Here is a 40,983-nt window from a genome sequence, read left to right as displayed (position 1 = left end):
CCCGAATTCAGATAATAAGTGCACCACTCATGGTTAAACGGTGAGAAGAGATCAACTGCCTGTTGGTGGTACTCTGTAATCGCCAAAAAACAAGAGTAGATACCATGAGTTACAAGCAGTTGATCGAAGGGCAAAGATACCAGATTGAGGCCTACTTACGCGAGGGTTTTAGCTATCGAGAGATAGGGAAAAGGCTAAAAGTGAGCCACAGCACTATAAGTCGTGAAGTTAGGCGCAATAGTACTCGAAGTCATTACTTGCCTGAGGTTGCACATTCAAAGGCATGTAAACGAAAACATCTAGCTGCCAAGTATTCCATGCCAGCACTTACAATTGCGTTCGTTGAGTTTGGATTGGAGCAAAAATGGAGCCCTGAGCAGGTTGCGGGTGTAAGCAAAATTATCGGGCATCCTGTGAGTCATGAATGGATTTATGGCTATATTCAAAAAGATAAATTGAGTGGTGGCAAGCTATACAAACATCTGCGACAAGGGCACAGACGTTATCGTAAAGGCAGCCGAAGCAAACGTGTCATCATCCCAAATCGTGTTGGCATTGAACATAGACCTGCGATTGTTGACACTAAGACACGATTTGGTGATTGGGAAGCGGATACAGTACTTGGCAAGCATGGTACGGGAGCAATCGTTAGTTTAGTCGAGCGTACAAGTAAGTTTTACCTGATACGCAAAGTGCCAGCAAAAAGTGCAGCGCAAGTGAGCAGAGCAATGATAGGTATGCTGTGGCGCTATCGACGCCATGTTCATACGATAACCGCAGACAACGGGAGTGAGTTTTGTGAACATGAGCATGTTTCAGACAAGCTAAAAACCGACATCTACTTTGCTAACCCCTACTCATCATGGGAAAGAGGGTTAAATGAGAACTTTAATGGCTTGTTGCGTCAATATATTCGCAAAGGCACTGATTTACGAACGGTGACAGATAAGCAAATTGCGCACATAGAAAAGGCGCTCAATGCGAGGCCGAGAAAATGTCTAGGGTTTAGGCAACCAGCGGTAATATTCGATGAATTACGCAAAGCAGCCTAATTTAGCGAGTGGTGCACTTCGGACTTGAATTCGCGAAGAGTTAATGCATGATTATAAGTTTCACACATTAAGCCCTAGAGATTTTGAATATCTCTCAAATGATTTAGTAGGCGCCAAGCTAAAGGTGGATGTGAGAAGCTTTGCGACAGGAAGAGATAAAGGAATTGATGGTTGGCTTATTGATAAAAATCAATTAACTGTAGTTCAGTCTAAGCACTGGGAAAACACTAAAAACTCAGTATTGATCTCTAGACTAAGAAATGATGAACTACCAAAAATAAAAAAGCTAAAACCTAAGCGTTATATCTTATCTGTTTCAAATGATTTAACGGTTGATCAAGTAAAACAACTAATAAATGATTTTAAACCATATTTGAAAGAGGATGATTTACTTGATAGGGGCAAGATAAACAAATTAATTTCTGAAAACCCTTCCATAGAAGCAAACCACTATAAACTTTGGTTTAGTAGTACTAACATACTTAATGAAATGATTAATTCCGACCTACACAACCAGACACAGTTTGAATTGGAGGAAATAAAAAAGTCAATTAAAACATACGTTAGAACCAGCAATTACTATAGTTCCAAAAACAAACTAGATCAGAACAACTGTATAATAATTACAGGTGCACCTGGTGTAGGAAAAACCACATTATCGAGGGTTTTAGTTCATGAACTAATTGTTGAAGAAGAAAAAAGAAATAAAAGCAACTATGAATTTATATACATTGATTGTATTAATGACTTTAACAGAGCATACAAAAGCAAACTAAAGCAAATATTTTTATTCGATGATTTCTTAGGAAGAAATTACCTATCTGAGGTAAGAAACAGTGACGATAGAAAATTAAAAGAAATCATCGATAGGATAAGAAAATCAGCAAACAAAAAGCTGATACTAACGTCTAGAGTATCTATTTTAAATCAGGCTAAAAATATTTCAGATGACTATGACAGCTCAACGTTCATTTCAAATGAAGAATTAATTGACGTTTCAGATCTATCAAGAATAGAAAAAGCTAAAATACTTAGCTCATATTTCTTCAATACAATGAGTACTATAAAAGAAACTGGTGAGTGTACAATTGAAATTGAAGATTTCACAAATCAAGATTTTTATTTGAAAATTATTGATCACAGAAATTATAACCCTAGACTTATCGAACACATATTAAACAAAGATAATTTCAACGCTTCCGAACACACATCTTTTAAAAATTTTTCTTTAGCCGCCTTAAACAACCCATCTAAAGTTTGGGAAAAACCAATAAAAAACAATTTAAATGATATACAAAGAGAGATTCTATATTCGGTTATATTTACTAAAGAAAGAACAAACCAAGAAAAAATTTACGATCTAACTTTAAAAAATAACAATATAAAATCACAGGAATTCTTCGACTCATTAAAAGTTATGAATGAATCCTTTATAAGCATTTCAATAGACTCAAATAATTGCAATAGATACATAAAACTACTTAACCCATCAATAGCAGACTTCCTGATTCCTAAACTAATTAACGAGTCACCATCAGAACTCGCTAGTTTAATTGTAAGTATGGGTAGCTTACTTGACATATACACGCTCCCAAACAATATGGAATTAAAGAGAGAGAAAAATAAGTATATAAACAAACATTTATTTTTTAAAAAACTAGTAGAGAACTTAAAAGATAAAATAAAGTTTGATAAAGAAACCATAACACTAAGCATTTATGCGCTGAAGAATGCTAACAGTGAAAAAAATAATTGTTCTGAAAGCCTACTGCTTGACAAGATAATAGAGAATACAAGCACAATAACCCAATACAAGCAAATAAGCGAAATACTTGAAATAACTAAAAAATTTAAACACTCAAAAGAATTTGATTTTGAAAAGTTGAGTAAAGAACATCTAGACTTATTAGATGACCATGGTGAACTTGCTGATTTTTCATTCTTCTACAACTCAAATACAACAGATTGGCATTTAGATAAAGAAATTGAATACAAGGCTATAGAATACTGGAGTAGTAACCTCGAAGAAAAGTTAAAATCAGAAATAAGTTCAGTTGACTTTATTAATGATGACATCATTGATCATTACAATCAGTTTGATGAAGTTGATGAAGAAAGCGTAACTGAAGAAATATATGATGAAGTAGAAAAAATTGTTTTAGATATTTGTAATGAATACGACATCAATATACATGAAGATGGCATCTTATCATGTTTTGATATTGACAGTTATTCTGAAAGCTTAATAGATGAAATCCTTAACACTCTTGAAAATACTGTAAAACATGAGATTGATGAAAATCAAGGCACACTTGGTTTGGAGTTTGAAGATGAAGATGAAGATATAGATGATGAAGATAGCGAAGATGATGAGATTAGGAACCTATTTTATTAAAGGTGAAATTTAAAAATCTCTACAAATATGCTACACCAAAATGAAAAACGACAGACAATAACCAATAAACTATTGATTTTACTGGTAGCCCCTACAGGAATCGAACCTGTAACTGCCCCTTAGGAGGGGGCCGTTATATCCATTTAACTAAGAGGCCACACTTGCACTGGGTTTTCTAGTGATGGTCACTAGCGGTATGCAACTCGTAAAATTATAACGGGCTAAGGCTTTGGTAATCAAGAGATTATACCAACCGACTACGGTTTTAGCCGGTTGGTATTAATTTTTGTTAGTTTAGCTGGGCTGTTGCCGACTGTATCGACTCATTTTGCAGCACAAAGTACGGAATTACTTTGTTTGAGGTGGCGACAACTTGCTTGGTGGTTAAGTTGATCACGCGGGCATTCACTTCAACGCCATTGGGGCGATAAATTAAGGTGCCCGCTAGCACATGACTTGCAATTCGGCGCTTGGTTAATTCGTTGATATCGCGTGAAAAAACAAAATCACCTGTTTTATCAATAACCACACTATCGCGCGTCTTAAAATCAATAACACCGTAACCAAATTTTTGCAGTTGATGATACAAGGTTTCTGCCACTTGATTACCAAGTTGGTTACTTTGTTGTAGGCTTTCATTTAAATCGACAAACGAGGTCACGGCTATGCCAAGCTCGGACTCTTGTTGCATGGTGTCGGCTATATCAAGCGCCATTTGTTCAACGTAATTACCTAACGTTTTATAATGCTGATAAGGCTTAAATTGGCGACTATTGGTTTGTAACTCTGATTCATTTTGCTGCTGAGCAAGTAGCATCATGGTGTTTATATCATAGTTAGTTGGTGCGTTGCTCGCAGTCTGGTTGCTTGGCTCAGGCGCTTGGCTAAGTAACTCACACCCAGATAAACTGAGTGTCATAGCGGCGGTTAATGCAACAAGTTTAAACTTGCTCATAGCTTACCTCACTCACTCGCTTGTTTAAGCATAATACCGTCGGTACGGTTGCTACTATCAAGAGCATCAACCACTGACTGCGGAATAAAGCCTTGTGCCGAGCCAACCACGGCTTTGCTGGCAAGCCCAATAATACGTGCATTTACCAACACACCACCTTGGTGGTTTACTAACGTGCCTGCAAGTACGTAATTAAAGTTTTGATCTTGACTCAACTCTAAATAATCACGGCTAAACACAAAATCACCGCTTGGGGTTACACGAATGTAGTCTGTGGTTTTAAAATCAACAACAGGCACACCAAACGTATGCAGTTCGTGCATGAAGCTTTCGGCAATTTGATTACCTAGTAAGCTCGATGTGTTGTATTGATCATCTAAAAAGATGAAACTCGATACGGCAAGGGGTGTTTTATCACTAACGTATTGAAGATTTTGTGCCATGTCTTGCATTAATCCACGTACATAATGATTTATATTTTTGCGCGTAGGGGCTGCAGTAAAGGTGGTGTTATTTTTAACGGCCTGACTACTTTGATAAACCGACACATTTGTTTGTGGTGCGGCAACCGCGCGCTCACTGCGGGTAAGCTGTGGCTCTTTGGTGTCTATCGTTTGTGAGGGTGACATCATTTGTGCGCAGCCGAACCCTAATGGTAAACATAAGCTGAGTAGTAAACGTCTCATGAGTGGACTCCTAATTAGTATTCACTGCGGTAGATCATGCCACCGCGCTGCTGAACTTTTTCACTTCCCCACATTACATTAATGGGGATCTCGGTACTGGCTGCAGACACGATCCGCTGATCGGCTGCATCCACTAAACGGGCATTAACAATATAGGCATGTTGTTGCCGCGTTAAGGTGCCGGTGATCACAAAGTCAATATTCTGACGTTGGCGCAAATTTTTTGTATTTCTGCTTAACATACTATCGGCAGATGATTGTAAATTTAAATTATTTTCTAATCGGTACTCAATGGTATGGTAACCAAGCTGAGCAAATTGCGTCATTAAGCTTTCTTGAATTTGTTGACTAAGCCCTGCCCCCTGACCTTCTGCAAGGCCCGAATCAAGTGCATCAGCCAAGTAAAAGCTGGTTACAGCAATGCGTGCATTACTTTTAAAAGCCCCTTGAATTCGGCTTAATTGCGAACTTAAATCAGCCACATACTGGTGTACCGTATAAGGCGCCATAACGGCTTTTGGTGCTGCTGTACTTACCACTGGTTTTGGCTCTTCAGAGAGCTTACAACCCGCTAAGCTTAAAAATATTAATGACACTAGTAGACGCATAATTGCCATCCCATATCGAACATGGTTAATTAAAAGCAATAACTGTGCCTACTTAGTATAAATCGTTTTAGCGACGTGATAAGTCGAGTGGTTCGCCTAAGAAAGGCGCGGTTAAACAGTGCTGTTGAAGCTGTTTAGCAAGGTAACAAAACACGGTTGCTTCGTTGTAGTTGGCAAACGGGCCAACACGCAGTGCATACCGTGTTTGTGATTTTGTGGGGCGTTCTAAAAATACAAACTCTAGCTTATCAAATGCACCGGGATACTGTTTTTTCATCATTAATACTTGGCGCTTAATTTGGCTTGGGTCTAAATACACTCCAAGCTGAGCCCCAGCAGGCGCCTGAGCATTTCGCGCTACGGCATCATTGTAGGTTATTGACGCGTTATAGGAATGAGTTTGATCACTCTTAGATGCTTTAGATAGCGTTTGCACGTCTGGCTTACTATTGAGTTCGGCCGTCATAATGCGTAAATCATTTTCCATTTCGGTTAAACGGGCAATACTTTGCTGCTGTGATTGATATTGAGCCGCAAATTGCTGTATTTGTTGCTCTGTATATAGCGGCTCTGGTTGCTGTTGCAGCAACATACATGCAGGCAACAGACTTACACTGGCAGTAATTAATAAGTGTTTGAACAACGTTGAAATTGACATATTTATCATCAGCTAAAAAAAACAGAACTTAAGCACAGCAAATAAAATGCCAGCTTTTAGCCTTTATATCAGCACGCTATAGGTAAATGCGATTATCGGTATAATTACTTACCCAACAATCAAGCCCTTGGCGCTTAATGGCTTCACAATCAGCGGTTGCGTTTTTAAGGTATTTATAGCCACCAAATTTTAAACGGTAATAGGTGTTTTGATTAACATCAGCCACTTCAACATTTAATAGCGGTTTGCCCTGAAAAACCTCGGGGGCTAAGGCCTTCATTTTTTTAAATGTAATAGCTAAGTTTTTTTCTGAATTTACTGCAACAAGCTGTAATGCAAAACTGTATTCAGGTTTAACCTGTTCGCTGCTCTTACGCTCGTCTGATTTAGCCAAAGAATCTGGCTCTTCTTTAGTAGGCAGCCCAGCTGCAGGTAACGCGCTATCTGTGCTCTCTGCGCCATCTGTGCTTAGCTCAGGCAGCGATTGCACGTTTGCTAATAGGCTTTGCTCATTGGCCTGAACATTCATTGACTGAAATAGATGACTAAACGACAAAAAATTAAATAATGTGGTAGGTAATGAATGGTTACTACAACCCGATACAACAAACAGCACCATTAGGCACGCGCTGTAACGCAACGGTTTTAAGCAATATTTCATAAGCAGGATTCTTAAACGTACCATTATATTTGCTTCTTAATCTGAGAAGACCGTTTGTTAGTACTTACCTGCCTGTAAAAAGCCTGAAATATCGTTTAGATATTAAACAAGAAAACACTAACAAATTGCTTTTTTATTATTATATTTTCAGTACAGTGCTTCTACTAACTGCAATAAAAACTTAGTAGCACCCTCAGCTTAAGTTTTCATATACGACAACCTAAAGCAGTAAAAATCCGTTTCATTATAGGTATTTTTATGAGTATAGCTTAATTAGCTATTCTACAGTGGGTAACTAAGCACTTTTCTGTAATAACTATCTTAGCAATCTGCTAATACAAAGGTATATCAGAAAAGTCCTTAATTAGGTAATAATCGACAATTGTGGATGACATGTAAATAACAAAAAAGTGCCATATAGGCACTTTTTTTACATCATTTTTAACTAATCAAATAGAATTGATTATTTAACCAGCGTTTTTATGAAGTCGGTGAGCTCATCTTTAAATTCATCGCGTCGTAATGAAAACTCAACAATCGCTTTTAAATAGCCTATTTTGCTTCCACAGTCATGGCTTTTCCCTTTCATTGAGTAGGCATCAACGGTTTCTTTTTCCATTAACATTGCAATCGCGTCTGTTAACTGAATTTCATCGCCTGCCCCTGCTGGGGTTTTTGCAAGAAGTGGCCAAATGTTTTTACTTAATACATAACGACCAACCACGGCGAGGTTTGAAGGCGCTTGATCAATTGGCGGCTTTTCAACCATATTTAAAATAGCGGCACTTTCACCTTGTTTAATTTTCGCATCACCTAGGTCAACCACACCAAACTTATCAACTTCGTTAAGTGGCACAGGCTCAACCATAATTTGGCTTTGACCAGTACTTTCAAAGCGTCCAATCATCTCTGCAAGGTTGTCTTTTTTTAGATCGCTCGCCACATCGTCAATAATCACATCGGGTAAAATAACCACAAACGGTTCATTACCAATGATTGGCGCTGCACAGTTGATTGCGTGGCCTAACCCCTTCGCTTCACCTTGGCGTACTTGAATAATAGTGACATCTTTAGGACAAATAGACTGTACTTCTGCGAGTAGTTGACGTTTAACACGCTTTTCTAATGTTGCTTCTAACTCAAAGCTCGTATCAAAGTGGTTTTCAATAGAATTCTTACTTGAATGCGTCACTAATACGATTTCTTTAATTCCCGCTGAAATCGCCTCATTAACCACATATTGAATCAAAGGGCGGTCAACGATAGGTAACATTTCCTTTGGAATCGCTTTTGTTGCAGGCAACATACGCGTGCCAAGACCAGCAACTGGGATCACTGCTTTCATTGATTTCTCCTTAAACTTTTTTCTTTTTACACTGAAAACGGATACTTAATTGCATCGTGACACTGATAACCTTCTACTTCAAAATCGTCTTTTGTGACCCAAGTTTCAATGTCTTCAAGTGATTTAATATTTGGATTTATTTTAAGTGTAGGTGATGCAAATGGCTCACGCTTAAGCTGTACATCACGCATTAACTCTAACTGATTTTCGTAAATATGTGCATTTGCTATTTTATGATACGCCTTTCCGGGCTTGTGTCCGGTGATTTGTGCAACCAACGCTAATAACACAAAACATTGAATTTGATTAAAATTCAAACCCAGTGGCACATCACAACTACGTTGATACGAGGTTAAGTATAGAGTATCACCCAGTAATGAAAAAGTGTGCGTATGCATACACGGACGTAAACAACCTAGTTCAAACTCGCCCGGATTATAAAACGTGACAATTTCACCTCGGTCATCAATGCCGTTAGATAAGTTAGTAATTACCTTTTTAAGTTGATCAAGGTGTGTACCATCTGGGCGCTGCCAGCTACGGCCTTGTACGCCGTACACACGGCCCATATCATCTTCACCACGTCGATGCGGGTTTTCGAGCCAAGCTTTATTTTCGTTCGCGTTGGCATTCCATGTCATGCAACCGATATCACGAAACTGTGCCGCACTGTCGTAACCACGAAGGTAGCCTAACAACTCTGCAATGGCTGCTTTATAAAAGCTTTTACGTGTTGTTATAAGCGGAAACTTATTGTTTGCTACATCGTACTCAAGGTCAGCATTAATAACGGTTAAACATTTGGTGCCTGTACGCTTATTTTCGACCCACACGCCTTCATCAACAATGCGTTGACATAAATCTAAATACTGTTTCATTGACTTGCTCTAATTATGCTTTGCTTGCAACGCGTCGTTGCGGCTTCATGTAGGCCCATATTAACAAACCAAGGCCCCCAAATACCATTGGCAGCGAGAGTATTTGTCCCATTGAAATCACACCTGCAAATAGGCCTAAATGCGCGTCTGGCTCACGGAAATACTCAACAACAAATCTAAATACGCCGTAGCCTAATAAAAATAAACCGGCGACACTCCCTGCTGGGCGTGGCTTTTTAATAAACCATTGCAAAATTAAAAATAGCACCAAGCCTTCTAAAAATGCTTCGTATAGTTGTGACGGATGGCGTGGTTCTGGCCCACCGGTAGGGAAAATAAACGCCCAAGGTACATCGGTTACGCGTCCCCATAACTCACCATTAATAAAGTTACCTATGCGGCCGGCTAGTAGGCCCAAAGGCACTAATGGCACCACAAAATCGCCGACCTCTAACAATGATTTTTTACGTGTCCAGGCAAAGACCATAATTGCGGTAATAACCCCCAGTGTGCCGCCATGGAATGACATGCCACCTTGGTCGATTCTGAATAAATAAAACGGGTTTTCAATAAAATAACTAAACTGATAAAACAACACATAGCCAATACGCCCACCGAGTATTACCCCGAGCATACCGTAAAATAATAAGTCGCTTACTTGCTCTTTCGTCCACCCAGAATTAGGTTTTGCAGCTTGACGGTTTGCCAGCCACATAGCTAAAGCAAAACCAATTAAATACATTAAACCGTACCAACGTACGCTGAGCGGTCCTACCGAAAAAATAACCGGATCTATCTCTGGAAATTGAAGAGCCATAAAAATAAAAACCTTTAACTAAACACCATTTTAAGCGCAATTATGACAAGTAATAGCGCGAATACTTTTTTTATTGTTGCCACAGGTAAATAATGCGTCGCTTTTGCACCATAAGGAGCAATTAATGACGACGTGATAACGATGCCGACTAATGCGGGTAAATAAACAAATCCGGCAAAACCATCACTAAAGGAGGTTACTTGCCAACCTGCAGACACATAACCAACCGAGCCAAACAGCGCAATGACAATACCACATGCTGCGGCACAACCAATGGCCTTTTTAATATCGACAGAGAAATAATGCAGCAAAGGCACAATAAGTGCACCGCCACCAATACCAATCAGTCCTGATAACGCCCCCATTATTGCACATAAAAAGCCAATTACGGGACCTGAGGGCAATGGTTTTTCACTTGCAGCCTTGGTACGTGTAGATAACACCATGCGTAACGCGATAAACACCACACTCGTGGCAAAAACTAAACGTAATAACTGCTCAGGAATAAAACTCGCCGCAAAGCCACTCACGAGTGCACCAATACCTACACCGGTCATGACCCAAGGAGCAATTTCCCACGGCACATTAGCATTACGATGATGAGCCAACGCTGAAGAGGTAGACGTAAAAATAATGGAAGCAAGTGAGGTGGCTATGGCAATAACTAATACATGGCTTGAGTCAGCAACATTAAATGATACCAACATGGCGCTCAGTACAGGCACAATAATTAAGCCACCACCAATGCCAAGCAGACCGGCTAAAAACCCTACTACACTGCCTAAAATAGCGCAGTACACCATTAAAAGTATTACGTCATGCATAGCACATTCATATATTCAGTTTGTTATATGTATATACTAAACGAATATATAAACGCTTCACAGTACAATTTACTCTCATGCTTGCCCTTGGCTAGGGGTGTAAAATAACTCACCCAATTGGTGCTCTATCATAAAGTTACGTGTGAGCCTCAATACTTGCTTAGCGGTAGGCTGCAATAAACATTCGCTAAGCAGCTCCTCCATATCGCTTACTTTTAAGCGACGCAGTACAAATTTAATTTTACTGATTGATGAAAGGTTCATACTTAAGCGACGATACCCCATGGCGATTAGTAATAATGCCCCTTCTGGGTCACCACCAAGCTCACCACATAAACTAAAGGGTAATTCATGGTTTTGGCACTCTTGAGCAACTTTAAGTAGCACTCGCAGCACACTAGGATGATAGGGGTTAAAGAGCTCTGCAACACGCGCATTAGAGCGATCAACGGCCAGCATATATTGAGTTAAATCATTGCTACCCACAGAGCAAAAGTCGACTTTTTGTGACCACTCTTCGAGCATGAATATACTTGAAGGGACCTCTAACATAATGCCAACTTCTGGGCGGTCAATGGCTTGCTCTGGGTATTGTTCTTCTAGTTCGAACAGCGCTTGTTCAACTAACTTAATTGACTCGTCGACTTCTTCAGAGCCACTGATCATGGGTAACATTATTCTAAGGTTACCTAAACCGATATTGGCCTTTAACATCGCTCTGAGTTGATCTAAAAATAGTTCAGGATGATCCAAGGTGACGCGAATACCCCGCCACCCTAAGAAAGGGTTCTCTTCTGTGATATTAAAGTAGTCTAATACTTTATCACCGCCGATATCTAAGGTGCGCATTACCACAGGATTCGGGTGATAGCTGGTAAGCACTTCTCGGTACCACTTTTCTTGCTCCGACTGCGAAGGAAATTGCCCCTTTTGCATAAACCAGGCTTCGGTACGATACAAACCCACTCCATCACAAAACAGTTTGTTGTCTTGCTCTGTGTTTAATTCAAGGCCTGCATTTAACAATAAGCTAATGTGCTCGCCATCTAAGGTGACCGCATCTAGGTTCTGCTCTGCGACGAAACGATCATTCAGTAATGTTTCTTGGTATTTTAATTGGCTGTATTCATCGTGGAGCATTTGCGAAGGTGAGATATATAAACGCCCTGCGTAGGCATCTAAAATCATCGGCTTACCTTCAAATTGCAGTAAGGGAACGTCTTCAATACCCCAAATAGCGGGTATCCCCATTGCTCGCGTTAATATTGACGCATGGCTGTTTGCTGCCCCATTTACACTAACCACCCCCGCTAAATGCCCTTTGGGCACTTCGGCAAGCATGGCAGGTGTTAGCGTACTGGCAATTAAAATGGTGTCTTTAGGGTAAGGTTTTGCCGCATGCTCGGTATTAACTAAGTGGTGTAAAACACGCAAACCAATGTCTTTAACATCTACTGCGCGCTCTTTTATGTATGGGTCTTGCATGGCGTTAAACTGCGCCACCAGCTTTTCGATAACTATTTTTAATGCGCTTTTTGCACTCCAGCCTTGTTGAAGTTGCTCTTCAACATTTTTGCCTAGGCTTTTTGCATCAAGTAGCTGCTGATACACATCGAATACCGCAAGCGCTTCTTGCGGAATCGAATCGCTTAATGTCATCGATAACGTATTAAACTCGTTGCGTGTTGCCGCAACAGCCTGCGTAAATAATTTACGTTGCGTACTTATGTCATCGTCTTTTTGCAACTCAATCGATTTAAAATCGAGTTTAGGCAACACCACAAAAGCTTCACCAATGGCAATACCCGGCGCGCTCGACACCCCTTTGAGTACCGAAGTCTGATGCGAGAACTCATCAAGCCTTAAAATCTCTTTGATCTCGGCATGTGCAAGCTGCGATGCAAGTTGTGCCGAAAGAGTAATTAAAAAAGATTCTTCATCGGGACTAAAAACACGCGCTAACTTTTGCTGAACTACAATAACGCCCAGCACTTTTTTTTGATGCACCACAGGCACAGATAAAAACGCGTTATAGCCTTCTTCATTAACTTCTGGAGAGAGTTTAAAGCGAGGGTGTGATTTAGCGAACGCTATATTAATTGGCTCTTCGCGTTGCGCAACTAAGCCAACTAAGCCTTCGGTAAAACCAATTCTAAACTTACCCACAGCATCTGGGTTAAGTCCTTGCGTGGCCATTAATACAAAGTTGTCTTGGCTGTAATCAGCAAAGTAAATTGAGCAGCACTGTGTTTGCATGGCATCTTTTACCATTTGCACAAAACACGCTAAGGCACTGTTTAAGTCCGCTTGTTGCGACACAGCCTCAGCAATTGATCTGAGCGTGGCTAACATGATGCTGCTCCTTTCATTTAGTTGATAAAGTTGCCCTTATCGCTTTTGTCGCCAATTATCTTTATGTTGTTCTCGTTTATTAAACGGCATTGCAAACGGGGCAAACTCTTTCATTACACGACGGTAAACATCGCGCTTGAATGACACAACTTGCCTCACCGGATACCAATAGCTCACCCATCGCCAGTCATCAAACTCTGGATGATGAGTTTTAAGTAAGTTTACATCTTCGTCTTTACAACGTAATTTCAGTAAAAACCATTTTTGTTTTTGCCCAATGCACACAGGACTTGAGTCTCTGCGAATTAAACGCTTGGGTAATTTGTAGCGTAACCAATGTTTTGAACTTGCGACGATCTCGACGTCTTCAGGAAGCAAGCCCACTTCTTCGTGTAATTCTCGGTACATGGTTTGCTCTGCTGTTTCACCATCGTCGACACCACCTTGGGGAAATTGCCAAGAGTGCTGACCATAACGTCGAGCCCAAAATACTTGTCCCTGATTATTGCAAATTACAATTCCGACATTGGCACGAAAACCTTCGGCATCAATCACCTTAGTGCCTCATTTGTAAGTCGATTTTTATTGATTGTTCCACATAACCTGCGATACAGCAAACACTTTACACCTTCGCCGAAACCAGATTTGAAATTAGCATTTTAACAAGCGCTTTTAATCAATATGTTAGAAAGCAATTATTACGAAAATACGCGCTTTTAATAAAAAAGTAGTTTACAACCGTATTTTTCTCACCTTACCCACAGCTTGTGCATAACTTTTGTAAATCATGCTTATTTTGCAAACAAATCCACAATAACCAGTTCAAAAAAGCACTTTCTCCACAGAAACTGTGGATAAACATGTTCATATATCTGTATTTATACAAACAACTGTCTAATTAATACAACAGTCAAAAATCAAACATCGACAAAAGTCATTAAATTTCAATAAATTAAGATGTTATTCCCACAAAACAAATTGACTATTTTTAACTCACTTTCAACATGCGCAAAAAACACCCAAATACAAAGATATCCACGGCAATGCGCATTTGTTATCATGTTAAGGTTAATAACACAATCAAATAAACGCCGTATGCGACCACTAAAACCAAGCTCAATCAACGAATTAATGCAACGCGTGAATGCAATAGCGGGGCTTACACTCGGCCAGCTTGCAGAGCAGTACCAATTTAAAACACCCGATGACTTGCTGCGTGAAAAAGGCTGGACCGGTCAGCTTATTGAATATGTATTAGGGGCAACCGCGGGCTCGAAACCCACTCCTGATTTTGAAGAGCTTGGTATTGAGTTAAAAACCTTGCCTATTTCGTTTAAGGGTAAACCCTTAGAGACAACTTTTGTCTCTGTTACGCCGTTATTGAACGTAACAGGTCTTACATGGCAGCAAAGTACGGTGCGTAAAAAGCTCAATCATGTGTTGTGGTTACCGATTTTGGGAGAACGCGAAATTCTGCCATTTAATCGTACCATTGGCAGTGGTTTTTTATGGCAACCCAGTGCTGAGCAAGATGCACAGCTGCAACGTGACTGGGAAGAGCAAATGGAACTTATCGCGCTGGGTCGTATCGATGAAATTTCGGGACACTTGGGTGATGTCATGCAAATAAGACCAAAAGCGGCTAACAGTAAAGCGCTTACTGATGCTATTGGGCCAAATGGGCATGTGATCCAAACCCTGCCTCGCGGCTTTTATTTAAAAACAAGCTTTACCGGCGAAATTTTAAAACGCCAATTTCAGCTGTAAGGGTCGCAACTTTTTGTATTTATAAGCGGTTTGTCGTGCTAACTCGTAAAAAAGCCGCGATGATGGTCGTCGCGGCTTTGTACTAACTTGAATTCTTAACGTATTGTTATTTCCAACTTTTCATCTTATGGCCTTTAAGAGCATAAAATAAAATGAATAGATAACTTGGGATCATAACAATATACGCACCTTGCGCGCCCAGCCCTGCTACGTTACCTAAACCAATTAACAGCGGACCTAAAGCACCACCTGCAATACCCATGATCAACAACCCCGATGCAGTGCCAGTTAAGCGGCCTAAACCCGCCAATGCTAATGGCCAAATTGCAGGCCACACCATCGCATTAGCAAAACCAAGTAGCGCGATACACAATAAAGGATCGGGGAGTTCAGGGCCTCCAAATGGCACAAGTAATAGATTAGAAATAATAAACGAGTCATTGCTACCAAATACCACCAGTAGCACGGTGATTATGCCAGCGATACCCGACATTAATAGTGCTGTTTGCTGGCTCATAAAACGTGGGATAGTTGCAATACCTATCGCGTAGCCAATCAACATACACGCCATTGTGTACGAAGTCATAACGGAGTAATCAGCAACGCCAATTTGCAAAGCGTAAGAGCCAATCGTATCGGCAGCAATCACTTCAACTGCGACATACAAAGCAATGCCCACAACACCTAGAACAAGGTGCGGATGAGCAAGTGTTTCTTTTAACTCACCTTTACCATTTGATGACTCGCCTTCGTCAAACACTAAATCAGGAAGAGGCGCAAATTTTGCGAACGCAGCAAATAACATAATAAGACCCGCAATTAATACATACGGCATAATTAAGCTATTGGCCATAATGTCTTTTTGCTCTTGCGACAGTTTACCCGCACCATCGACTACACCGCTTACAACGACCGCAGCAAAGATCACCGGTACGATAACTCCAGCAAACTTATTCAATAAGCCCATAATACATACACGCACCGCGGCTGATTTTTCAGAGCCCATTTTTACTACATAGGGGTTAACAGCCGTTTGAAGAATTGTTTGACCTACACCTATCATAAGCTGTGCAAATAAAAATATTTCGATCATTTGCAGTTTCGCGGCAGGAATATACATTAACGCCGACAGTGCCATGACAGCACAGCCGATCGCCATTCCATTTTTATAACCAACGCGTCTTATGAGCATCGCTGAGGGAATACCTGCAACAGTAACCGCAATATAAAACGAAGAAATAATAAACGAAGCTTGTAACGGCGACAGCTCAAGCATTTGCTGCAAAAATGGTGTAATTGCACCATTAAGCCACGTTATACACCCCAGAATAAAAAACATTGATCCTGCCAATACCATTGGCAGCCAAATGTTTTGTTTTGTGTTGTTGTCACACTCAACCGTTGCTTCCATAATTTTTCTCAACTAGTTATTTTAATTAATTATTTTTATTTGGCTGGCTTTAAAACATCATTGTGCTGTTTAATTTCCATACCAATCACAAAAATTTAATCATACACTAACAAAAATGACAGCGCTATCATTTTGCATTCAGCTAAACGTAAAAAAGCCGTAACTAGCTGGCTAGTTACGGCTTTATTTAAATATTTACAACGGCTTAGTTATTACTTACCAATCGCTTCTTTTGCGAACAAGTGTTTAATTGGCCCCAAGTTATCAACAAGGCTAAGCCCCACACCGCGCACGAGCTTTTTAAGCGGATTAGCACCGGCAAATAACTCTTTTAGTCCTTGCATCATGGCAATGTGTTTTTGCGCATCAAGCTTACGGGTACGTTCATAATCACGCAGCGTGCGTGTACTTGCAAACTCACCCTGCTCATTGGTTAATAACTCAATTAGGTAAGCGGCATCTTTTAAGCCTAAGTTCATGCCAAGCCCGGCAAGTGGGTGAATAGTATGCGCTGCATCGCCCATTAACACGACTTTGCCCGACACCCACTGCTGTGCATAACGCATTTTAAGTGGAAACGCCATGCGCTCACTTTGAACTTCGCATAAACCGCATTGGCCATCCAGTGCAGCCAGTAGTGCTTTATTAAACTCGGTATCGTCAAGTGCTAGTAACTGCTCGCAGTGCACAGGGCTGGTTGACCACACAATCGAATGCGTATGTTTATCAGGCAGCGGCAAAAACGCTAAAGGGCCGGTTGGTAAAAACACTTGGCGTGCTGTGTGATTATGCTCATCATCGGTTTTTACAGTCGCAACAATGGCATGATGATCATAATCTTTAAACGTAATTGGCATATTGAACTGCTTTCGAATCGCCGAGTTTGCTCCGTCGGCTGCTACCAGCAATTTAGCAATCACAGGCTCACCGCTTTCAAGTGTAATAAAGACATCGGATTCTGTTTGATGTATTTGTTGATAACGGGTTTCGAATAATAAGCTGGCATTACTTTGCTTTTCAAGTTCGCTAATTAAAGCGTAGCGAATAATGTCGTTTTCAACGATATGACCAAGCTGTGGTAAGTCGAGATCATTGTGATCAAAATGAATTTTGCCAAAGCTGTCTTTATCGCGTACATCCATCGAGGTATAAGGCGTGGCGCGTTGCTTAATAATTTCAGGCCACACATTCAGTGACTCAAACAAACTTTGGCTCGCCAAACTCAGCGCACTAACGCGAAGGCCGTACTCATCCCCCGGAAGCGCCTGCTTTTCACTGGCATCAATCACCACCACACTAATATTGGCTTTAGCTAAACCAAGTGCAAGCGTAAGGCCTACACAGCCACCGCCAACAATACAAACCTGTGCTTGTTTCATATCCGTTTACCTTGCTTAACTTGACCCATTAACTGTTTGGCTAACGGGGTTTTTAACGAGGAGAATAAATCCATTGAGAAAAGACCAATGCTACGACCAAGCGCAAGCATTCGCGATGAATTTGAAAATAACCGCACCAAGCTGTCAGTTAAAGTCATAACCGTGGCAATATCTTGACTACGCACTTGGCTATAGTAGCGGGTAAAAGCGTAATCACCTAAATCGCTGCGGTGCGCCATATCACAAAGTAGTTGCACATCACGTAAGCCTAAATTAAAGCCCTGCCCCGCAATGGGATGAATAGCATGACCAGCATTACCTATAAGTACAGTGCGATGGCTGCTTAGCGCATCTACTTTTCCATACACCAGCGGGTAGCTGGCACGCATACCAACTTTACTGAACGTGCCGGCACGATAGCCAAACGACTTTTGCAAGGCAGCTAAAAATGCATCATCTGAAAGCGCCATGTGCGCATCTATATGCTCAGGCTCCATGCACCATACTAACGAGTAACGGTTATTGCTCATGGGCAAAAGCGCCATCGGGCCATGCTCGGTAAAGCGTTCAAATGCGTGATGATGATGACCACCCGCCACTTCAATATTGGCAATGATCGCGCCTTGCTGATAAGGGCGCGTATTAAACTCAATATTAGCCAGCTTTCGACTACTCGAATTAGCACCGTCGGCTATAACCACCAGTTTTGCACTCAGCTGTTCGCCCGAACTTAAAGTAACGTTCGCAGCATCGGCTTGGTACTCAAGTTTAGCAACCGTGTCAGGACAAAACAGGCTCACATCTGTGCGAGTTAACTGCTGGTGCAAGCTGCGACCAAATGGATTCACCTCAACGACATACCCAAGTGCATCTTGCGCATATTCATGGCAATCAATGTGGGTTTTACCAAAGTGACCACGGTCAGAAACCGTTACTTTTTCAATTGCAGCAGCAAATTGCGCTTGGCAATCAAATGCATTAATGGATTGTAAGTATTGAACCGATTGCTGAGCCAGTGCAATACTTCTATCATCAAAGCTTGGGTGATAGTTTGCACTTACTTCATTTGCTTCAATCACAGCGATTGATAACTGTTTATTGCTGTGTATTAGGCCTAATGCACAGCTTGCGCCAGCCAAACCACCGCCGATAATGACAACATCAAACTGCTCTGCCACGTTTGCTCCTAGCCTTTATTTGCCTTGCATCACTGCTTCGATGTCACTGATAGTTTTAGGTACTGAGAGTGTCAGGTTTTCATGACCCTCTTTTGTGACAAGTAAGTTATCTTCTATACGAATACCAATACCTTTGTATTGCGCAGGTGCTTTGGCATCTTCGCTGATGTATAAACCGGGTTCGATAGTTAAGACCATTCCTGGCTCAAATACGCGCTCTTTTTCGTCAAGCTTGTATTCGCCTACATCATGCACATCAAGGCCTAACCAATGGCCAAGGCCATGCATATAAAACGCTTTACAGGCTTGGTTTGCCATTAGCTCATCAAGCTCACCCGTTAAAATACCCAAGTCAATTAAGCCTTGCGTTAATACCGTTGAAGCCAGTTCATTGGCTTTAGATAAACTACCACCGGGTTTCACTTGGCTAAATGCAGCCTCTTGCGCCGCAAGTACAATATTATAAAGCGCGGCTTGTGGCTCACTAAACTTGCCATTCACAGGGAATGTTCGAGTAATGTCTGCTGCATAACCCTCAAGCTCACACCCTGAATCAATCAGTACTAGGTCGCCCTCTTTTAGTTCGGCGTCGTTTTGTGTGTAATGCAGTATATTGGCGTTATCACCACTGCCAACAATGGTGCCATATGCTGGGTGGCGAGCACCATTCATTGCGTAGTGATGGTGCAGTTCTGCTTCTAGCTGATATTCAGTTGCGCCTGGTTTTGCAAATTGCATCGCACGAATATGGCCTTGCGCACTAATTTCACAAGCAGTGCGCATAATGTTTAGTTCAGCGTCAGATTTAAATAAACGCATTTCGTGTACTAGGCCACGAATATCTTTAATGGTGTGAGGCGCTTTGTAACCTTTTTTTGGTGCGCCACGAAGCGTGCTTAATAAGTCCCAAATTTTCGTATCGAAATGTGGGTAAGTGCCTTGTGCATAAAATAAAATCTGCTGGCCGTTCACCAAATCTAATAATTGTTCATCTAGTTCACTAAGTGGACAGGTTGCGTCGAATAAGTACTCAGATTTCGCTTTTTCGAAGCCAATTCGACGACCATGCCAAATTTCAGCTAATTTATCTTTATTGCGACAAATAAGCGTACTTGGCGTGTCACTTGATGGGCAAAGCACTAACACTGCATCGGGTTCGTTAAAACCCGTTAAGTAGAAAAAGTCACTGTCTTGGCGAAATGCGTATTCGGTATCACGACTGCGTGTAACTTCAGCAGCCGCAGGAATAATCGCGATGCTATTTTTGTCCATCATCGCTAGTAAACGCTCGCGACGGGCTTTAAATTCAGCTTTATCGATAGCAATAGACAACATGCTAAACCTCTGTAATTTAATTAGTGAAGGGTCTTTTTAGTGCTTTTATCTGTTTGCTCTTTACCGAGTTCAGCAAAACATAATAAGGCAGAAACGCGCACGTACTCGATCACTTCGTGTAGTGCTTGGCTGTCTTCTTCGGTTTCTTCGAATAAAGTATCCAAGCGAGTAATTTCGCTAAAATCGCTAATAACTTCTTTTACGTCCGCAGACAATTTGCCATAGTCTTTTTGCTTTAAACCGAAACCAAGCATAAAACCCGATACCCAAGACACTAGGCCGTTTGCTACGTCAACTAGGGTCTCGTCATCACTTGGCAAGAATAAATCGAACTGAAATTCATCGTCACCAAAACTCGCCACAACCTGTGTATATATAGTGGCAAAAAACGCTTTTAGATCGGTATTGAATGCTAAACCATCATTGAAAACATCGCTTAATAAGCCTAAATACTCGTCGGCTTCAATATTAATGCCACAAGCAAGTAAGCCACTTATTACGCCATGGGCTTCGGCGGGTGCGACAAAAATTTCATTTTTTTCTAATAGCAATTGCGCTTGCTGGTAATCAGGTAACGTGCTCATAACTTTTTCTTTGTTCGTCTCAGTAACGTCATGCTACCACTCGATAAATCGCAACTCCAATTAATTGTATGATTGAGGTCAAAAAGCAATCTGAAAAGTAAATGCCTCGTTAAAGGTGGGGAAAAACTACCCGAACGATCCGCTTTTTTGGTTTCTATGGTTTAATGATTGAAACTTGTCTTATATACTGAATATGTTCCCTAGGGTGTTGGAGCTTGGTTAAGTCCCTGAGCCGATAAATTTTATGTTAGGGTTTCTGTTCGTTTACTATTGTGCAAGCTCGGCATGTACCGAGAAGCCTACGGTAGACCGCAGATTCCCGCCCTGAAACCTCAAGGTTTCAGGACTGACACCGGGCACCGCATACTTGGGGAACACCTTCATTACTTCATGCTACGAGCTACGAGCTACGAGCTACGAGCTACGAGCTACGAGCTACGAGCTACGAGCTACGAGCTACGAGCTATCAATACTTTCATTTTATATTTTTCTAAACTGTATTTTTTGCACGCAGAATAAATTCTCACCTAGACCATTTGGCATTTAATTTTTTGGCGTTTAAAGGTCTTCTTCGGTTTATCTTTAATCTTTAGAATTTGCTAACTTACTTGATTTGGCTACGCTCGAATCTACCTACGAATAAAAACGCGGAATAAACCCGCCGCCACCTTTTTACCTGTAGCAGCAGGTTTACCCCGCGTTATAGCACTGAGTACTTGTATTTAGAATCTAATAACGAGTACCTAGTCTCAAGCCTATTTAAACCACCCCTGAAAACGTTCCATCAATAAGTAATTAACCGGAACAAGTAATAAGGTGATAAGGGTTGCAAAAATAATCCCAAACCCAAGGCTTACCGCCATCGGAATTAAGAATTGTGCTTGTGTGGCTTTTTCAAATAACAACGGCATTAAACCAATAAAAGTGGTTAAACTGGTAAGCATTACTGGGCGAAAACGCGATGCTCCCGCCATTTTAACTGTTTCGAGAAGGTCACCGCCCTCCTCGCGCTTTTTATTGATAAAATCAACCAGCACCAGTGAGTCATTCACAACCACGCCAATCAAGGCCAGCATACCGAGCAAGCTCATAATGGTAAGCTCCATCCCCATGATCCAATGCCCCATTACCGCACCTATCATGCCAAAGGGGATAACACTCATGACAATCAATGGCTGCATATACGATTTAAACGGTATTGCCAACAGCGCATAAATAATGAAAAACACAAACACCAGCCCCCAAGCAAGCGACCCAAATGACTCGCGCTGCTCTTTAGCTTCACCTTCAAGCGAATAGTCTGCACCTGGGAATTGCTGCATTAGTTCATCAAGGTACGATTTTAGGTCTGCCTGCAGCACTGTCATGTTGGTGTTTGACTTTTCAACATCGGCAGTCACATTAAGCGTACGGTATCGGTCAATACGGTAAATTGATGACGGGCTTTGTCCCGGCACTAAAGTGGCAACATGCGACAATGGCACCGTACCACCGCTAGGTGTATTTATAAGAATATCTTTTAAATCGGCTACTGAACGACGCTCATCAATGGGTAAGCGCACCATAACACGTACATCGTCACGACCACGCTGAATGCGCTGTACTTGCGCACCAAAAAACGAGTTACGTATTTGCTGCGACACATCAACGCGATTCAAACCAAGCGCTAAACCTTGCTCTGTTAGCTCAATTTGCAGCTCTTCTTTACCATCGGACATGCTGTCGGCAATTTCGTACACTGTTGGGTATGTTGCCAAACGTTGCTTTACTTTTTCTGCAACTTGCTCAAGTGTCGATATTGAATTGCCTGTTAGCTGTACGTCGATAGGGCTCGATGTTCGACCAAATTCAGCACGAAAGGTTACGCTTTCCGCACCGGGGATAATACCAATTAAATCGCGCCATTCACTCGCAAGTTCTCGAGAGCCAATGTCTGATTCGCGTTTTTCTGCTGGCATAATTTCAAACCGAACACTCCCCGAATTAGACGCGCCACCACGGCCACCTGTAGTAGCCAAAATGTTTAAAATAACACTTTGACCGTCTTCGTCACGGTACTTATCTTGCAGCTCTTTTGCTTTATCAGACATTTTAATCACGTATTTATTAGTGACTTCAAACGGTGTACCCGCAGGAAATGTTACTGATGCCCTCACTGTTTCACTTGGAATGCGCGGGAAGAACACAAACTTTGTCCAGCCACTGGTAATTAACGTTAAAATAATAACGAAAATACCCACAAACAAGCTGACTGTTGCCAGTTTATTCTTAAGAGCGTGATTAAGCAGCGGTTGGTAATATTTCATAATGGCATGCTCAAAGCCATCGGCAAAACGCTGTTGTAAGCGCTCCAGCTTAGTAGGCTCACCCTTTTCGTGGCGCAGCTTTAAATACTTTAAATGTGCCGGTAATACAAACTTAGACTCAATTAACGAGAACAGTAATACAGGAATAACCACCACGGGGATTTGCGCGAAAATAGCACCACGCGCACCTTCAATAAAGGCAAGCGGTAAAAATGCTGCCACCGTAGTCAACACCCCAAATGTCACTGGGGTCGCTACTTCTTGTGTACCACGAATTGCAGCCTGCTCGCCTGTTTCGGCTGTTTTTAAGTGGGTATAGACATTCTCGCCGGTGACAATCGCATCATCCACAACAATACCCAGCACTAAAATAAAGCCAAATAAACTAATAACATTTAATGTGATACCAAATAGTGGCATCACTAAAAATGCCCCCATAAACGATACCGGTATACCAATAAACACCCAAAATGCGATAGCGGGACGTAAAAACAGTGTCAGCAAAGCAAGCACCAGAATGCCACCTTGAATCGCATTACTGGTGAGGGTTGCAATACGACTTTTTACCACTTCTGAGTCATCATCCCAGTAGCTTAATTCGAAGCCTTCAGGCAGGTTATCTTGCTGTGCGACAATAAAGTTTTTCACGGCATCAGCGACTTCAATCGCACTTTGTGGGCCAATACGATAAACATCAATAAAGGCGGCTTGTTTACCATTAAAACGCGTGCGTACCGGGGTTTCTTCAAAATCGTCTTTAATGCTAGCAATGTCTCCCAAGCGAATGATCGTGCCATCTGCTTGATGCTTAATTACAATCTTTGAAAACTCATCTTTACGATATGCCTGCCCTTTAGAGCGAATAAGCACATCGCCCCCTTCTGTTTTTAAGTTACCTGCTGAGACATCGGTACTTGAATTACGAATAGCAGAAGAGATATCCGACAAACTTAAATCGTATTGACGCAAGGTATCTTTGCTTACCTCAATAGCAATTTCATAATTGCGCACCCCACTTAGCTCAACCTGAGTCACGCTAGGTAGGCGCAACAATTCATCGCGCACTGTTTCTGCATATTCTAAGGTTTCTTTTTCACCATAAATACTTGAAACAGTGACCGCTATTACTTCACGTTTCCATTCAGCGAGCGACACTATTGGCTTTTCAGCATCAACCGGAAAGGTATTAATCGCATCGACTCGGCTTTTTATATCCGCTAATAACTCTCGCGGGTCATAACCTGTTTCGACTTCAATTGTGACAGAAGCCGAGCCTTCAGCTGAGCGACTCGTTATGCGTTTTACACCTTCTAAATCTTGCACCGCTTCTTCGATTCGGATCGTGACCCCTTTTTCGACGTCTTCAGGTGTAGAGCCACGTAATGAGACGCTGACGCTGATGCGATCAGATTCAAATGATGGGAACACCTCAAGCGGTATTTGCGTTGAAACGCTAAATAACCCCGCTAATAAAATGCTGATCAGCAATAAGTTAGCTGCAACATGATTTTTTGTGAACCAAGCTATCATTATTGCGCTCCTTGCTCACGAGCGGCGCGGCGTTGCTCAATCAATTTTTCAACCGTAATGCCTTGCTCTTTTGCTTTTTTTTCAAGCTCTTCGCGGCTTAGTCGCGGTGTATCGGCGCGCGTAGCTTGATAAGCTTCGCTGCCCATTACCGTTACTTGCGTACCTGAACTTACTTGCCCAAGTGGTGTAAGCACTAAATTATCTCCAGCCGATAAACCATCAGCCACGATTGCCTGAGTTGCATTTTGCCAAGCCAGCGTAATGTCTTTTCGACGTAAAACCCCTTTTTCCTCGGTGTACACATAGCTGCCTTGGTAAATTGCACTGTTTGGAATAACTAAAGCATTCTCAACGGTTTTACCTTTAATCTGCGCTTTAATATATTGACCAATTTTAATGGGGTACTGGTTATCGCTTGTGGCTTTATACGGGTCGTGAATTTGAGCCACAACATAAAGTTGCTGAGCACTTTCATCAATCGCACCTTCGGTACGAATCACTTGGCCTTGCCAATGCTGTTTGCCTACTAGGTTTGAGCTGAACTCAACAAGTGAACCCGCACTATTTTTAGCACCATCGCGGAATTGCTCCGGCAAATTAATAAACGGTAAGTCTTTATTTTTAATAGGTAGCCTAATTTCAACACTGTCTACAGCATAAATAATGGCTATTTCCATGTTATTGCTAACAACTTGGCCTAAATCAACACTACGGCTTAACACTCGTCCTGCATAAGGCGCGGTTATTTTAGTTCGCTCTAAATCAAGTTTTGCTTTTTCAAGGTTGGCTTGTGCCGATAATACACTCGCCTCTGCGGCTGCCAGTTGAGGTTTGCGAAGTACTAAGCTACTCGCTTCTTCGCCTTTACCTAAGCGCTGCCAATCAGTCATTGCTTGTCGGCCACGCGCTTGCTCTTCAAGTAAACTTTGTTCAGCGGTTAATAGTGCGGCTTGCGCTGATTTAACTTCAGCGCGGTGATCTCTATCATCAAGCTGTACAAGTACATCGCCTTTTTCAAAAAAGCCCCCTTCACGGAATTGCTCACTTATTTTAATGATTTGTCCTGAGGCCTGCGCAACCAACTTACTCTGTGTGCGCGGTTTCACTGTACCAAAACTGTCGATCATAATTTGAAAGCTTTGCGGTGTGAGGCTCTCAACAGCAACATTCACTTTTGCTTTAGGAGGTGATGAAAAGCGATTAGCTTGCGGCGGATTCCCTTTTATAAACATCACTAAAAGTACCGTCACGATTATCACTACGAGTGGAATTAATATTTTACGAGTTTTGCTTTTCATGATTATTGCTCTGCTACTTCGGTGTTTGCTTCACTAAAATCACCCCCGAGGGCAATATGTAAGTTGATTCTGTTGATGATAAGTTGGTTTTTAATTTGAATAACTGAACTTTGTGCGTTAAAAGAGCGGTCTTGTGCATCCAGAACCGTGGTGTACGTTACCAAACCACTTTGATATTGCTCAAAAGCAAGTTGCTCTGCCGCGATGGCATTTTTTTGTGCTTCAAGTGTTTTTTCGTAACGCACTTTTAGCGCTTGCTCTTGGCTTATTGCTGTTTCAACATCGTTAAATGCATCATAAAGAGTCGCTAAGTAAACTTGTTCTTGGCGTTTAACATTGAGCCTAGCTTGCTCTTCGTTCGCTTTTAAACGTCCGCCTTCAAATAACGGCATCGAAATGCTGCCAAGTAAAGACCAGGCAAGGCTTGAAGGCGAAAATAAATCACTCATTCGATCAGTGCTATCACTGATTGAGGCTGATAAGTTCAAGCTTGGAAAACGTTGTTTGTGCGCATATGCAAGACCGGCATCGGTGCTGAGTAATTGATACCAACTGGCCATTAAATCAGGTTTACGGGTAATAAGCTCAGACGGCAAACCAAGCGGTATGGCATTATCAAGTAAAGGTAAGTCTGCGCTAACCGTAAGCGCTCCTCTGGGGTATTGCCCTGTTAAACGCTCTAAATCACGAATTGATTTTGTTAACGTAGCTTGCTGCTCTGCAATGTTTGAACGCTCTGTATTTAGCTCATTGCGAGCAAGGTAAACATCCAGTGCTTCGTTTAGACCTTGGCGGTAACCAGATTCAATGATTGATAAGTTTTGTTCTGCATTTTGTTCGCGCTGCTTATAAAGTTCGAGCAATTTATGATTGCTGATCACATTAAACCAACCCGAAACAACATCAGCAACTAACTGCTGCTTAGCTTGCTCAAACGACGCTTTTTCTGCTAAGTATTCTAAGTTAGCTTGGCGCTCTGACGCCGACAACTTACCCCATAGATCAACTTCGTATCCGAGCTCAAGTGATGCTGAACTTGCATTATTATAATTTACCGGTCGGTTATCTTTACTGCGGCTAGTTCGTGTTGATAAGTCTAAGCTTGGCCACAAAGCCGCACCCGCAGCAACGAGTTGTTGCTCTTTAATTGCAACATCATAACCCGCTTGTAAAATCCCCTGATTATTCGCTAAAGCCTGTTCAACTAAGCTCAGCACCTGTGGATCTTGTAACTGCTGTAACCAATTACCCTTCACAGCTAATACTTTTGAAGCACTGTCTAGTTGTTGCCAAGCGTTTGGTATAGCTTCAAGTTCTGGTACTCGTTCACTATTCGTTGGCTGGCTTGCGCATGCACTTAGCAAAACCACACTTAAGGCAACTAAACTTGGCCTACATTGCCAATTCATCATAAAAACCTGAAAAATAACTATTTATGAGTGTAATTCAAGCATTGCATTAAGTTTTGCTCAACTGACTTTACATAAAATTACACTCGTTGACGTTGTAGTACGATAAACGGCAGGTATTTAGCGATGAGATTAGAGTTACAACGTTCAAACGTAAGCTGGGAGCAATTTGAGGAGAAAAAGCAACCATGAGTGAAACTGTATTAGGAGCGACCGGTTTAACACTTAAAGCCTATGACCATTACTTGTTACTATTTTTTGCAACAGAAACAAAAAAGCCTCGCAATAGCGAGGCTTTTAAATAATGGTGCCCAGAGGCGGAATCGAACCACCGACACGAGGATTTTCAACCCACGCTATATCACACCTAAAATATTGTTTTTACTAAACTTAATTACAAAAATTTTCCTATAATTTTCGTCTAGTTAATAAATTCTTTTTTATAAAGTTAAAATTCTAATGTTTTTATACACTTATAGAATTCTAACTGGTTAAACAAATTCAACTTATTGATGATGCCTTTTTTAAGGCTCTTTTTCAATCCTTTGTTTAATATCAATACCTTTCTCTGCATCAGGCTTTAAAGCTTCAACTTTAGTGTACCCTCTTCTATACACCCTTTTTGTGGTGGTAAGGTTAGAGTGACCCAACAATTCAGACGCTTGAGCAAGACTATCACAATCACTTGCGGCCTTAGCTCTAAGATCTCGTTCTTGAAATCGCTGCTCTAGTTTCAATTCACCACTTGCTAAAGCTTTTCTCATTGCTCTACTCCAAGCAGTTCTGAGACCTGAGTCAGTTAAAGGTTTTTCACGCTTAGAGTTAGCACTGGCTGCAAAAAAATACCAGTGTAAGATTGGCACTCGCTTCTTAGCAACAAGCCTATAACCATTTAGTTCTTTAAGCTCTGCGACAATCTTTGCTAAATAATCACAATAATTATATTGAATCCTTACTTTATTTTTTGAAGTGTGCACTTTTAACCCTTCCTTTTCACACCAATCTCTGCTGCTTAGATTGACCATATCTGCTTGTCTTAAACCTGTTGCAAGCTTAAGCTCGATATATAGCTGAAGCCATCGTGGACAATATTTAAAGAAGACGTCTAACTCTTCATCTGAAACAAGTCGATCTCTCGGCTTCTCAGGATTTCTAACTATCCGATTAAAAGGAGTGCTATCCAGTATTCCCCACTTTACAGCGTGGGTCATTACAGTACTCAACAAAGCAAATTCACGGTTAGCTCTAACAGGCGCGCCCTCTCTGGCCCGCAAATCTAAGTACTGATAGGCATGACGCGCCCTTACCATAGTAGGGTTCATCGATCCAAAGCGTTTAATAAGGTTTTTAGCTGCTGCAATGTTACTTTTGTGTGTATTTTTGGCCTTCGTGGGTGAAACTTCTTTCATATACCTATCTATTAAGTCAAACATAGTTCGGCATTCATAGTTTATTTCAGCGTAAGCATAATAATTTCTAAAGGCCTCATGTACGGTTTTACCCAGCCGAATATCTTTTTGCCCAACCGCCCTTAAATAATAAGTGTCAGCTTTTTTGTTGTAGATCATTCCTCTGGGCAGATTTTGATTTTCAGGTGAACGCTTTCTACCCATGGTTCTATTCCTCTAAATTCAACTCAGTGTATTTAAAGATAGAACTATTATTCGAATTTCGCTGGTTTGGGCTTGCGCCTAATTCAGCTTCAATAGATTTACGTAACACTTTTGGCCAGCCAAAAGCGTCTAAGGTGAAGGTTATACGCATTGCGGTAAGTTGCTCAACTTGCTTCTGGCGTTGTTTTCTACCAGTAAGTTCAGCAATTTCTTCTTTGGAAAGGAATAAGCTCATAGGTTTCTCACACTAATAAGTTTCCAGTCACTTATAGCAACCGAAAAATCAAAATAACTCTAATTCCAAACGTAAATTATCCGTCTGGTAATGATTAACTCTTGATTTGCTCACACAAGTAAAGGTGGCGACTTAAAGTATGATGGCCTACGGCCTCACTAAATATATCTGCTGATTTCTAACGATTTCATCATTTTTCAGCTTTTTTAATATAGTTTGCCATTTTTAAAATAGCAAACATTTTAAGGCGGGTATTAACTTTGAAGTTTTATTTTCTCAATTCCATCTAGATTGAAGTTTAGATCTTCAAGGGCACCCTCTTTGCTGAGTCCAATACCGAACTCAAGGCTAGAAGCCATAAATGATTCCATTTCACTATCATTGGTTATTTCATTCTCTGATTGGTAGCAAACAAAGAACTCATGCTGCTTTGAGTAGTAATATTTTTCTTTTGTTAAATAATTCATAACATGACTATCACGTTTGATGAATAGAAGTCTGGCAGGTTTCACTGGAGTAATATCTATACTAAATAGATGATACAATTTAGTTTCTCATAAATTACTACGCTGAATTTTTGGTTGATAAGCTTTGCAAAAGAAGTCTGGTGTCAATACACAAAAAACCCGTATTAATACGGGCTTATGTTTTCTTTTTAGACAGTCGGGCTTTTCTTCTTTGCAGCCTATTTTTAGCTTCTTCCAAGCTAACCTTTGCGCCATTTGGAGTAGGGCTTGTTCTCATTGCGGATCTTAGAATGTTGTCCATCTTAGCACCTCTGAAAAAATTGTTTATTTCTTGCTCAAGAAACTTTCTATATTCTAGTCCAACAGGCTCCGTGTTGTCAAAACTTCTTCTACCCCATATTCTTTTTCTAATAGGTTCCCCCGAGCATTTATCCCAATAAAATGCATACCTTAAAGCACCTTCGATATTGCAACCGTGAATACTCGTATATTTATAACGCTTAGCATAATAATAGAAATCAGATGCAAACTTACCTCCAGATCCAGTATGTGCAATTCCCGCATTCCATTCAAAAATGTACCCTTCATCTGCTAGGTGGTGTCCTGTGCTAGCTTCGATAATAAGACATCCAAATACATCATTTTTATCAAGAAGATCATAGAACCTATAATATTCATCTTCAGTTACAATACCTAAAAGTTGTGCTTGCTCAAGTAATATAGGGAAATGATCTCCGGAAAAAATAAAAAGCTCGTCATTACTGGAATAAATGTACTTTCTTGTTTCCGTTTCAACTGCATTATGGAATATATCAGTCCATAAAGAATCAACTGCAGCGAACTTCGAAGTTTTTACTATAGCAGTTGTCATATTTAATTATTAAAAATACCTTTCATTTGAGTTTTGAAACTGAGTTAAAACAAAACTTCATAAACTCTACCTTAACGCCCACTCTTCAACCAGATACATTTTTACAAATTTCCTAGAATATTACTATAATCAAATGATTAATTATCTGAATTAAAGCCGAACAGAAAAATCAATATGTCGACTACAAATTATTGTACACATTAGTAAAAGCTTTCCATTTACAAGGAGATCCTATGTTCACTAATTTTCTATTAAAAGCTGCGGAAGTTGCAATTGATGTTTTATCTGAGCCCTTACCTGAAGACTCATACGAAGGTGAGTTTGATATTTATGAACCAAGCTCAAAGTCACTATATACTAACGCAGATGGCAGCACTGAAATTTTGACAGGGTCATCAATGGGCACAAGAATTTCTGATTTGAGTGGTGAGTGATAACCCTTAACTTAACCTTTAAAAAGTCAACGCCCTAAGTAAATTACCGTGATCTGTTCGCGGCTATGCCCTAGCTCGCTTGATATTTGCAATCTAGCTTCTTTATCAATAACTTTCTGTTCTGCTGTTAATTCTTTGCTTTTTAGACCACCGCTAATTGGGGCTTGCCTACCTGTTAGTTCCAAGTAACGTTTTTGGGCATACATGTGGCGTAATCCATGATTTTTATCTAGGCCAACACGGCTTGTTTGCCATTCGTAGCTTTTTAATTGCTGCTTGTAGTTTTTATCAGGCCTAATCAATGCACCGCCACCTACAGTTTGCTGTATTTCTTTTAATAAGGCACGCTGAGAGTCGGTTCTTATTGGTAAAGTCCTAGGACGACCACCTTTAGTCCACGATGATTTTAAAACGAGTTGTTCACCACGTATGGCAAAATTAGGCTTAAATTTAATAGCTTCTTCTCTACGAAGCCCAAACTCTAACTGAAGCTTTAGTGATAACTGCACGTAGTGATCTATTATTTTTTCGAGCTTAGCTAAGTCTAGCTCTTTGGCTTTTGAATCAGTTGGAATGTAACTGCGCTTTTCTAAGTTAAGTGATATTGCTTGGTTTGCACTATTATTTGATTTTGGCAGCATCGATGATTTTCCGACCTTTTCAGCCCACCATCTAATGTGCCCAACGCGGTTTTTAATTGTTCCTGGCGAAAGCTTTTCAGCTTGCCAGCGCTCTATCAGATAATTTACGTGTTTTGGCTTTAATGAATGAACCGATTTTAATCGAAATCCACCTTCTTTAAGCTGTGCAGCAAGTTGCACTAACGCCTTTTTTCGCCCTGCCTGTGTGCTGTAGCTGCCATCTTGATTTCTTAGCACTAAGCCTTGTAGTTGGTACTTTAAGTTACTCATAAGCCACCAGTAAGTGATGATTTAAAATAACCTGTTATGCACTTAACTAACTAATTGAACCCATTTTTCCAAAAGGTAAGTTTTAAATGCCAATTGCACGTTGGAGCGTACAATTTTCGTATAAATACGAATAGAGGCACAAAGTTCAAAATGGCCAAAATAGCCTCGCTTTAAATGTTTCCCTACTGGGCGTACATAATAAAACGCAAATAAAGTGTGTTTTGCACTGGTTAGTTAAGTGATAACAGGTCTCCTCTTTTAGCGCCATATAAAGTAATTTTTCATGGATTTTGTATACACAAAATTAAATCAAGCTATTGCTAGAAAGCACTAACTATTGATTAAGAAAAGTTAACTTTTTGGCTTATAGCTACATCACGTTGGTAGCTTTTCGAAATGACAAAGCTGAAAGCTTTGTTTTAAAGATACGATGACCAATGGCCTCGTTAAGTAAGTAAATTGATAATGACATAACCCGCCCATAACTTCAACAAAAGTAATAAGTCTGTTGGTACGGCTGGGCTTGCCCACTGCGTCACTCCCCTATTGCTTCGCGGGAGTGACGCGGTTTACTTTAGATATCTAATAGTTTTCTCATTTTATCTTTGAGTAATTTCACTGTGAGGCTATTGTCATTTGCTATAGCGGACTCCAACTCAATTGCCAGTTGTACCATTTCATTCGGCTCATCAATTCCATAATCGCCACAGCGTTGATTTAACTTACAAACACCAATAGTAAAATGCCCCTTAAGTGTTTTATCTATGTACCAGCATTCTCTATTGATATCGATGTGCTCTTCATAATTATCAAAATGAGGGTGCACAATATGAAAACCAGAGCTAACTGCAGGATATCGTGAGCGTGTCTGTCCTTTTTGGTTTAATGTTAATGTTTCTTTATCTTTTTTTATTTGATTACAATCGGCACATACAACACAGAGGTTTTTAGGTAGAAACATATATTTATCATGTAATGACTTTGGAACAATATGTTCTACATGGCAATTTAAAGCAGAAACCAAACTAACATCCTTTCTGCAGTAAGCACACTTCCCAGCTTGTTCCTCCCTGTAATGCTTCCTAATAAAAGAACGTAATTCAGACAAATCCTTACTTAATGCTTCTTTATTCCAATCACTATGTTTAAAAGTTGGATCGCTAGTAACATCAAAAATCAACTGCTTTTGAGATTCATTAAATATAACTGCATTCTTAATTTCGGCCATACTTTTGGTACACCTCATTAAGCATTTCAATTAATTCTATTACTGAGTCCTTTTCAGGTAAGCTTTCTCTAATTGAATTCATAAATTCTAAATTTTGAAAATCTTGTTCATCAAAAGCTTTGTTTACTTTTACCTTAGCAAATATGTTAATCGCTAATTTTATTAGATACTCGTTACTATTTCCTGGGGACTCAAAAACTTTTGCTAATTGAAAATCTGACGATCTATTGTGGTAGTCTTCAGATAGCATAAGCCTAGGTTCAGTTAAGCCTAAATTAACTATAAATGAATTATGTTTACTAATTGATGAAATTAAATTTGGAGAGTGTGTGGCAATTATAAAGTGACAATCTTTGTAGTTAGAAAATGTATTTTGAAGCAGATCCAAGAAGCCCAATTGCCACCTTGGATGTAAGCTCAGCTCAGGTTCATCTATTAATATTAATGAATTGTTTTCCATCTCTCCAGCTATTGATGACATTGTGAATAATAAGCTTAATTCACCAGAACTTGCCTCGGAAAGCAAAAACTCTTCATTTGAGTTACGTTTTTTAAATTGAACGTCACTAAGCTCTATCAAGTCAAACTCAGATAAAAGTTCGAGAGCGCTTAAAAATTTTTTATTCTTTGCCTTGTTTGAAAGATCAATGTTACAACTAATCTCTACGGGTTCAAAAAAATGACTCTGGAGTTTTTTTCCTGAAAGAACATATTCGAGAGCTTCTACTAACTGCTCAGCTAAATTTTCGTTTTTCTTTTCTAGCTCTAGTTCAAAATGATCCTTGTCTTTAAAGAATTTAATACTCTTAACCATCTCAAGTATTTTACTTTTATCTACCTCTTCAATCCGAAATCGCTCAGCTAAAGTAAGGTTTAGCGTAAAAGCATTATCTATATTTAAGTATTCAAAAACCTGTGAAAAGTCGAAATATTCATGTTTAGGTTTGAGAAGAAGTTTTATAAATGACGCTCCAAGTTGATCAAACTTTTTACTTAAATAACTCTTCTTAAACCTTGAACTTGCCATATCACCTGATCGTGTTCCTAAATACACATAAGGCAATGGTAGCTTTAGAGATGAACGTCGCTCTAAAAAAGGAAACTTATCATATGGGCTACCCGTAACAGCAAGAATCTTTCTTGGTAATTCAAGATCTACAGAATCAATAAGTTGTAAATTTCTTTTAAATATAGTTTTCTGTGAGTGCTCTTTTAACTCTCTGAGGTACAAGTCGGAAAGAAATTCACCAGTCTCCCCTCCAACTGATTCATTGATTATTTTCACTTTTTTAAAAGGATAATATGAGATAACAGAGTAAATGCACTCATTAGGAATATTATGATACCGACGAAAAAAAGGTTGGACCTGTTTTGAAATTGAGTAAGAACCGTTGTTATTTATAAAATTTAATTCTTCAAAATCTTCTTCTCTTGGTGTATTGGAAAAGTTATTTAAGTCATAGTGGAAATCTGTTTTATATTTACTTTTAATAAAGCTAAAGCAAATGTTTTGAAATAAATTACTTTTACCACTACCATTGTTGCCCATAATCACAGTTACAACATTAGACCCTTTGGTCACTTTATCTTGTTTAGCTAGAAAAACTTTCCTGCCTTTTAATGTCACACTTTCTAAAAGCATGTAAATCAATCCCTTTAAATGAAGTTACGCTTATTTTACTCTTTTTTATCTATGAGTATTTAAAGCTATCATAAACTTAAATCCTAATCTTACTAAATTAGCTACATTAAGCACGAACTTATCAATCCCCGAAATTGAATATCACTAATTTAAAACCTAGGAGATAAAGTGATAACCTTAGGAGTTATGTAAAAAAAATTTCTAAATAACTCTGCTCAATTAATAGCTTTTAGCTGTTGCTATAATCTTTTTAAAGGCTTACTTTATCTTTAAAAAATATAACAGGCACACTAACGCCCTACCAAACGAGGCAGTAAAAAATTTGATTGGATCTAAATTACAGGATCGCGGTAACGCTCTATAGGGGCTGAAATCGGCAGTTGAACACTGTGTGTATTCTTAGATTTAACTTTAACCGGCTGTTTAAACCTAAACACAAATTTACATACATGCTTAAGCTTTTCTTTCATCGCAGACAGCAGGCCAACTTCTAGCATAGTTTCGATCAGCGATTTTACAGTCATATATGCCAACCTAGCTTGTTTGCTAGCTGTGAAATGCTTTGTTGGTATGTATCGCGTTTATTTCTTGTGGCAATTTTACCAGCTTTAATTTTACTGGTTATCAAGGCCTGTAGCATGAGCATTTTATGTTGATGGCGAGAGTCATAGCGACTTTTAGAATCAAATAAATGAAGCTGAACTGAGTATAAGCGTAGCGTGTTGCTCGATTGTTGTTTATTAAGCATCTGCGTGTAGCTTTGCAATAAACGATAGCCTAAAGGGTGTTTCATGTTTAAATGCAATGTGCGGCTATAGCTCGAAGGATTAGCAGACTCAATTAACAAAGGCTCTTTTTCGTCTTCGAGTGGCTCTAGAAGCTTTTTAAGACCGTTTTTAACTGCATTTATCGAATAACTTAAATGTTTAGCGATTGCTGATGCTGATGAGTTAAATTTACCATGCTTGGCATGGTGATATGCAATATGCCCCAAAATTAATGTTTGAGTATCTGATTTTGTAGCTGCAAGGACTTCTAAAGCAAAGAACACTTGTTTCTTTTTGCCGCAATGATCACTTACCGTATTTAGGCTTGATGAAAAATTATTTTTTAATTTTCTAGTCAATTGAAATTCGACTGGAACGATAGTCAGCAATTTTTTGGCTTACCACTAGACACAGGATTACCCTACAGCTAATATAGCCATATAAACATTTTGAGTTGTTTATGAAAGCCGCGTTAGAAACTTAAGTCGCCAAACTTAATCTGAGTTTCTTTATCGCGGTTTTTTGCTTTCTGGCGTTCGCAAAATCGCCTCCGTCAGTTACGACGAATACAGGTATTTTTGTAGGGAAAGTATATTTTAGTAGGAAACGATATTTTAGATTTTAGCGGGACGCTAGGAAAAATGGTGCCGACTATCCGAGTTGAACGGATGACCTACTGATTACAAGTCAGTTGCTCTACCAACTGAGCTAAGTCGGCACACTAAAACGGTGTGCGTTGCGCACTATAATCACTTTAAAAGTAATTATCAAATAATGGTGCCCAGAGGCGGAATCGAACCACCGACACGAGGATTTTCAATCCTCTGCTCTACCGACTGAGCTATCTGGGCTTAAAAACTAGTTAATTAACTAGACTTTTAATAAATGGTGCCGACTATCCGAGTTGAACGGATGACCTACTGATTACAAGTCAGTTGCTCTACCAACTGAGCTAAGTCGGCACACTAAAGCTGTGTGCTTCTGCACTATATTAATGTTATAATCTTTTGATTTAAAACACCAATATTTTTAATAATGGTGCCCAGAGGCGGAATCGAACCACCGACACGAGGATTTTCAATCCTCTGCTCTACCGACTGAGCTATCTGGGCGTGCGGCGTATTAAACGGGTTTTGCCTTCGCAAGTCAACTTTTTTTTTGAGCTTTATAACTGTTTGAACAGTTTTCCATCAAGATTGCTATTTTTAATACTTTTACGGTTATTTAAGCATCAAACTGACGCTTTCTGATAGTTTACTCTAATTGTTATTTGGTTTCCTTAGGTAAAAACGTGGTGAATTTTTCTTCGTTGATGGTAGGATTGTTCTACCATCAAGGAACTGCTTAATTTTGCTGTAAAATTATTGGATAAGACCCATGCCGAGTAAATCGACCTCTACTGTAAAAGGCCTATTACCTCTTTTTATAATAACAAACGTAGTTATCACCCTATTAGCGGTGGTTGCTTACTCCTTTTACCCAACCAGTAACGCGCCGAAGCAAACAGAGCCACCTCGCTTAACTGCAATAGAAGTTTCAGAGTTATTATCTGCACCACTTATCAGCGCACTCACTATGCCTGGACAAGATAAAGTTAAAGAAGTACTCGATTTAAGCCTATTGCTTAATAAAGATTTTGATTACTACTTATATAGATACGAAATTAATGGCGATGCATCGCTTGTCTACGCTAATAACAAAGAGGCGCTTATCGCTTCAAGTAAAGTGGACCAGCAACTTGCTCAAGGCACAATTATTCATACGGTGCTTGAGCTGAATGATCAACCCGTTGGTGAGCTTATAGTAAAACAACATCCACAGCAGCTACCAATCATAGAATCAGCCGCGCTCTCGTATGCCCTCGCGGGTTTAACGCTTTTAGCTTTAGTTATTTTATCATTTGCCTTGAGTGTATTAATTAATAAGCGTTTTATGAAAAACAGCGAATCACTCAGCAACGAATTAATGGTAATAACACAAAATGCCGATTATCAAACGCAGGTGTCAGAAGAGCTCGATTTTGGCTTAGATAAAGTCGCTAAAAACATTAATCAATTACTTAATAAAGTGTTGTCGGTTATTACCGAAAACAAAGCCGCTCAGCAAGACTTAGAAAAACTACAAAGCGGTCTTGAAGCAGAGGTACAAAGCAGAACACTGGCCCTTGAACAAGCCACCTTAAAAGCAGAACAAGCAAACGAAACCAAAACGACCTTTTTAGCAACCATGAGTCATGAAATTCGCACTCCCATGAATGGCGTGATTGGTACAATTGATTTACTGCGTCAAACAGAACTTGATGGAGCGCAACATAGATTAAGCACCATTATTAGAGACTCAGCGTTTTCATTATTGGGAATTTTGGATGATATTCTTGATTTTTCTAAAATCGAGGCGGGTAAACTTAATATAGACAATACGCCATTTTCAGTGTCAGACACCATTGAAGAGGTCGCGCGGGTGTTGTCCTCTGTCGCGAGAAAGCGCGATCTTGACCTTGAGCTTGCCATTGCCCCCGACATTCCAACCAACCTAATTGGAGATACTGTTCGCGTACGCCAAGTACTGTACAACCTATGTAGTAACGCCATTAAGTTCACCACCACCGATGATAACCGTAAAGGCTGCGTAAAAATATCAGTAGAAGTGGTGCAAAATACCACCGATCACTACACCTTACGCTTTGGTGTTTCTGATAATGGCAAAGGGATGACACGCGCACAACTTGGCGAAATATTTAATCCCTTTATACAAGCCGAAAGCTCAATTACGCGTGAATACGGTGGAACAGGCCTAGGGTTATCCATTTGTAAAAGCTTAACAGAGCTTATGCTGGGCACTATTTCTGTCACCAGTGACTTGGGTATCGGCAGTGAATTTATTGTAGAACTTCCTTTTAGCACGCAAGGTAAAGTCGATTTTGCACATAAACACGTCATTAAAGATCAGCGCGTTGTGGTTGTTACGAATCATGATGGCCGTAAAAAACTATTAACGCGCTATCTCTCGTTTATGGGGGCCACCGCCGTCATTGCCGACAGCAACGAAAAAATAGAAGCAGAACAAGACAGTAAAGATATTATTTGGGTTCTCGATGGGATCGAAAGCATGGAGGACATTAATTATATATTGCGCCGCCTGCTTTACACGCTAGAAGATAACCACCAACAAGTAATCGTTCTCAGTAAATTAGATGAAGCAGCCGTTAATCATAAAAATATTTTCTATTTAAATGCTGCCCCACTGTGTAAGTCTAACTTTATGATGTCGCTACTTGTTGCTGCGGGCTTACATCAGCCAAAGCAAATTACTTCTGCAAAAACATTTAACAACTACTTAAGCGTTGAACAAGCGCGCGAGGAAAATAAGCTTATTCTGTTAGTGGAAGATAATGTTTTAAACCAGCAAGTGTTAACTGACCAACTTCATTTACTCGGTTACGGGGTCGAGTTGGCAGAAAATGGCCAACAAGGTTTAGAGCTGTGGCGAAAAAATCACTATGCGATTATTCTCACCGACTTACACATGCCAAAAATGTCAGGTTACGACATGGTAAAAAGTATTCGCGAAGAAGCTTCTCAGCTAGAAGACATTAATGCACAACCGTATATAGTAGCAATCACAGCAAATGCGCTTAAAGGTGAAAAAGATCGTTGCTTGAGCATTGGTATGAATGATTACATCACTAAGCCTGTTGAATTAAATGTGCTTGAATCCACCTTATTAAAGTGGTCTAACAAAAGAAATCCACAAAGCACATCGGTTGAAGCCAAAAAATCAGCTATGCCTATCGATATGAACATGCTCGCTAAATATATTAATAACGATGAGGCTAAAAAACTGCGCTTCTTTAAAATGTATTTAGAGCAAAGTAATCAATTGACTAAAAATATTAATGCGGGAGTCATTGAACATGACATCGACAGCATTATTTCGTCGTGCCACCAGCTAAAATCAATTTCGAAAACGATTGGTGCGATGAAAGTCGCCGAGCTTGCCGCTGAATTTGAGCACTTTTGCAAAAACGAAGAGCCAACCAGCGATGAGCTAATTGAGCTGCGTGATGGTTTTGAAATTGAGTACTCTAAGGTAGCGCAGTTTCTCAAAGAGCAAATTAAAAAAGCTGAAACCGAGCAATAAAAAAGGGCCTTTTGGCCCTTTTCTATTATTTTTCAGGTGGACGGTAGCCTTCAATTTCTACGTCTTTACCTTCAAATAAAAACCCTACCATTTGCTCTTCTAAAAAAGCACGGTGCTCTGGGTCCATCATATTTAAATGTTTTTCATTGATCAGCATTGTTTGCTTATGCTGCCATTGGCCCCACGCTTCTTTGCTGATGTTGTTGAAAATCTTTTCACCAAGCTCACCTGGGTATAGTTGGAAGCCTAAGCCTTCAGCTTCTTTTTGTAACTTTTGACAAAATACTGTACGTGCCATAATTGCTCTCTACTCTTATTGCGTGATGCTATTGTAATCTATTGTGCTTAATTGTTTAACCAGCTTTTTAGTGGGTGCAGCCAACCCAACTTCAACCGATTCGTCAAGCGGATACCAAACAAGTTGGTGCTCGTTAATAAAATCAGGAATTGCCGGTAAGGTTAGCACATGTGGGTTAATGGTTAATTCAAAATGCGAGAATACATGGGTAAATGCCTCAAGTGCTTGCGTGTTACCAGTTAAACCATGTTGTGCTAAAAAGTGTTCTAACTCGCTGTACTCGGTAAATTCAAAAAAGCCAAATAAACCTCCCCAAATACCGCTACTTGGCCGCTTTTCCATTAATACTTTATTGTCACAGGCTAAAATAAGTTGATGACACGCTTTTTTAGGCACCGCTTTTTTAGGTTTTGAGTGTGGAAACTCTTTCACTTTACCTTGATTAAATGCCTGACATTTACTCTTTAACGGGCATGGCTGACAATCAAACTTACTGCGAGAGCAAAGACTTGCTCCTAAGTCCATCATGGCTTGGTTAAATTCAGTAACCGACTCTTTGGGGGTTAACTGAGACGATAACGACCAAAGCTGGTTTTCAACTTTTTTAACCCCGTACCAGCCCTCAACCATAAAGAACCGCGCAAGAACCCGCTTAACATTACCATCTAAAATAGGGTGATGTTGACCCAGCGATAACGATAAAATAGCGCCTGCAGTCGAGCGGCCAATGCCAGGTAAATCCATGACTTCTTCGAGGGTTGTAGGAAACTTACCTTGGTATTTATCACGGACTATTTTTGCTGTTTTATGTAAATTACGGGCACGGGCGTAATAACCAAGCCCAGTCCAGTGATGTAATACCTGATCTTCATCAGCATTAGCGAGCGCGATAATATCAGGGAAGCTTTGCATAAACTTCTCAAAGTATGGGATGACAGTGATCACTTGC

34 protein-coding genes, 6 tRNA genes, 1 other RNA gene and 1 pseudogene (1 of these 42 only partly in view) are annotated in these 40,983 nt (G+C 40.2%); 6 read left to right on the top strand and 36 right to left on the bottom strand.

Annotated features, from left to right (window positions below; genetic code table 11):
• The first annotated feature begins 104 nt into the window (after nt 1–104).
• Together BM378_RS14715 and BM378_RS14710 are read left to right on the top strand one after the other, a co-directional pair.
• Nucleotides 105–1,052 (top strand): IS30 family transposase, encoded by a 948-nt coding sequence (locus tag BM378_RS14715; protein WP_074989424.1) that lies wholly within the window; start codon nt 105–107, stop codon nt 1,050–1,052.
• Between the two features lie 43 nt (nt 1,053–1,095).
• Nucleotides 1,096–3,447, top strand: coding sequence for an nSTAND3 domain-containing NTPase (locus BM378_RS14710; protein ID WP_074989481.1), 2,352 nt, complete (start codon nt 1,096–1,098; stop codon nt 3,445–3,447).
• Between the two features lie 82 nt (nt 3,448–3,529).
• Here the strand turns inward: BM378_RS14710 and BM378_RS14705 are convergent.
• From BM378_RS14705 to rppH, 12 genes are all read right to left on the bottom strand, one after another.
• A tRNA-Arg gene (locus BM378_RS14705) sits at nt 3,530–3,604 on the bottom strand.
• Between the two features lie 132 nt (nt 3,605–3,736).
• Entirely contained in the window at nt 3,737–4,402 is a 666-nt protein-coding gene (locus tag BM378_RS14700; RefSeq protein WP_074989480.1) for a FlgO family outer membrane protein, read from the bottom strand.
• A gap of 8 nt (nt 4,403–4,410) precedes the next feature.
• Entirely contained in the window at nt 4,411–5,088 is a 678-nt protein-coding gene (locus BM378_RS14695) for a FlgO family outer membrane protein (RefSeq protein WP_036970388.1), read from the bottom strand.
• Between the two features lie 14 nt (nt 5,089–5,102).
• Nucleotides 5,103–5,696, bottom strand: coding sequence for a FlgO family outer membrane protein (locus tag BM378_RS14690; RefSeq protein ID WP_036970392.1), 594 nt, complete (start codon nt 5,694–5,696; stop codon nt 5,103–5,105).
• Between the two features lie 67 nt (nt 5,697–5,763).
• Nucleotides 5,764–6,354, bottom strand: a complete 591-nt coding sequence (locus tag BM378_RS14685; protein WP_074989479.1) for a hypothetical protein — start codon at nt 6,352–6,354, stop codon at nt 5,764–5,766.
• A 76-nt stretch (nt 6,355–6,430) separates the two neighbouring features.
• Complete coding sequence (locus BM378_RS14680) at nt 6,431–7,015, bottom strand: SPOR domain-containing protein (RefSeq protein ID WP_074989478.1); 585 nt, start codon at nt 7,013–7,015, stop codon at nt 6,431–6,433.
• A gap of 463 nt (nt 7,016–7,478) precedes the next feature.
• Nucleotides 7,479–8,360: a UTP--glucose-1-phosphate uridylyltransferase GalU gene (galU, locus tag BM378_RS14675; RefSeq protein ID WP_065978397.1), complete on the bottom strand. Its 882-nt coding sequence runs from the start codon at nt 8,358–8,360 to the stop codon at nt 7,479–7,481.
• A gap of 26 nt (nt 8,361–8,386) precedes the next feature.
• Nucleotides 8,387–9,238: a thymidylate synthase gene (locus BM378_RS14670; RefSeq protein ID WP_036970397.1), complete on the bottom strand. Its 852-nt coding sequence runs from the start codon at nt 9,236–9,238 to the stop codon at nt 8,387–8,389.
• A 13-nt stretch (nt 9,239–9,251) separates the two neighbouring features.
• Nucleotides 9,252–10,055 carry a prolipoprotein diacylglyceryl transferase gene (gene lgt, locus BM378_RS14665; protein ID WP_036970400.1) on the bottom strand — a complete coding sequence of 268 codons (804 nt, stop codon included), beginning with the start codon at nt 10,053–10,055 and terminating at the stop codon, nt 9,252–9,254.
• A 14-nt stretch (nt 10,056–10,069) separates the two neighbouring features.
• Nucleotides 10,070–10,879 (bottom strand): sulfite exporter TauE/SafE family protein, encoded by an 810-nt coding sequence (locus BM378_RS14660; protein ID WP_074989477.1) that lies wholly within the window; start codon nt 10,877–10,879, stop codon nt 10,070–10,072.
• Between the two features lie 75 nt (nt 10,880–10,954).
• Nucleotides 10,955–13,231, bottom strand: a complete 2,277-nt coding sequence (ptsP, locus tag BM378_RS14655; RefSeq protein ID WP_074989476.1) for a phosphoenolpyruvate--protein phosphotransferase — start codon at nt 13,229–13,231, stop codon at nt 10,955–10,957.
• A 36-nt stretch (nt 13,232–13,267) separates the two neighbouring features.
• Complete coding sequence (gene rppH / locus BM378_RS14650; protein WP_036970409.1) at nt 13,268–13,786, bottom strand: RNA pyrophosphohydrolase; 519 nt, start codon at nt 13,784–13,786, stop codon at nt 13,268–13,270.
• A 540-nt stretch (nt 13,787–14,326) separates the two neighbouring features.
• Here rppH and mutH point away from each other — a divergent pair.
• Entirely contained in the window at nt 14,327–14,998 is a 672-nt protein-coding gene (mutH, locus tag BM378_RS14645) for a DNA mismatch repair endonuclease MutH (RefSeq protein ID WP_036971710.1), read from the top strand.
• Nucleotides 14,999–15,104: 106 nt separating this feature from the next.
• Here mutH and nagP read toward each other — a convergent pair whose 3' ends face one another.
• From nagP to BM378_RS14620, 5 genes are all read right to left on the bottom strand, one after another.
• Entirely contained in the window at nt 15,105–16,409 is a 1,305-nt protein-coding gene (gene nagP / locus BM378_RS14640) for an N-acetylglucosamine MFS transporter NagP (protein ID WP_074989475.1), read from the bottom strand.
• A 212-nt stretch (nt 16,410–16,621) separates the two neighbouring features.
• Nucleotides 16,622–17,788 carry an FAD-dependent monooxygenase gene (locus BM378_RS14635; RefSeq protein WP_036970414.1) on the bottom strand — a complete coding sequence of 389 codons (1,167 nt, stop codon included), beginning with the start codon at nt 17,786–17,788 and terminating at the stop codon, nt 16,622–16,624.
• Complete coding sequence (ubiH, locus tag BM378_RS14630; RefSeq protein WP_074989474.1) at nt 17,785–18,966, bottom strand: 2-octaprenyl-6-methoxyphenyl hydroxylase; 1,182 nt, start codon at nt 18,964–18,966, stop codon at nt 17,785–17,787. Before ubiH ends, BM378_RS14635 begins: the two co-directional genes overlap by 4 nt.
• A 15-nt stretch (nt 18,967–18,981) precedes the next feature.
• On the bottom strand, nt 18,982–20,301 hold the full coding sequence (pepP, locus tag BM378_RS14625; protein ID WP_065978400.1) for a Xaa-Pro aminopeptidase: 1,320 nt from the start codon (nt 20,299–20,301) through the stop codon (nt 18,982–18,984).
• 20 nt (nt 20,302–20,321) lie between these two features.
• Entirely contained in the window at nt 20,322–20,885 is a 564-nt protein-coding gene (locus BM378_RS14620) for a UPF0149 family protein (RefSeq protein ID WP_036970422.1), read from the bottom strand.
• A 194-nt stretch (nt 20,886–21,079) separates the two neighbouring features.
• Between BM378_RS14620 and ssrS the strand changes: the two genes are divergently transcribed.
• Nucleotides 21,080–21,263: non-coding RNA, 6S RNA (gene ssrS, locus BM378_RS14615), on the top strand.
• A 377-nt stretch (nt 21,264–21,640) separates the two neighbouring features.
• Here ssrS and BM378_RS14610 read toward each other — a convergent pair.
• The 8 genes and pseudogenes from BM378_RS14610 to BM378_RS14580 all read right to left on the bottom strand — a co-directional run bounded on the left by BM378_RS14610 (nt 21,641) and on the right by BM378_RS14580 (nt 30,614).
• Entirely contained in the window at nt 21,641–24,721 is a 3,081-nt protein-coding gene (locus BM378_RS14610; protein WP_065978401.1) for an efflux RND transporter permease subunit, read from the bottom strand.
• On the bottom strand, nt 24,721–26,019 hold the full coding sequence (locus BM378_RS14605; protein WP_036970425.1) for an efflux RND transporter periplasmic adaptor subunit: 1,299 nt from the start codon (nt 26,017–26,019) through the stop codon (nt 24,721–24,723). The genes BM378_RS14610 and BM378_RS14605 overlap by 1 nt, the downstream gene beginning before the upstream one ends.
• Nucleotides 26,000–27,428: pseudogene (locus BM378_RS14600) on the bottom strand (efflux transporter outer membrane subunit). Before BM378_RS14600 ends, BM378_RS14605 begins: the two are co-directional and overlap by 20 nt.
• Nucleotides 27,429–27,733: 305 nt before the next feature.
• Nucleotides 27,734–27,804 (bottom strand) — tRNA-Phe (locus BM378_RS20445).
• Between the two features lie 148 nt (nt 27,805–27,952).
• Entirely contained in the window at nt 27,953–29,041 is a 1,089-nt protein-coding gene (locus BM378_RS14595; RefSeq protein ID WP_074989472.1) for a tyrosine-type recombinase/integrase, read from the bottom strand.
• 4 nt (nt 29,042–29,045) lie between these two features.
• On the bottom strand, nt 29,046–29,276 hold the full coding sequence (locus tag BM378_RS14590; protein ID WP_074989471.1) for a DUF4224 domain-containing protein: 231 nt from the start codon (nt 29,274–29,276) through the stop codon (nt 29,046–29,048).
• 254 nt (nt 29,277–29,530) lie between these two features.
• Nucleotides 29,531–29,743, bottom strand: coding sequence for a hypothetical protein (locus BM378_RS14585; RefSeq protein ID WP_143104593.1), 213 nt, complete (start codon nt 29,741–29,743; stop codon nt 29,531–29,533).
• A gap of 175 nt (nt 29,744–29,918) precedes the next feature.
• Nucleotides 29,919–30,614, bottom strand: a complete 696-nt coding sequence (locus tag BM378_RS14580) for a hypothetical protein (protein WP_074989469.1) — start codon at nt 30,612–30,614, stop codon at nt 29,919–29,921.
• A gap of 233 nt (nt 30,615–30,847) precedes the next feature.
• Here BM378_RS14580 and BM378_RS14575 point away from each other — a divergent pair, with 233 nt between their 5' ends.
• Nucleotides 30,848–31,048, top strand: a complete 201-nt coding sequence (locus BM378_RS14575) for a hypothetical protein (RefSeq protein ID WP_058585651.1) — start codon at nt 30,848–30,850, stop codon at nt 31,046–31,048.
• Nucleotides 31,049–31,074: 26 nt separating this feature from the next.
• Here BM378_RS14575 and BM378_RS14570 read toward each other — a convergent pair whose 3' ends face one another.
• From BM378_RS14570 to BM378_RS14530, 9 genes are all read right to left on the bottom strand, one after another.
• Nucleotides 31,075–31,959, bottom strand: a complete 885-nt coding sequence (locus BM378_RS14570) for a phage integrase N-terminal domain-containing protein (RefSeq protein ID WP_074989468.1) — start codon at nt 31,957–31,959, stop codon at nt 31,075–31,077.
• Nucleotides 31,960–32,533: 574 nt separating this feature from the next.
• Nucleotides 32,534–33,187, bottom strand: coding sequence for an HNH endonuclease (locus BM378_RS14565; RefSeq protein WP_074989467.1), 654 nt, complete (start codon nt 33,185–33,187; stop codon nt 32,534–32,536).
• The gene (locus BM378_RS14560; RefSeq protein ID WP_074989466.1) at nt 33,174–34,829 is read right to left on the bottom strand and encodes an AAA family ATPase; all 1,656 of its coding nucleotides are present in this window, start codon (nt 34,827–34,829) and stop codon (nt 33,174–33,176) included. Before BM378_RS14560 ends, BM378_RS14565 begins: the two co-directional genes overlap by 14 nt.
• Before the next feature lie 332 nt (nt 34,830–35,161).
• The gene (locus tag BM378_RS14555) at nt 35,162–35,353 is read right to left on the bottom strand and encodes a hypothetical protein (protein WP_074989465.1); all 192 of its coding nucleotides are present in this window, start codon (nt 35,351–35,353) and stop codon (nt 35,162–35,164) included.
• Nucleotides 35,350–35,955 carry a helix-turn-helix domain-containing protein gene (locus BM378_RS14550; protein WP_143104591.1) on the bottom strand — a complete coding sequence of 202 codons (606 nt, stop codon included), beginning with the start codon at nt 35,953–35,955 and terminating at the stop codon, nt 35,350–35,352. The genes BM378_RS14555 and BM378_RS14550 overlap by 4 nt, the downstream gene beginning before the upstream one ends.
• Nucleotides 35,956–36,238: 283 nt before the next feature.
• Nucleotides 36,239–36,314, bottom strand: a tRNA-Thr gene (locus tag BM378_RS14545).
• Nucleotides 36,315–36,371: 57 nt separating this feature from the next.
• Nucleotides 36,372–36,447 (bottom strand) — tRNA-Phe (locus BM378_RS14540).
• A gap of 35 nt (nt 36,448–36,482) precedes the next feature.
• Nucleotides 36,483–36,558 (bottom strand) — tRNA-Thr (locus tag BM378_RS14535).
• A 74-nt stretch (nt 36,559–36,632) separates the two neighbouring features.
• Nucleotides 36,633–36,708 (bottom strand) — tRNA-Phe (locus BM378_RS14530).
• Nucleotides 36,709–36,973: 265 nt separating this feature from the next.
• Here BM378_RS14530 and BM378_RS14525 point away from each other — a divergent pair.
• Entirely contained in the window at nt 36,974–39,736 is a 2,763-nt protein-coding gene (locus BM378_RS14525) for an ATP-binding protein (protein ID WP_074989463.1), read from the top strand.
• A 25-nt stretch (nt 39,737–39,761) separates the two neighbouring features.
• Here the strand turns inward: BM378_RS14525 and BM378_RS14520 are convergent, their stop codons facing one another.
• Nucleotides 39,762–40,034: an oxidative damage protection protein gene (locus BM378_RS14520; protein ID WP_036970432.1), complete on the bottom strand. Its 273-nt coding sequence runs from the start codon at nt 40,032–40,034 to the stop codon at nt 39,762–39,764.
• A 15-nt stretch (nt 40,035–40,049) separates the two neighbouring features.
• A protein-coding gene (gene mutY, locus BM378_RS14515) for an A/G-specific adenine glycosylase (protein WP_371915640.1) crosses the window boundary here: on the bottom strand, nt 40,050–40,983 show its 3' portion. 143 nt of this gene lie beyond the right edge of the window; only the last 934 of its 1,077 coding nucleotides appear in the window; its start codon lies off the right edge, out of view; its stop codon occupies nt 40,050–40,052.

The sequence above is a fragment of the Pseudoalteromonas lipolytica genome, assembly GCF_900116435.1.
Lineage (GTDB): Bacteria > Pseudomonadota > Gammaproteobacteria > Enterobacterales > Alteromonadaceae > Pseudoalteromonas > Pseudoalteromonas lipolytica.
The sequence above is the reverse complement of the archived record's forward strand: the minus strand, read 5'-3'. Positions and strand labels throughout refer to the sequence as shown.

Coding starts and splice junctions, on each gene's coding strand:
- BM378_RS14710 (WP_074989481.1), top strand. CDS start 1,096: ATGCATGATTATAAGTTTCACACATTAAGCCCTAGAGATTTTGAATAT.
- BM378_RS14520 (WP_036970432.1), bottom strand. CDS start 40,034: ATGGCACGTACAGTATTTTGTCAAAAGTTACAAAAAGAAGCTGAAGGC.
- BM378_RS14570 (WP_074989468.1), bottom strand. CDS start 31,959: ATGAGTAACTTAAAGTACCAACTACAAGGCTTAGTGCTAAGAAATCAA.
- pepP (WP_065978400.1), bottom strand. CDS start 20,301: ATGTTGTCTATTGCTATCGATAAAGCTGAATTTAAAGCCCGTCGCGAG.
- lgt (WP_036970400.1), bottom strand. CDS start 10,055: ATGGCTCTTCAATTTCCAGAGATAGATCCGGTTATTTTTTCGGTAGGA.
- BM378_RS14605 (WP_036970425.1), bottom strand. CDS start 26,019: ATGAAAAGCAAAACTCGTAAAATATTAATTCCACTCGTAGTGATAATC.
- BM378_RS14560 (WP_074989466.1), bottom strand. CDS start 34,829: ATGCTTTTAGAAAGTGTGACATTAAAAGGCAGGAAAGTTTTTCTAGCT.
- BM378_RS14690 (WP_036970392.1), bottom strand. CDS start 5,696: ATGCGTCTACTAGTGTCATTAATATTTTTAAGCTTAGCGGGTTGTAAG.
- BM378_RS14590 (WP_074989471.1), bottom strand. CDS start 29,276: ATGAGCTTATTCCTTTCCAAAGAAGAAATTGCTGAACTTACTGGTAGA.
- BM378_RS14680 (WP_074989478.1), bottom strand. CDS start 7,015: ATGAAATATTGCTTAAAACCGTTGCGTTACAGCGCGTGCCTAATGGTG.
- ptsP (WP_074989476.1), bottom strand. CDS start 13,231: ATGTTAGCCACGCTCAGATCAATTGCTGAGGCTGTGTCGCAACAAGCG.
- BM378_RS14695 (WP_036970388.1), bottom strand. CDS start 5,088: ATGAGACGTTTACTACTCAGCTTATGTTTACCATTAGGGTTCGGCTGC.
- BM378_RS14555 (WP_074989465.1), bottom strand. CDS start 35,353: ATGACTGTAAAATCGCTGATCGAAACTATGCTAGAAGTTGGCCTGCTG.
- BM378_RS14700 (WP_074989480.1), bottom strand. CDS start 4,402: ATGAGCAAGTTTAAACTTGTTGCATTAACCGCCGCTATGACACTCAGT.
- BM378_RS14585 (WP_143104593.1), bottom strand. CDS start 29,743: ATGAATTATTTAACAAAAGAAAAATATTACTACTCAAAGCAGCATGAG.
- BM378_RS14635 (WP_036970414.1), bottom strand. CDS start 17,788: ATGAAACAAGCACAGGTTTGTATTGTTGGCGGTGGCTGTGTAGGCCTT.
- galU (WP_065978397.1), bottom strand. CDS start 8,360: ATGAAAGCAGTGATCCCAGTTGCTGGTCTTGGCACGCGTATGTTGCCT.
- nagP (WP_074989475.1), bottom strand. CDS start 16,409: ATGGAAGCAACGGTTGAGTGTGACAACAACACAAAACAAAACATTTGG.
- BM378_RS14565 (WP_074989467.1), bottom strand. CDS start 33,187: ATGGCCGAAATTAAGAATGCAGTTATATTTAATGAATCTCAAAAGCAG.
- BM378_RS14595 (WP_074989472.1), bottom strand. CDS start 29,041: ATGGGTAGAAAGCGTTCACCTGAAAATCAAAATCTGCCCAGAGGAATG.
- BM378_RS14715 (WP_074989424.1), top strand. CDS start 105: ATGAGTTACAAGCAGTTGATCGAAGGGCAAAGATACCAGATTGAGGCC.
- BM378_RS14670 (WP_036970397.1), bottom strand. CDS start 9,238: ATGAAACAGTATTTAGATTTATGTCAACGCATTGTTGATGAAGGCGTG.
- mutH (WP_036971710.1), top strand. CDS start 14,327: ATGCGACCACTAAAACCAAGCTCAATCAACGAATTAATGCAACGCGTG.
- BM378_RS14685 (WP_074989479.1), bottom strand. CDS start 6,354: ATGTCAATTTCAACGTTGTTCAAACACTTATTAATTACTGCCAGTGTA.
- BM378_RS14525 (WP_074989463.1), top strand. CDS start 36,974: ATGCCGAGTAAATCGACCTCTACTGTAAAAGGCCTATTACCTCTTTTT.
- BM378_RS14660 (WP_074989477.1), bottom strand. CDS start 10,879: ATGCATGACGTAATACTTTTAATGGTGTACTGCGCTATTTTAGGCAGT.
- BM378_RS14580 (WP_074989469.1), bottom strand. CDS start 30,614: ATGACAACTGCTATAGTAAAAACTTCGAAGTTCGCTGCAGTTGATTCT.
- BM378_RS14610 (WP_065978401.1), bottom strand. CDS start 24,721: ATGATAGCTTGGTTCACAAAAAATCATGTTGCAGCTAACTTATTGCTG.
- BM378_RS14620 (WP_036970422.1), bottom strand. CDS start 20,885: ATGAGCACGTTACCTGATTACCAGCAAGCGCAATTGCTATTAGAAAAA.
- BM378_RS14575 (WP_058585651.1), top strand. CDS start 30,848: ATGTTCACTAATTTTCTATTAAAAGCTGCGGAAGTTGCAATTGATGTT.